Genomic DNA, 57,671 nt, shown 5'->3' with positions numbered 1-57,671 from the left:
CGACAGGCCGAGCACCGGCGGAGTACCGCACTGGAAGCGTTCGATCCCGGCGGCGGGATCATAATCCTCTTCGAAAGCGAACGGCCGCGCGTGGCCAAACCAGCCCGACAGCACGGGGGTCGCGGCATGGTGCCGCGATGCTGCAAACAGATAGGCCGGCGCGCCGGGGCCGCCGTTGAGGAATTTATACCCGCAGCCGATCGCGAAATCGGCATTCGCACTATTGAGGTCGACCGGGATCGCGCCCGCGCTATGGCTCAAATCCCAGACGACGAGCGCGCCGACTTCGTGCGCGCGCTTCGTGATCGCCGCCATGTCGCGGACGCGGCCCGACTTATAGTGGACCTGTGTGAGTAGCAGCACCGCGACATCGTCGTTGAGCGCATCGACGACCGCGTCGGGCGCGACGGTGACCGCCTTCACGCGCCCGCCCGAAAAGGCCTCGATGCCCTGCATCATATAGACGTCGGTCGGGAAGTTCGTCGCTTCGGACAGGATCACCGTCCGTTCACGCCGCAACGAAAGTGCGGCGGTCAATGCCTTGAAAATATTTACCGACGTCGAGTCGGTCGCAACAATCTCGCCGGGGTTCGCGCCGATCAGCCGCCCAATCTTGTCGCCGATGCGTCGCGGCGCGGTCGACCATTCGGCGCCGAGCCAAGAGGTGATCAGCCCCTCGCCCCACTCGCTGCCCACAACCTCGGTGAGCCGGTCGCCCGTCGCCTTGGGCAGCGCGCCGAGTGAATTGCCGTCAAGATAGATCAGGCCTTCGCGAAGGTGGAACCGGTCGCGGAAAGGTGCCAGCGGGTCGGCGGCGTCGAGCGCCGAAACATCGGTGGCAAATATCGTATCGGTCATGCGATTTCCCTCAGGATGGCGCGCACCGGGCTGGCGTCGGCGCCGACGATGCGGAGTGGCAGTGCGACGAGTTCGTACCGTCCGGGCGGCACGTCATCGAGCACCAGTCCCTCCAATATCCGCATATCGGCGGCCTTCACCGCCTGATGCGCGTCGAGCGTCTTCGACTGTTCGGGGTCGAGCGATGCGGCATCGGTACCGATCAGCCGCACGCCCATAGTGCCAAGCCGCGTGATCACATCGCTGGCGATGGCGGTGAAATCGCTGTCCCAGGCCGCGTGCGGGAATTTCTCATAGGTCCGCAGCAGGACGCGCTCGGCACCCTCGATCGCGGTCCAGTCGATATCGGCAACCTCGACCCGCCCGCGCGCATGGCGCAGATCGAGCAGCACGCACGGCCCGATATAGGCATCGAGTTCGCAATCGGCCGACGACGCGCCGTCATTGGCATAGTGCAGCGGCGCATCGCCGTGCGTTCCCGCATGGAGGGGCGTGAACATGCCCCCCACATTGACCGGACAGCCGTCGCCGATCACCGCATGGCTGTGGAGCGCAAACGCCGGCTCGCCGGGCCACACCGGCACCGCGGCGTGCAGCGGCTGCGAGATGTCCCAGATCCGGCTCATGCGCCCTTCCCCTCGGCATAGTCGCCGCCCTCACGCGGCGCGGTCATCTCGGTGCGCATCGACCAGAGTTCGGGGAAAAAGCTGAGGCTCAGCGCCTTGACCAGATAATTGACCCCCGACGATCCGCCGGTCCCCGGCTTGTGCCCGATCACGCGCGCGACGGTCTTCATGTGCTTGAAGCGCCATTCCTGGAAATAATATTCGAGCGCAGTGATCTTCTCGGCGAGCGTGTAGAGATCCCAATGCCGGTCGGGGTCGGTGTAGATCGCGAGCCATGCCTTCTCGACCACTTCGGATGCCTCATAGGGCTTGGTCCAGTCACGCTCCAGATGATCGGCGGGAATATCGAAACCCCGTCGCGCGAGCAGCTTCAGCAGTTCGTCATAGAGCGAAGGCGCCTCGAACGCCGCGCGCAGCCGCGCGGTTGCTTGCGGGTCATCCTTATGGACGATCATCATATCGCCGCGCTTGTTGCCGAGCAGATATTCAAGCTCGCGATATTGCTGCGACTGGAAGCCCGACGCGCGGCGCAGGAAGCCGCGAAAGGTCAGGAAGTCGTGCGGGGTCAGCGTCGCAAGTACTTCCCAGCTATGGATCATGTGACGCTGAATCGTCGCGATGCGGTCGAGTCCCTTGCCCGCGATCTCCAGCCGGTCGGCCTTGATCGCCTCATAGACGATCCGCCCTTCGTGCAGCACCAGCTTGATCCACAACTCCATCGTCTGGTGCATGATGATGAACAGCATCTCGTCGGGCTTGTCCGACACCGGCACCTGCGCCGAGAGAAGCTGCGCGGTCTGCAAATGCCGCGCATAGGTCAGGCCATTGTCCCACTGGATCGTTTCGCCGTCGATCTCGGTCTCGAAAATGTCGGTGCCGCCGTCGCGCGTCTGCCTGGTCATCGTGCTGCCTCCCGGTTTGCCGGTCCCGGCCGCGCGGGTGGCAGGCGTCCTTCATAGGCGACATCGTCGCACCAGGCATCACCGGGTTCAAGCGCAGTGTCCCCCGCGATCTTCCGGTAGACGCTGGCGAAGTCGGTTTCCTCGGTCGCGCGCAGCAATTCCTCGAAACCCGCGACGACGAAATAGGTCTGCTGATACTGGTCGAAATGATATTTGGTCCGCATCACGCGTTCGATGTCGAGCCAGATGCGGCGCGGTTCGGGAGAGGTCAGTGCGCAGAGCGTTTCGGCGAAGCTCGACATGAGGCCGCCGCCGAATGCGCGCAGTTCGCCCTCCTCGACGACGAGGCCGAATTCGACGGTGTAGAGCCACAAGCGCCCCAGGAAATCCGAGGCCCCGAGCTTTTCGGCGCGCAACCCCGCCTGTCCATATGCCACCAGAAAGTCCGAAAAGGACGGATCGGTGAGCATCGGGATATGGCCGAATATGTCGTGAAACATATCGGGCTCTTCGCTGTACGCGACCTGCTCGGGCGGGCGGACGAAATTGGCGGCCGGAAAGCGCTTGTTCGCCAAATGCTCGAAAAAGGGTTGGTTCGGGATCCAGCCGGGAACGGCGACGACTTCCCACCCGGTCGCTGGCCCCAGCAATGCGTTAAGCTCTGCAAAATCGGGAACCCCGGGCTTCAGCTTGCGAAGGATATCGAGCCCGTCGAGAAAGGAGCGGCACGCATAATCCGTAATCGCCGCCGACTGCTGGTCGAACAGGGTTCGCCATGTCGCATGTTGTTCGGCGGTGAACGCGCCCCAGTTTTGCGGCATCGTCCAATCGGCCGCGACACCGTCGGGCGGTGAATCGAAAATATGTGTCGCCGCCACCGGTCTCTCTCTCCAAATCTCCGGCCACGAATGTAACGCGGGCGCGCGCAAACATTGTGCGGATTTCGCAGTAACAAGGAACAGATATCTCTACGTTGTCCTTCCAAATTACAGATTTGCAGGACAACGTTCTTCTGATTAGAATATGCTTCTCGTATTATCGCGAAAACCCGATTCAGGACGGAACGGATGGACAAGCTCGACTGGAAGATCGTCGCCGCACTCGAACGCGACGGGCGGCAATCCTACGCCGATCTCGGCGAACAGGTGGGCCTGTCCAAGTCGCCGTGCTGGTCGCGGGTAAAGAACCTCGAGGAAAGCGGCGTCATCGACGGCTATGCCGCGCGGATCGACCCGATCGCGGTCGGCCTTGCCGTGCAAAGCTTCGTCGAGGTCCAGATCCGCTTCGACGCGCATACCGAATTCGAAGCCGCGGTGCTTGCGCATCCCGCCGTCGTCGAATGCCACACAACCGCGGGCGAGAGCGACTATATGCTCAAGATTTTCGCGCGATCGGCCGACCATCTCGACGAGCTGCTTCGCCACAATCTGTCGAAACTGCCAGGCGTCCAGCGGCTGAAGACGGTGGTGTGCCTCAAGACGATCAAGCGGCATGGCCACCTCGCCGAATGGGCGCGCACGACCGACGGCCGCGCGCCGCCCTTGGCCTGAAGCCGCAGCGACGGCGCGGGCCGAACGGGAAGGGGTGCCCCGGACCCGAGTCCGGTCTGGCCCGAGGCACCCGCCGCGGTCAGAAGGCCGCGGTAACGCTCGCGACGACCGCGCCATCGGCGATCGACCCGCTGCCGTCGCCACCCTTGCTGAAATTGGGCTGGAGGCGGGCGACCTCGGCCTTGCCGATATCGGTATCGACGTAGGAGACGTTGAGCGTCAGATTGCGCCAGGTCGCATCCATGCCGACCGACCAGTCCCAATAGCGGCCGGTGGGCGCGACGCTCGTCCCGTTGGGCCCGAGGCCCGGGTTGCCGTCCGAATAGCCGATATGCGCCTTTGCGGTGAACGGCGTACCCCCGATCGCGAACGCGCCGTCGCCCCAGAGATAGAGATTGTCCTCGCTCTGCCCGCGGCTGTTCGGTGCCGCCGATACATTGGCGAGCGCATGCTGTTTGGGCGCATAGGCCACGCCGGCGGTCAGCGTCGCGGGTCCCGTCGTCCCCGTCAGCTTGGCGTAGGGCTCGGCAAAATCGGATTCATCGGCGCCGCTCGGATACATGTACCAGACGAGCCCCACGTCGAGGGTCGCATTGTCCGCGAGCGCCGCCTTGTAGCCGGCGATCAGGTCGAGTTCCATATTGGCGCCGCCAAAAGTGCCCCAACCCGCAAGGTTCGACGCCCACACCCCGGCATAGGCGCCGCTTTCATGGGTCGCCGTCAGGCCGCCCTGCACCGCCATGCCCTTGTCCGATTGCGACACCCCGCGAAAACGATAGTCCGAGGCGAGCGTCGCCGACCCCGACAGGGTGACCGCCGGCTTGCCGGCCTCTTCCTGCGCCGTTGCGGCGACGGGCAACAGTCCTGCCGCAAGCGCGGCGGCCGAGATGATGTTCTTCATATTATCCTCTTGAAACTGCCTCGCCGGGACGGCGGAGGCTCACGAGGCGGGTCAACTAGATCGGCAGCGCATTGGAAATCGAGAGGGGCGGCGGCGCGATCGCATAGTGTTTTCACTATGGCCGGCCGCCCTCTACCCACCCCATTCGCGCGACGTCCGCCATTCGCGGTCCTGCGCGGGCAGGCGCCGCCAGCGTTCCGAAACCTCGACCGTCTCCCACAGGCCCGGCCCGACGAACAGGAGCGCGCTCCCGGCGCTTCCGCAGAGGAAGGTCATCGCCGACAACAGCATCAGCAGCGACGTGGCGTCACGCGCCGTCGCACCGGGCGGCACCGGGTGAAGCCGGGCGGCGATCGACCAGCAGATAGCGAGAAGGACGAGGCCGCCGGCCCGCAGGCCGACGTTGGCGGCGGCCGTTTCATGCCATTTTTTCATCTCAAACCTCCATAGGAGGCCGTTCAACTATTCATGCGCGCATAGGAAATCGAGATCGGGAATGAGGGCGCTACGTTGAGATTGCATATGATCGCGACGGCGGAGCGGTGGTCAGCGCAGCGCGTCGGCGACGAACGCGATCAGCGCGACAGCGCCGCACATATAGATGGTGAGAGTCGAAGGCCCCTGCGTGCCTAGCCAGTCGACGATGCGGTCGCGCACGCGCGGCGACGCCGGTTGCTCGATATCCTTGTGAATCATGGCCGATATTTAGGCGAGCCAGCCATTTGAATTCGAGAGCGGCGCGCGCTCGTTCGCATAGGAATTGCATATGTTCGGGGCGATCGCCCCTCAATGCACCTCGCCGCTTTCGACGAGACTGTCGCCGCCGAGCCGCAATCGATAGCCGATGCCGAGCTCGTTGCAGATGATCCGCGGCTGCTGCGGGTCGGTTTCCAGCTTTTGGCGGAGCGTCCGGATCAGGACGCGCAGATATTCGACATGATGCTCATGTTCGTGCGGCCAGACTTCGCGCATGATCTGGTTGTGCGTGATAACGCGGCCGGGGAAACGCGCGAGTTGCGCGAGCACGGCATATTCCTTGGGGGTCAGGTGGACCTCCCTGCCCGCCTTGGTGACCGTCCGCGCGATCAGGTCCATCGTGACATCGCCGACCGACAGGCTGAGGTTGCCGCCGTCGCGGGTCAACCGATTGCGCAGCGCGACGCGGACGCGCGCCAGCAGCTCGTCGGTGTCGAAGGGCTTGGTCAGATAATCGTCGGCGCCGAGGTCGAGCGCCGCTACCTTCTCTTCGGTGGCGTCGCGCGCCGACACGACGATCAAGGTCGTATCGGACTGCTGCTTGAAGAGCGGAACGATTTCGAGTCCATCGCGGTCGGGAAGGCCGAGATCGAGCAAGGTGATATCGGGGCGCTCCTCGCGGAGCCGCTCGAGCGCCTCGCGGGCGTTTTCGGCTTCGACGATCGCATAATCGGCGCGCGCGAGGGCGGCGTGGATCAGTCGCCGGATGTGCAGCTCATCGTCGACGATCAGGACCTTATGACGCACTTTCATGGGATATCCTTGTCGATCGGGGTCGTGATGATCAGCGTTTCGGGGATCTTGATCGTGAAGCAGGCACCATGCGGATCGGCATTGTTGCCCGCCTCGACCGACAGCCCCATCGCCTCGGCAAAGCCCTTGACGATCGCGAGACCGAGGCCGGTACCATGTTTCGCCCGGTCGCTGCCTTCGAGGCGCGTGAAGGTTTCAAAGACGCGCTTCTCGTTTCCCGGCGCGATGCCCGGCCCCCGGTCGATCACCGACAGCCGGATCGCGTCGGCCGTGCGCCGCGCGCGAATGACGATCGGCGTATCGGGGTCGGCATAGCGCCCGGCATTGTCGAGCAGGTTGATCAGGCAGTGGTGGAGCAACACCGGATCGACACGAACGAGCGGGATGTTGGGCGAAATATCGACCTTCACCTCATGCCCCGCAAGCGACGCGCGCGTGTCGTGCGCGGCGCTGGCGGCAGCGTCGAACAGGTCGGTCGCCTCGACCTTCATCGGCAGCGCTCCCGCCTCGACACGCACCATGTCGAGCAGGTTCGAGACGAAACGGTTGAGACGCAGCGCTTCAGTCTCGATCGTCTCGGCCATCGCCGCCGAGGGGTGGCGGCGCATTTCCTGCGCGGCGGACAGGATCGTCGTGAGCGGCGTGCGAAGATCGTGGCTGACCGACGACAACAGCGCCGAGCGCAGCCGGTCGCGCTCGTCGACCTGCCGCGCGCGGAGCGAGGCCTCCTCAAGCTCCATCCGGTCGAGCGCGATCGACGCCTGGTCGAGCAGGCTCATCAGCAGCGGCACCTGATCCGATCGCACCGGCTCGCGCGCATCGTCACGCGTCAGGCCGAGCACGCCAAGCACGCCGCGCGTCGTACGAAGCGGATGGAACAGCCAGTCCGACGCCGTGAGGGTCGCCGAGCCGCGCCCCGCAGGCTGTTCATTGTCCATCGCCCATTGCGCGGCGGCGCGTTCGATCTGTTCGAGCCGATCCTCGGGCGGGACGGCAGCGCGCAGCATCGGCCCGTCGGCCGACGGCAGCAGGATGACGGTGCGGACGTCGAGCAGCCGGCCGACCTCCGCGCAGATCGCGTGCATCAACGCGTCCTGATCGGGTGCTGCGGTCAATTGCCGCGAAAAGCTGGCGAGCGCGGCATTCTGCCGCGCGCTCGTTTGCGCGAGATCGGCTTGAGCGCGCACGCGCGCCGCGAACTGGCTGGTGACCACCGCAACCCCGAGCAGCACCAATATGCTGACGACATTTTCGGGATTGTTGACGGTCAGCGTCCCCGTCGGCGGCAGGAAGAAGAAATTGTAGGCCAGGCTCGACGCGAGTCCGGCGAACAGGCCGGCGCGCAGGCCAAATGTTGCCGCGGCGAACATCACGGGCACGAGATAGAGCAGCGAAATATTACCGAGATCGATGACTTCGATAAGCAGCCGGCCGAGCGCGGTCATCAGGACGACCATCGCCAGCGACCAGATATAATCGCTGGATTTGCCCCACCTCCCGGGAACCGCGATCGCGCTCCGCCGGGCCGCCTGCGTATCGGGTTCGCCGGGCAGGACATGCACCGCGACATCGTCGATCGTCCGCACAAGCTGGTCGACGACCGACCCATGGCGCATCTCGAACCACCAGGGCCGCGCCGATTTGCCGATCACGATCTGCGTTGCGCGCGCGTCGCGTGCAAAAGCCTGCAGGCCTTCGACGACGCTCGCTGCCGGAACCGTCGCGGTCGAGGCGCCGAGGCGCGAGGCGAGCGCGAGCGTATCGGCGAGCTGTTTGCGGTCGTCGTCGGTCAGCGACTGGCTGCGCCGCGTCTCGATATAGACCGCGGTCCATGGCGCCTTCAGCGCATCGGCGAGCCTTTTGCCCGCACGGACGAGTTCGGCGGCGACCGGGAGTTCGCTGACCGCGACGACGATCCGCTCGCCGACCGCGAAGCTGCCCGCGAGCGCATGGCTCCGTACATGGTCGAGCATCTGCGCATCGACTGCGTCCGCCGCGCGGCGCAGCGCGAGTTCGCGCAACGCGGTCAGGTTCGATTTGGAAAAGAAATGCGTCAGCGCGCGCGTCGCTTCCTGCGGGATATAAACCTTGCCGTCGCGCAAGCGCTCGATCAGCTCGTCGGGCGGAATGTCGACCACCTCGATCTCGGCATTTTCGAGGATCGAGTCGGGAACGGTTTCGCGGACACGCACCCGCGTAAAAGAGGCGACGACATCGTTCAGGCTTTCGACGTGCTGGATGTTGATCGTCGAATAGACGTCGATCCCGGCACCGAGCAGTTCCTCGACATCCTGATAGCGCTTCGGGTGGCGGCTACCCGGCGCGTTGGTGTGCGCCAGCTCGTCGACGAGCACGAGTTGCGGCCGGCGTTCAAGGATGGCGTCGATATCCATTTCGCCAAGGCTGTGCCCCTGATGATCGACCGCGCGGCGCGCGATGATCTCATGCCCCTCGACGAGCGCCTCGGTCTCACGCCGCCCGTGCGTCTCGACAACGCCGACGACGACATCGACCCCCGCTTCGCGTCGTTGCCGGCCGTCGGTGAGCATCTCCCATGTCTTGCCGACGCCGGGCGCGGCGCCGAGAAACACCTTCAGACGGCCACGGCCTTCCTGCGCCGCCTGACGCAGGAAGGCTTCGGGGGATGGTCGATCCTTGTCTGTCACGCCGCGGGTTTAGCCCCAAAAGCATCGAGCCGTCGATTGAGCTTGAACACATTGACGCGCGGCTCGCCGAGGAAGCCCAGCAGTGGGCTTTCCACGCTCGCTTCGACCAGCCCGCGGACGGCTGCCGGATCAAGGCTGCGCGCCCTGGCGACGCGGTCGACCTGATAGAAGGCCGCCTCGGGGGTGATGTCGGGGTCGAGCCCCGAACCCGATGCCGTCACCATGTCGGCCGGCACGGCCTTGCCGGGCTGAGCGGCCTTCAGCTTCTCGACATCGCCCTTGACGCGGTCAGCGAGCACTTGCGATGTCGGCCCGAGGTTCGAGCCCGACGATGCAAGCCCGTCATAACCGTCACCCGCCGCCGACGGGCGCGTGTTGAAATAGCGTTCAGAGGTAAAGGCCTGGCCCACGACATTCGAGCCGACGATCTTGCCATTCTCGCGCACGAGGCTGCCGTTCGCCTGATCCGGGAAGAGCGCTTGTCCGATGCCGGTGAGTGCCAGCGGATAGGCGAGACCGAGCAGCGTAGCGAAGAGCAGCGTCATGACGAGCGCCGGACGCAATGCGCTGATGAGATCCTTGTTCATTTCATTATCCTCAGACCAGACCGAGGCCGCCAACGGCCAGGTCGATGAGTTTGATCCCGATGAAGGGTGCCACAAGGCCGCCGAGGCCATAGATGGCCAGGTTGCGCGCCAGCAGCGGCCCTGCCCCCATCGGGCGATAGGTTACACCCCGAAGTGCGAGTGGCACGAGCAGCGGAATGATCAGCGCGTTGAAAATGATCGCCGACAGGATCGCGCTCTCGGGGCTGGTCAGCCCCATGACGTTGAGCACGCCGAGTCCCGGGTAGAGCACGATGAACATCGCCGGGATGATCGCGAAATATTTGGCGACGTCGTTGGCGACCGAAAAGGTCGTCAGCGCCCCGCGCGTCATCAGCAATTGCTTGCCGAGGCCCACGATCTCGATCAGCTTGGTCGGATCGCTGTCGAGGTCGACCATATTGCCCGCCTCGCGCGCCGCCTGTGTGCCGGTGTTCATCGCGACGCCGACGTCGGCCTGCGCGAGCGCCGGGGCGTCGTTTGTGCCGTCGCCGCACATCGCGACGAGGCGGCCGCCCTGCTGTTCCTTGCGGATCAGCTCGAGCTTGTCCTCGGGCGTCGCCTGCGCGAGGAAATCGTCGACCCCGGCCTCGGCCGCAATCGCCGCGGCGGTGAGCGGATTGTCGCCGGTGATCATCACCGTGCGGATACCCATTGCGCGCAGTTCGCCGAAACGCTCGCGGATGCCCGCCTTGACGATATCCTTGAGGAAGATCGCGCCGAGGAGCTGGCCATCCTTCGCCACGGCGAGCGGGGTCCCGCCGGCGCGCGCGATCTCGTCGGTGATACGGCGCAGTTCGGTTGCGGCGGCGGTCGCCCCCGCGCCCGGATTGGCCTTCAGCACCGAATCCACAGCCCCCTTCTGGATCACATTGTCACCCAGTTTGATCCCCGAGATACGCGTCTGCGCCGTGAAGGGAATGATCTCTGCACCCCCCGGAAGTTCGGTCATCGTCTGGCCGAATTTCTCGCGCGCCAGCGCGACGATCGAGCGGCCTTCGGGCGTTTCGTCGGCGAGGCTCGCAAGCAGCGCCGCTTCCGCAAGGATGGACATCGACTGGCCGCCGACCGGACGGAACTCGGTCGCCTGCCGGTCGCCGACGGTGATCGTGCCGGTCTTGTCGAGCAGCAGCACATCGACGTCGCCTGCCGCCTCGACCGCGCGGCCCGACTTGGCGAGTACGTTGAAGCGCACGAGGCGATCCATACCCGCGATGCCGATCGCCGACAGCAAGGCGGCGATGGTCGTCGGAATGAGCGTGATCAGCAGCGCCGCGAGGATCGCGACGGGGATCGAGCCGCCTGCATAGGATGCAAAGCTGGGGATCGTGCCGACCGCGATCAGGAAGATGATCGTCAGGCCGACGAGCAGCAGGGTCAGCGCGATCTCGTTCGGCGTCTTCTGCCGCTCGGCGCCTTCGACGAGCGCGATCATGCGGTCGAGGAAGCCCTGCCCCGGATTCACCGTCACCTGCACACGGATTTCGTCGGAGATCACACGCGTCCCGGCAGTGACCGCCGAACGGTCACCGCCCGCCTCGCGGATCACCGGTGCGCTTTCGCCGGTGATCGCGGCCTCGTTGACCGACGCGACACCCGCGACGACTTCGCCGTCCGACGGGATCAGGTCGCCGGTCTCGACGAGCACAATGTCGCCAACCTTGAGTGCGCTTGCGGGAACGCTTTCATACGTCTTGCCGTCGCCCTTCAGCCGCTTGGCGGTGAGTTCGGCCTTGGCCGCGCGCAGCGAGGCCGCCTGGGCCTTGCCGCGCCCTTCGGCGAGCGCTTCGGCAAAGGTGCCGAAGAGCACGGTCAGCCAGAGCCAGATGACGAGTTGCAGCTTGAAGCCGGTCGCGAGGCTATCCTGGCCGACGACGAGCAACAGCGTCAGCAAGGTCGCGACGACCGCGGTGGTGAACATCACCGGGTTGCGGATCAGCGCTTTCGGGTTGAGTTTGCGAAAAGCGTCACCGATCGCCGGAACGATCAGGTCAGCCGTGAACAGGGACTTGGTTTGGGACCGAGCCATTTGCGTGATTCCTTAGAAAAGCTGGCCGTTGATCATCGCGAGATGATCGGCGATCGGACCGAGTGCGAGGCCGGGCAGGAAGGTCAGGCCGCCGACGATCAGCACGATGCCGATCAGGAGGCCGGTCCAGAGCGGGCCCGTGGTCGGGAAGCTGCCCGCCGTAGCCGGCGTATATTTCTTCGCCGCCAGCCCGCCCGCGATCGCCAGCATCGGAATGATGATGAAGAAACGGCCGATCCACATCGCGACGCCGAGCATGCCGTTGTAGAAGGGCGTGTTGGCGGTGAGCCCCGCAAAGGCCGACCCGTTGTTCGCGACCGCGCTGGTGAAGGCATAGAGGATTTCGGAAAAACCGTGCGGCCCCTTGTTGAGCGGCCCCGCCAGCCCTGCCTCGGTCACCGACGCGATGGCCGTAAAACCGAGGATGATCAGCGGCAGCACCGCGATCGCGAGCACCGCGAGCTTGACCTCGCGCGCCTCGATCTTCTTGCCGACATATTCGGGCGTACGCCCGACCATCAGCCCGGCGACGAAGATCGCGAGGATGGCGAAGAGCAGGAAGCCGTAAATGCCCGCGCCTACGCCGCCGATGACAACTTCGCCGAGTTGCATGTTGAACAGCGGGATCATCCCGCCAAGCGCAGTAAAACTGTCGTGCATGCCGTTGACTGCGCCGCACGACGCAGCAGTGGTGACCACCGCGAACAGCGCCGTTTGCGCGATGCCGAAGCGGACCTCCTTGCCCTCCATGTTTCCGCCCGCAGCGCCGAGCTGATGGAGGATCGGATTACCGGCAGCTTCCTGCCAGTAGGTGATTGCCGCGCCCGCGACGAACAAAGTCATCATCGCGGCGAGGATCGCCCAGCCCTGCCGCTGGTTGCCGACCGACCGCCCGAAGGTCCAGGTCAGCCCGACACCGATGGCAAAGATCGAGAGCATCTGGACGAGGTTGGTGAGCGCGGTCGGGTTCTCGAACGGGTGCGCCGAGTTGACGTTGAAGAAGCCGCCGCCGTTGGTGCCGAGCATCTTGATCGCTTCCTGGCTGGCGACGGGGCCGAGCGCAAGCGTCTGCCTGGCGCCTTCGAGCGTCGTCACGTCGACCGACCCCGCAAGCGTCTGCGGGACGCCGCTCGCGATATAGAAGATCGCGATGGCGACGCAGAGCGGCAGCAGCAGGTAGAGCGTCACGCGCGTCATATCGGCCCAGAAATTGCCGATCGTCTTCATCTCGCGCCGCGCAAAGCCGCGGAACAGTGCAAAGGCGAGCGCGATGCCCGTCGCTGCCGAAAGGAAGTTGTGGATCGTGAGCCCCAGCATCTGGCTGAGGTTCGACATCGTCGATTCACCGCCGTAGCTCTGCCAGTTGGTGTTCGCGGTGAAGCTGATCGCAGTATTGAACGCGAGATCCGCGCTGGTGCCGCCATAGCCGAGCGGATTGAGCGGCAGCATGCCTTGCAGGCGCAGGACCACGTAAGTGAACAGCAGCAACGCCACGTTGAAGATCAGCATATGGACCGCGTAGCGGCGCCACCCCTGTTCTTCGGCGGGGTCGATGCCCGATAGGCGGTAAAAACCCGTTTCGACCGGACCAAGCACCCGGTGGAGCGGCGTGTGGCGCCCTTCATAGAGCGCGAAGAGCCACCGGCCCATCGGCTTGCAGAGCAGGAGCAGGATACCGACGAATGCGACGATCAAAAGCCATCCCTGAAAGGTCATGCCACGCCTCCCTTAGAAGCGTTCGGGCCGTGCAAGCACGGCGACGAGATAGAAGAGAAGGCCGAGCGCGGTGAGGCCCGCGAGCCAGAGGTCGAGTGTCATTGCGATCGATCCTTACGCGTCGTCACACAGGCGCGCGTAGCCGAGGCTCGCGGCGAGGAGAGCGAGGATGATGCCGACCCAGATGAGATCCTGCATGGTTTTGCTCCAACAAGACGCTGCCCACGGGACGTGGGGCGAGTCGTCTGCGGACCGTCAAATAAGAGAGGCCGGCGTTTGAATTCGAGAGCCGGAAAAGCGCAGGCGCATAGTATTTGCGTATGAATTTCCCGATGCGATGCAGCGCATTCAGGAACGACCAGCCCGCTGCGAAACTCGATCGAAACATTCAAATTTCGATGCTCGATCGTCCAGAAATTGCCCGATGTGCGATCACGCTGGCAGATTCGAACGCAGCGCCCTAAGGCGCGGGCATGAGGATCGCGATCATCGACACCAGCACGACGCGCGCCGCCATCATCTCCGATGGCTTGCGCGACGCCGGGCTCGTCGATCTTGCCATCATCGATCCGTCCGGCCCCCTGATGGCGCAGGTCGAGGCCGCGCAGCCCGAGGTCGTGCTGATCAATCTCGAAAATCCGAGCCGCGACCAGCTCGAGGATTTCTTTGCGGTATCGCGCGCGCTCGCGCGGCCGATCGCGATGTTCGTCGACCAGAGCGATGCCGAGGCGACCGGCGCGGCGATCGATGCGGGCGTGTCGGCCTATGTCGTCGACGGCCTGTCGAAACAGCGGATCAAGCCGGTCGTCGACCTCGCGGTTCGCCGCTTCCAGGCCTTTTCGCGGCTCCAGCGCGAACTCGACGACGCAAAGACCGCGCTCGCCGAACGCGGTGCGATCGACCGGGCGAAGGCGATATTGATGAAGCGTCGCCAGATCGACGAACCCGCCGCCTATGCGCTGCTCCGCGGTCAGGCGATGCGGACCAACCGACGGATCGGCGAGATTGCCGAGGCGATCGTGACGAGCGAAGCGCTGATGGGAGACATGGAATGACCGCCGAGATCTTCCGCATCGGCTTCCTGCCGCTCGTCGATGCCGCGTTGCCGATTCTCGCGCACGAGCTGGGCTTTGCCGCGCGCGAAGGCATTGCGATCGAGCCTGTGCGCGACATGACGTGGGCGACCGTCCGCGACCGGCTGATCTTCGGGCAGACCGATGCGGCGCACATGATCGCGCCGCTCGCGATCGCCACCACGCTCGGCCGCGATCGTCCGGCCGTACCGCTCGCGGTTCCCTTCGTACTCGGGCTCAACGGCAATGCAGTGACTTTTTCGACCCGCCTCGCCAATGCTGTCGGGCTGACCGAGGAGCTGGGTGACCCGGCCCAGATTGGCGCGGCGCTGAAGCGCTTGGCCGACGCGCGCGCCGCTTCGGGCAAGCCGCTCCGCTTCGGCGTCGTCCATCGCTATTCGAGCCACAATTATATGCTGCGCTATTGGCTGGCGGGGGTCGGCATCCGGCCCGATCAGGATGTCGAGATCGTCGTCACCAGCCCACCCTTCGCCGCCGACGCGCTCGCGGCGGGCGACGTCGACGGTATCTGCGTCGGCGAGCCGTGGAATTCGATCGCGGTCGATCGCGGCGTCGGCCATATCGCGCTCGCGACCGCGCAAATCTGGCGGCGCGGCGTCGAGAAGGTGCTCGCGATGCGCGCGACGCTGCTCGACGAGCGGCGCGAGGCGGTCGAGGCGCTGGTGCGCGCGCTGCATGGTGCGGCCGAACATTTCGTCGCGCCGGGTGCCGCGGAGGAAAGCGCCGATATCCTCGCGCGCCCAGAATATCTCGATGCGCCGCGCGACGCCGTGCTGCGCGCGATCACCGACCGCATCCGGCTCGTCCCCGGCGGCGAACCGCTCCACTATCCCGACTTCATGTTCCAGTATCGCGAGGCTGCCAACTTCCCTTGGCGCAGCCAGGCCGCGTGGCTCTATTCGCAGATGGTCCGCTGGGACTATATGACCTTCGACGAGGGCGATGCGGCGGCGGCGAACAACACCTTCCGGCCGGACATCTATCGCGCCGCGCTCGCGGGTTCGAGCGCGCCGCTCCCCGGCGCGAGTTCGAAGCTGGAAGGCGGACTCGCCGAGCCGATCGGCGCGGGGTCGACGCAGGGCCGCCTGACGCTCGGCGCCGACCGCTTTTTCGACGGGCGCGCCTTCGATCCCGACGATATCGAGACCTATCTGGCTGAACTTCCCTGAATTTTTTGCCAATCAAATTTTATGCTGCACCTGCGAAATAGCGGCTTGCGGCGCTCCCCCGAATCAGGCAGGTTAAACGCACTCGGCAAGGCTGCCGGGGCAGGATAATGCGGCGACGGCTCCAACGAGGGGGCCGGTCCGCAGGCGGACAGGGAGCCTTTTCCCTGCATTCCCACAGGCAATGAAGCCGTCAGGATGCGCCCGCATGGCCGCCGTCCTGGCGGCTTTTTTATTGCCCGTCGCACAAGGGGACGGACGATGACCAATGCAATCGGAGGTGCCGGCAAGGCGCCCCAATCGAGTTTCTGGAAAAGCGGCCACTGGCCGACGCTCCTCGCCGCCTTTCTCTATTTCGACCTCGCCTTCATGGTGTGGGTCATCCTCGGCCCCCTCGCCCCTGCGATTTCGGAGGATCTGGGGCTGACTCCGGCGCAAAAGGGGCTGATGGTCGCGGTGCCGACCCTCGCGGGCGCCTTGCTCCGTATCACCAACGGCATCCTCGTCGACGACATTGGCCCCAAGCGCGCGGGCGCGATCAGCCAGATCGTCGTTATCGGCGGCCTTTTCTATGCCTGGTTCAACGGAGTTCACAGTTTCGAGGGGGTGCTCGGCCTCGGCGTCGTGCTCGGCTTTGCCGGGGCGAGCTTTGCGATCGCGCTGCCGCTCGCGGGCCGCTGGTATCCCCCCGAGCATCAAGGCAAGGCGATGGGGCTCGCGGGGATGGGCAACAGCGGCACCGTGCTCGCCGCGCTCCTTGCTCCTGCGCTCGCCAAGGCGTTCGGCTGGAATGCGGTCCTCGGCCTCGCGTGCATCCCGCTCGCGATCGTGTTCGTCATCTACATGATCATCGCGAAGGACGCGCCCTATGTGGCGACGCCCAGGACCGCCTCGCGCTATTTCGCACCGCTCAAGAGCGCCGACGCGTGGTGGTTGATGGCATTCTATGCCGTGACCTTCGGCGGCTTCGTCGGGCTCGCGGCATCGCTGCCGATCTATTTCACCGACCAGTTCCACCTGACCCCCGTGATGGCGGGCTATTGCACCGCGGGGTGCGTCTTTGCCGGATCGCTGGTCCGCCCGCTCGGCGGCGCGCTCGCCGACCGGATCGGCGGCGTCAAGGTGCTGATGATGGTGTTCGTCGTCGCCGCTATCGCCCTCGCCGGCGTCCCGCAGGCAGCGGGCCTGACCGCGGCGCTCGGGCTGTTCGTGATCGCGATGCTCGCGCTCGGCATCGGCAACGGGTCGGTGTTCCAGCTCGTGCCGCAGCGCTTTTCGGCCGAAATCGGCGTGATGACAGGGCTGGTCGGAATGGCGGGCGGCATCGGCGGTTTCTACCTCGCCTCCTCGCTCGGCTTCGCAAAGCAGTGGACGGGAAGCTTCGCCCCGGGTTTCTATATCTTCGCGGGACTCGCGTTGATCGCGCTGGCCGCGCTGATGTTCGTCAAAGGCCAGTGGCGCCGGACCTGGGCCGCGGCCGAAGGGGTAAGGATCTGACCCATGAAAGCCACGCTCGCCTTCTGTCTCGCGCTCGCACCGGCCGGTATCGCCCACGCCGAGGAGATCGTCCTCAAACCGCTCGGCGAAGCCCGCCTGCGCTATGAAAATGTCGATCAGGACGGGCTCGCCGAAGGGGCCGAGGCGCTGACGCTACGCGTCCGCGCGGGGGTCGAGGCGAAGGCGGGCCGCTGGTCGGCGCTGGTCGAGGGGCAAGGCAATCTCGCGATCGTCGACGATTATTTCGATGGACTGCACGGCGCCGCGACACGACCCTTGGTCGGCGATCCCGACAATATCGCCCTCTCCCGTGCGCAGCTGCGATATGCGTCGCCCGCCTTCGCACTCACCGCCGGGCGCCAGCGGCTCGGCTTCGACGACGAGCGCTTCGTCGGGAGCGTCGGCTTTCGCCAGAACGGCCAGAGCTTCGACGCGCTGCGCGCCGAGATCACGCCGATCAAGGGCATCAAGGCCGATGTCGCCTATGCGTGGAGCGTGCGCACCATCTGGGGCATCGACGGCACCGGCGCGCGCCAGCAGGCGGTGTCGGGCGACAACTTCTTTGGAAACCTGAGCGCGCAAACGCCGATCGGCAAATTGTCCGCCTTCGCCTATCTCGTCGACCAGGACGAGGCGGCGATGCAGGGCTTCCGCCTGTCGAGCCAGAGCTATGGTGTCCGGCTCGATGGAAGCCAGCCGCTCGGCAAGGCGAAGATCGCTTACCAGCTCAGCTATGCGCGCCAGTCCGACTGGCACCGCAACCCGAATGACTATTCGGCGGACTATTATCTCGCCGAGGTCGCGGTCGATTTTGGAGGCCCCCGGATCGGTGTCGGGTACGAGATACTCGGCGCCGGGTCTGGAAGAGACGGGGGCACCGCGCTCACCAGCTTCCAGACCCCGCTCGCGACAGGTTTCAAATTCCAGGGCTGGGCCGACAAATTCCTCACCACCCCGCCCGACGGCGTGCGCGATCTCTATGCAAGCGCGGGGTGGAGCTGGAAGGCGATCGGCCCCTTGAAGGCCGTGACGCTGCAGGCGGCCTACCACGATTATCGCAGCGACCGCGCCTCGCGCTCGTACGGCGACGAGCTCAATCTTCTTGCGAGCGCGAAGCTCGGCAAATTCACAGGCTCGGCGCGCTACGCGCGCTACCGCGCCGACACCCTCGCCACCGACACCGATAAATATTGGCTACAACTGGATTGGACGCTTTGATGGAACATTGCCCGCTCAAACCCGGGGGCGACACGCGCGACCATCTCGTCGTGATCGGCAACGGCATGGCCGGTTGCCGCGCGGTCGAGGAGCTGCTGGCGCGCGATCCGGCGCGCTACCGCGTGACGATCTTTGGCGCCGAGCCGCGGGTCAATTACAATCGCATCATGCTTTCCCCCGTGCTCGCGGGCGAAAAATGCTTTGACGATATCGTGATCAACGACGCGGACTGGTATGCGGCGAACGGCATCGCGCTGGTCGCTGGCGACCCGGTAGTCGCGATAGACCGTGCGGCAAAAACGGTGACGACGCGGGGTGGCATAACCGAGCGCTATGACCGGCTGCTGATCGCAACCGGCTCCGATCCCTTCATCATCCCTGTGCCCGGCAAGGACCTGCCCGGCGTGATCGCATTTCGCGACATGGACGATGTCGACACCATGCTCGCCGCCGCCGATGCGGGGGGCGATGCGGTAGTGATCGGCGGCGGGCTGCTCGGGCTCGAGGCCGCGCACGGGCTTTCGCTCCGCGGGATGAAGGTCACCGTCATCCACCTGATGCCCACCCTGATGGAACGCCAGCTCGACGAGGCCGCGGGCTGGCTGCTCAAGCAGGCATTGGAAGGCCGTGGCCAGACGATCCTGACCGGCGCCGACACCGCCGAGATTATCGGCGACGGCAAGGTCGAGGGGGTGAAGCTCAAGGACGGAACGCTGATCCCCGCCAGCCTCGTCGTCATGGCGGTCGGCATCCGCCCATCGGTCGCCCTCGCCCGCGACGCGGGCCTCGCGGTCGGGCGCGGCATCCAGGTCGACGACCATATGGTCACCAGCGACCCCGCGGTGCTCGCGGTCGGCGAATGCGTCGAGCATGACGGGCAGGTCTACGGCCTCGTCGCGCCGCTGTGGGACATGTGCCGCAGCCTCGCCGACGGGCTTGTCGAGCAGCCCACGGGCTATCGCGGCTCGGTCACCTCGACCAAGCTCAAGGTATCGGGGATCGACGTGTTTTCGGCGGGCGATTTCTCGGGCGGTGACGGCTGCGAGGATATCGTGCTGCGCGACGCCAGCCGCGGCGTCTACAAGCGCGTCATCGTCAAGGACGACCGGATCGTCGGCGCCGTCCTCTATGGCGATACCGCCGACGGCAATTGGTATTTCGACCTCTTGAAGAAGCAGGAGGATGTCTCCGACCTTCGCGACCTGCTGATCTTCGGCCAGGCCTTCGCCGCGGGAGGCGGCGCGGCGGACCCTAAGGCGGCCGTTGCGGCGCTCTCGGACGATGCCGAGATTTGCGGCTGCAACGGCGTCACCAAGGGCCAGGTCGTGTCGTGCATTGCCAAAGGTGCGCACAGCCTCGACGCGGTGCGCGGCACCTGCAAGGCGTCGGCGAGCTGCGGTTCGTGCACTGGCCTCGTCGAAAATCTGCTCGCGCTGACACTCGGCGACGATGTCCAGTCGGGTCCGAAGACGATGTGCAAATGCACGAGCTTCGGCCATGACGACGTCCGCCGCGAAATTGTCGCGCAGGCCATGCGCTCGATTCCCGAGGTGATGCAGAAATTGCACTGGACCACCCCCGACGGCTGTTCGTCGTGCCGACCTGCGCTCAACTACTACCTGCTCTGCGCGCTGCCCGGCGACTATATCGACGACCAGCAGAGCCGCTTCGTCAACGAGCGGATGCACGCCAATATCCAGAAGGACGGCACTTACTCGGTCGTCCCGCGCATGTGGGGCGGCCTGACTAGCCCGCGCGAGCTGCGCGCGATCGCCGATGTCGTCGAAAAGTATAACGCGCCGATGGTCAAGGTCACCGGCGGCCAGCGGCTCGACATCTTCGGCATCAAGAAGGAGGATCTGCCTGCGGTCTGGGCCGATCTCAATGCCGCGGGCATGGTCTCGGGCCACGCTTACGGCAAGGCGCTCCGCACCGTGAAGACCTGCGTGGGGTCCGAATGGTGCCGCTTCGGCACGCAGGATTCGACCGGGCTCGGCGTGAAGATCGAGCGGATGAGCTGGGGCAGCTGGATGCCGCACAAGTTCAAGATCGCGGTGTCGGGCTGTCCGCGCAACTGCGCCGAAGCGACGATCAAGGATTTCGGCATCGTCTGCGTCGACAGCGGCTATGAACTCCACGTCGGCGGCAATGGCGGCATCCATGTCCGCGCCACCGACCTGCTCTGCAAGGTCGCGACCGAACAGGAGGCGATGGATTATTGCGCCGCCTTCATCCAGCTCTACCGCGAGGAGGCGCGCTACCTTGAGCGCACCGCGCCGTGGATCGAGCGCGTCGGGCTGGCGCATATCGTCGCGTGGATCGTCGACGATGCGCCGGGTCGTGAGGCGCTGCGCGCGCGCTTCCTCTATTCGCAAAGCTTTTCGCAGGACGACCCGTGGGCGCAGCGCGCCCAAGGCGCAGAGGCCGAACATCATGCGCCGATGGCGCGCTTCATCCCGCAGGGAGAATACGCATGAGCACCGCCGAATGGCTCGACATCGGCTGGGTCGACCAGATCCCCGTGCGCGGCAGCCGCACGGTGCAGGTCGAGGGCGGCGACGACATTGCGGTGTTCCGCACCGCCGAGGGCAAGGTTTTCGCGCTGCTCGACCGCTGCCCGCACAAGCACGGCCGCCTTTCGCAGGGGATTGTCCACGGCGGCGCGGTGGCCTGCCCGCTCCACAATTGGCGGATTAGCCTGTCCACGGGCGAAGCGCTCGGCGAGGACAAGGGCTGTACCCCGACGGTTCCGGTCAAGATCGACGGCGGCCGCGTCCTCATCTGCCGCGCCAGCACCTTGAAGGCCGCCGCCTGATGGCGGAGGCGGTCCGCACCACCTGCGCCTATTGCGGCGTCGGCTGCGGCATCCGCGCAACGGTGACGGGCGAACGGACGGTCGAGATCGCGGGCGATCCCGATCATCCTGCCAATAGGGGCCGCTTGTGTTCGAAAGGCACGCATCTCGGCGAAACGGTGGGGCTCGAAGGGCGGCTCCTTCACCCGATGATTGGCAACAAGCGCGCTAGTTGGGACAAGGCACTCGACCTCGTCGCCAAGAAATTCCGCGAGACCATCGCGCGCCACGGTCCCGGCAGCGTCGCCTTCTATGTGTCGGGTCAGCTCCTCACCGAGGATTATTACGTCGCGAACAAGCTGATGAAGGGCTTCATCGGCACCGCGAACATCGACACCAATTCGCGCCTCTGCATGTCTAGCGCCGTTGCGGGTCATACGCGCGCGTTCGGCGAGGATGTCGTCCCCGCGACCTATGACGATCTCGACGCCGCCGACCTGATCGTCCTTGTCGGGTCGAACACCGCCTGGTGTCACCCGATCGTCTATCAGCGCATCCGTGCGCGCTGCGACGCCGGTGCGAAACTTGTCGTCATCGACCCGCGCCGCACCGAAACCGCCGAAGAGGCCGATCTGCATCTCGCGATCTGCCCCGGCAGCGACGTCGCGCTGATGAACGGCCTGCTCCAGCACTGCCGCGAGACGGGGATCGTCGACGAGGATTACCTCACCGCGCACGTCGCGGTACCCGAAGACTTTTGGAACCAACTTGCAGAGGGAAATGACCTGTGGTCGGTCGCGCAGACGTGCGACGTGCCCGCCGCCGACCTCAGGCAGTTCTACGAGCTGTTCGCCGCGACCCCGCGCACCGTCACCCTGTTCAGCCAGGGGATCAATCAGGCGACCGCCGGGACCGACCAGGTCAATGCAATCACCAACCTACACCTCGCCACGGGACGCATCGGCAAGCCCGGCGCCGCGCCCTTTTCGATCACCGGGCAGCCCAATGCGATGGGCGGCCGCGAGGTCGGCGGGCTCGCCTCGACGCTCGCCGCGCATATGGACTTCGCGCCCGAGAACCGCGACCGCGTCCAGCGCTTCTGGGCCGCGCCGGCGATGGCGGAGAAACCCGGCCTGAAGGCCGTCGACCTGTTCCGCGCGATCGGCGAGGGCCGCATCAAGGCGCTGTGGGTGATGGCGACCAATCCTGCTGTCTCGATGCCCGATGGCAACGCGGTACGCGAGGCGCTCGGCCAATGCCCCTTCGTTGTGGTCAGCGACGTGATCGAGACGACCGACACCGGCGCCTTTGCGCATGTCCGCCTGCCTGCCGCAGCTTGGGGCGAAAAGGACGGCACCGTCACCAACAGCGACCGGACGATCAGCCGTCAGCGCGCGCTATTCGCGCTTCCCGGCGAAGCGATGCCCGACTGGTGGATCGTCAAGGAAGTCGGACGGCGGATGGGGTGGAAAAACGCCTTCACCTACGATCGCGCCGCCGACATCTGGCGCGAACATTGCCGCCTCTCGACCTATGAGAATGACGGGGCGCGCCGCTTTGCGTTGCCCGGCGCCGCGCTGGGCGGCAATGCCGCTTATGACGCCATGACGCCCTTTCGCTGGGGCGGCGCTCACCCCTTCGCCGACGGCCGTTTTTCGACCGAGGATGGCCGCGCCCGGCTGGTTCCGGTCGCGCAAAAACCGCTGCCCGAACCGCTCGCCAAATGGCCGCTGACGCTCAATACCGGCCGCTATCGCGACCAGTGGCACACGATGACGCGCACGGGTCTTGCACCCAAGCTGGCGCGCCACCGCGAGGAACCGCTTGTCGAGGTGCATCCCGATGACGCAGCGCGGCTCGGCCTTACCGACGGTGGGCTCGCGCGGGTCGAGACGCCGCAGGGCGACAGCCTCTACCGCGTCGCCTTTCACGCCGGCCAGCGCCCCGGCGAACTGTTCGTGCCGATCCACTGGACCGACCGCACGGCGAGCGGCGGGCGCACCGGCCTGCTGCCGCGTCCGCTTGTCGACCCGGTTTCGGGCCAGCCGGGGTTCAAGCGCACCCCCGCGTCGATCGCCGCGGTGACGCCCAAATGGCGCGGCTTCCTGCTCCTCGCCCGCGAACTCGCCGACACCCCGCGCTGCCTGTGGGCGACGCGCGTCGCGGTGCCGTCGGGCGTGATGTGGGAACTCGCGGGCAATGGCGAGCTGAAAGCCATCGAAGCGTTGCTTCCCAAGGGCGAGCGCATCGAGGCGCAGGATGCCGCGCGCGGCACGCAGCGCATCGCGATCCTCGCGAACGGCCGCCTCGTCGGCGCGCTCTTTGTCACCGAAACGGGTGAGCTGCCGCCACGTGACTGGTTGATCGCCCAGCTTTCCGCGCCTCAAATCGCCCCCACCCTGCTCGCTGGCCGCGCGCCGGGCGTGCAGGCCGATCGCGGTCCCGTCATCTGCGTCTGCTTCGACGTCGGATTGAAGACGATCGTCGCCGCGATCCGCGACCGGCAGCTCGCCGACGTCGCCGCCATCGGCGGCGCGCTCGGCGCGGGGACCAACTGCGGCTCGTGCCGCCCCGCGCTCGCGCGCATCTTGACCGAGGAGACCAGCAATGCAGCCTGACGATTTCGCGCCCGGCAGCGTCTGGCTCGTCGGCGCCGGCCCCGGCGACCCCGAACTGCTGACGATGAAGGCAGTGCGCCTGATCGAGCGTGCCGATATCGTCTTTTACGACGCCTTGGTCGGCGACGACGTGCTGGCGTTGATCCCGCCGGCCGCCGAGCGCGTCGGCGTCGGCAAAAGGTCGGGGCGGCATTCGAAGGATCAGGGGACGATCGACGCGATGCTCGTTTCCGCGGCGCGCGCCGGCAAGCGCGTCGTTCGCCTGAAGGGCGGCGACCCCTCGCTGTTCGGCCGCGCGGCAGAAGAGATTGGCGCACTGCAGGACGCAGGCTTCCCCGTCCATATCTGCCCCGGCATCACCGCCGCGAGCGCCGCCGCCGCGTCGGCGGGCATCTCGCTGTCGCTGCGCGGCGTCGCGCGCGACGTCCGTTTCGTCACCGCGCACAGCCGTCGCGGCGCAGCGCTCGACATCGACTGGGCTTCGCTCGCCCGCGAGGGATCCACCCTCGCCTTCTACATGGGCCGCGATGCGGCGGGAGAGATCATGCGCGGCCTGACGGGCGCCGGGATGCAGGGGGACACGCCCGTCCTGATCGCCTGCGACATCAGCAGGCGCGAAGAGCGGCGGCTGGCTACCCGGCTCGATCTGCTCGAACTCGCGACGCGTGCCTTCTCGGCCGATTCACCGACGCTGATACTCGTCGGCGCTGCGATAGCGCCGGCAGCGGGTGTCCGCGCCACCTCAGGCGCCGTCGCAGCAGCACGGCTCCGATAACAACTTCGCTGATCGACCGCAGCGCGCGCGCCGAACCGAGTGCAGCGAGCGATGCTTTGCGGGTCCCAAGCGAAACTATGCTTGACGATTTCAACTCAACCAATAAAGTTGAATTACCGGCCTGATCCCGACCGGCTGTGATTTCGGGATCCGCGGCTTTTGACCGGGAAGCAGCTTGCTCCGCGTTACCAACGGCTAAAGCGCGCGATGCTCAGGCGACAGCGCCAGGTATCGTGTTCCCCTCTGCGAAGCATGAGGTGATACGATGCACATACCCCCGCCGCGATAAGGGCCTGCCCAGGAAACCGCCCGGCGTCGCCAATATGCGATCGTCCATATTTCGCGCCGTGCGCCGGCGCCTGCCTCCCGATGCGCCGTTGCGCGGTATCGGGAACGACAAGGCTATATTGCCATGACTTACCTTCGCCCGTCGCTGCGGGTTTTTGCCTTCGGTGCCCTTTTCTTCCTGACCGCCTGCGGCGGCGCGCGCGATAGCGGCCAGACGCTCAAGATCGGCGACCAGCTCCACGCGCTCAAATCCTCGCTCGACGTGTCGGGCGAAGGCCGGCCGGCCGACTACAAGATCGAATGGGCGAATTTCGTCGGCGGCCCGCCGATCATCGCGGCGCAGACGGGCGGCTCGCTCGATGTCGGCTGGATGGCCGAAACCCCGCTGATCTTTGCCCAGGCCGCGGGCAGCCCGGTGAAAATCGTCGCGGTGAGCAAGACGGTCGAGGGCGGCGGGTCGCCCTATGCGCTCGTCGTCAAGCCGGACTCCCCCATTCGCAGCATCGCCGACCTCAAGGGCAAATCGGTGTCGTTCATGAAGGGCACGGTGCTGCACTATTTCGTCTCGCGCCTGCTCGACAAGCAGGGGCTGTCGCTCAAGGACATCAAGACGGTTCAGGCGACGGGCTTCGGCACCGGGCTGCTCGACAAGGGGTCGGCCGATGCGATCACCATCGGCGAGCCCTGGCTGACGCAGGCGCTCGATGCCGGGAAGGTACGTGTCCTTGCCAGCGGTGCGCCGCCGAACACGCCCGGCTTCTTCTATCTGGTGGCATCGGACGCCGCGCTCGCCGACCCGGTGAAGGCGAAGGCGATCGGCGACCTCGTCGCACGCGCCGCGCGGGCGACGCGCTGGCAGCGCGAGAACCCCGCGAAGGCAGCGCCCGCGCTCGCCAAGCGCTATAATGTCGACGTCGCGATCGCGGAAAAGATCATTACGCGCGCACCCGCAAGCTACGCGCCGATCAGCGATACGATCATCGCGGCACATCAGGACGAAGCCGATCTGTTCTTCAAGGAAGGGCTGATCCGCAAGAAGCTCGACGCGTCGCAAATCTTTGACAAGCGCTACGACGACATCGTCGCGGCGCAGGAGGTGGCGAAGTGAACGCACCCACCTCCATCGCGCTCGCGGGCGATCCCGGGCGGCTCGTCCAGCCGGTCGTCCGCAAAACCGGCAATCGGCCCGAGCGTTTCTCTTTCGCACGCCGCGCGACGGGGCCGCTGATCATCGTCGCGCTGTGGGCGATCTCGACGAGTGCGGGGTGGATCGATCCTTCGATCCTCCCCTCGCCCGCCGGGCTCGTCGCGGGATGGCAGCAGCTCTGGACCGAACAGGCGCTCGCATCGCAGATTGCGACCTCGCTCACGCGCGCGCTTGTCGGCGGCGCCGTCGGCATCGTCTTCGGGCTGGTCCTCGGGACGATCGCGGGACTGTCAAAGCTGGGCGAGGAGCTGTTCGACGCGCTGCTTCAGATGCTGCGCACCATCCCCTTCCTCGCGCTCGTGCCGCTGTTCATCGTCTGGTTCGGGATCGGCGAGGCACCCAAGCTGCTCCTCATCGCGCTCGCGACAATGTTCCCCATGTATCTCAACACCTATGCCGGGGTGCGCAACGTCGACCGCAAGGTGATCGAGGCGATGCGCAGCTTTGGACTTAACGGGCGCCGCCTGATCCTCGAGGTCGTGCTGCCGCTCGCGCTGCCGCAGATCTTCACCGGGCTGCGCTTCGCGCTCGGCGTCTCGGTGCTCGTGCTGATCGCCGCCGAACAGATCAACGCCTCGGCGGGGCTCGGTTACCTGCTCAATAGCGCGCAAATGTACCAGCAGGTCGACGTCATCCTGATCTGTATCGCCATCTATGCTGTGCTCGGCCTCAGCGCCGACCTGATCGTCCGCTCGCTCGAACGGCTGTTCATGCCGTGGCGCGCGGGCATTGCCATCCGATAGGAGCACCCCGATGACCGCCGTCCTTTCAATCGATTTTGCCGCCGCCGCGCGCGTCTCCGAACCCGATTTCGCGCTCCATCCCGTCGCTGTCGAAGTCAGCGCAGTCAGCCGCACCTTTTCGGGCAACACCGTCCTCGACCGCCTCGATCTTACGATCCACAGCGGCGAGTTCGTCGCGCTGCTCGGCGCGTCAGGAAGCGGAAAGACCACCTTGCTGCGCATCCTCGCCGGGCTCGATGCCCCCGACGGCGGCGAAGCGTGGGTGCCCGAAGCACGCACGGTCGTCTTCCAGGAACCGCGCCTCGTCCAGTCGAAGAGCGTGTGGAAGAATGTCGTGATCGGCTTGTCGGGCGAGGATGCGTCGCGCGAGCGCGCCGTGGCGGCACTCGCCGAGGTCGGGCTCGATCATCGCACCGATGCCTGGCCCGCAACCCTGTCGGGCGGCGAGGCGCAGCGCGCGGCGCTCGCGCGAGCGCTGGTGCGCGAACCGCGGCTGCTGCTGCTCGACGAGCCTTTCGCGGCGCTCGACGCGCTGACGCGACTCAAGATGCAGCGGCTGATCGGCGAACTCTGTCAGGCCCACGGCCCCGCGACCCTGCTCGTCACGCACGACGTCGAGGAAGCGATCCTGCTCGCCGACCGCATCCTTGTGCTCAAGGAAGGCCGGATCGGGTACGACACGCGCGTTCGCCTGCCGCACCCGCGCCGTGCGGGCGGCGAGGAATTCGACGCGCTGCGCGCTACGCTGCTTGCCGAACTGGGCGTGCCGCAGGACGGGTAAAAGCGTCAGGCGGCCCGGTTCGCGACGAGATCGTCGACCACGGCTGGATCTGCCAGCGTCGATGTATCGCCGAGCGACGAGATATCGCCTTCGGCGATCTTGCGCAGAATGCGGCGCATGATCTTGCCCGAGCGGGTTTTCGGCAGCCCCGGTGCGAACTGCACCGCGTCGGGCGTCGCGATCGGACCGATCTCGCTCCGTACCCATTTCACCAGCTCGCCGCGCAGCGCGTCGTCCGCTGCGCAGCCGGCGTTGAGCGTGACATAGGCGTAGATGCCCTGCCCCTTCACCTCGTGCGGCATACCCACAACCGCGGCCTCGGCGACTTTCGGATGCAGCACCAGCGCGCTCTCGACCTCGGCGGTGCCCATGCGGTGCCCGCTTACGTTGATGACGTCATCGACACGGCCGGTGATCCAGTAATAGCCGTCCTCGTCGCGGCGGCAGCCGTCGCCGGTGAAATATTTGCCGGGATAGGTGGTGAAATAGGTCTGGAAGAAGCGCGCATGATCGCCCCACACGCTGCGCATCTGTCCCGGCCAGCTCCGCGCGATGACAAGATTTCCCTCGGCCGCGCCGTCAAGCACCGCCCCCTCGCCATCGACAAGCTGCGGCGCGACGCCGGGCAGCGGCCGTGTCGCGCTGCCGGGTTTGAGCGCGGTTGCGCCGGGCAAGGGCGCAATCATCGCGCCGCCGGTTTCGGTCTGCCACCAGGTATCGACGATCGGGCAGCGCCCCTCGCCGACGACATGATGATACCAGCGCCACGCCTCTGGGTTGATCGGTTCGCCGACCGTTCCCAGCAACTTCAGCGATTTGCGCGACGTGGCTGCGACGAAATCATCGCCATCCTTCATCAACGCACGAAGCGCGGTGGGGGCTGTGAAGAGGGTGTGGACATTGTGGCGGTCGACCACCTGCCAGATCCGGCTGGCGTCGGGCCAGTTGGGCAGGCCCTCGTACATCAAAGTCGTCGCGCCGTTGGCGAGCGGGCCATAGAGGATGTAGCTGTGCCCCGTCACCCAGCCGATATCGGCGGCGCACCACCACACGTCGCCCGGCTGATAGTCGAAGCAAAGCTCATGCGTCAGGCTCGCCCAGAGCAGGTAGCCGCCGCTGCTGTGCAGCACGCCCTTCGGCTTGCCGGTCGAACCTGACGTGTAGAGGATGAACAGCGGATCCTCGGCATTCATTTCCGCGGGCGGGCAATCGGCGGCGACGCCCGTCGCCGCGTCATGATACCAGATGTCGCGGCCTGCGGTCATCGCGACCGGGCCGCCGGTCGCACGAACGACGATCACCTTTTCGAGCGCGGGCGCGCGCTTCGCGGCCTCGTCGACATTGGCCTTCAGCGCGATGCGCTTGCCGCCGCGCCGCCCTTCGTCGGCGGTGACCACCACCCGGCTGTCGCAATCGGTGATGCGGCCCGCCAGCGCTTCGGGAGAGAAGCCGCCGAAGACCACCGAATGGATCGCGCCGATGCGCGCGCAGGCGAGTATCGCGAACGCCGCCTCGGGGATCATCGGCATATAGATGGTGACGCGGTCGCCCTTGCCCACGCCTTGCCCCTTCAGGACATTGGCGAAGCGGCAGACCTCGCGATGCAATTCGCGGAAGCTGATGCGACGCGGCTCTTCGGCCGGTTCGTCGGGTTCCCAGATGATCGCGACATCGTCAGCGCGGTCAGCAAGATGGCGATCGATGCAGTTCGCCGCGACGTTGAGCGTGCCGTCGGCAAACCATTCGATGCGAAAATCACCTTCGTCGAACGACCAGTCGCCCGCCGTGACCGGCGCCGTCATCCAGTCGAGCCGCAGCGCCTGCTCCAGCCAGAAAGTATCGGGCGCGGCGAGCGACATTTCGTATATCGCGGCACAGGCCGCTTCGCCGAGCGCCTGCCCTTTCCACTCCGCCGGAACCGGATATATATCGGGCATGCCGCGCTCCTCCGTCATTGGCCGCGGATCGGAAGCATGGGCGCTTTCGCCGCGGGGAGAGCGACCTTGAGCTCGCCGGCCAGCGTCGGCGCGATCTGCCGCATGTCGATCAGGCCCAGATTCTTGCCCGCGGCGATCCCCGGCCCTGTAATGAAGAAGGACGAGTGCATGTCGGGGCGCACGCTGCGCGTCGAAAAGGCGCCATGCGCGCCGCCCTTGGATTCCTTGACCAGCGGCCCCGCCATCGCATTGCCCATCCGGTACCCGGGCTTGAATGCCACGACATATTCGGCTGCGGGGGGAAGGCCGCGATTGGCATATTCGTCGCGCGCGTAGATGCGCTCGATCCCGTTCGCCGGATCGGCCGCCAACTTTTGCAGATATTCGGCGACGCGCGTCTTCGTCTTCTGGTCCTTGCGGTCCTGGAGCACGATCATCGCCGAGCCGCCGACGTACCAGACGAAGGCCTTCCACGAGGTGACCTCCTGCTCGTCGCCCTTGCCCGCCAGCTTGATGAAGCCCGCGTCGACGAAAGCCGCGTTCAGGTTCACCTGGTGCGTCACCTTGTCGAAACCGTGATCGGACACGACCGCAACGACGCCGCCGGGGTGCGTCTTCCGATAGGCGGTGACGACACGCCCGACGGCGGTGTCGATCCGTTCGAGCGCCGCGTTGCCTTCGGCGCTGAACGGACCATACTCATGCTGCTGATGGTCCAGCCACACGAAATGGACCGTCAGCAATTCGGGATTTTTCTGCTCGATCAGCGCGATCGCATCGTCGGCGATCTTCGCATCATCCTCGTCATCTCCCTCGACAAGGTTGAAATCGATGTCGGCGGCCTTCTTACTCACCGGCCAGAAGATGCTGCCGGTTTTCAGGCCGGCCGCCTTCGCCGCGCCCCACAGCGTCGTCGCCCGGATCTGGGCATAGCTGCCGTAGCTTTTGGGCAGCTTCGCGGTCGGTGCGAAGGGGCGGTTGTTGTAAATGCCATGCTCGGCGGGCAGCACACCCGTAACCAGGGTCGTGTGGTTCGGATTGGTCACCGTGGGATTCACGTTGATCACTCCTTGCGCATAGCTTCCTTCCTTCAGGAAGCTGCGCAGCACGGGAATCGTCAGCCCATATTTGTCGGCTTCGAGTACCGCGTCGGGCCGGAGACCGTCGATCGAGATCATCAGCACGGGGTGACGGCCGGACGCTTCGGCGGCGGCTGGGGCCGCCGGGTTCGTCTGGGCGCACACCGCGCTCACCGGCAGCCCCCCACCAGGACAAGTGCGATCGAAAACTGGATTGTCCGCCAAAATTTCATGACTGGCTCCACAAATACATGGTGGTGTTGGACGGGCTGCTACCGCGTCAGAACCGGTGCTCGAGCTTCAGCTTGAACTGGCGCCCGCGCGGATTGACCGTGCCCACGAAATAGCCCTCGTCCTCGTCGGCTACGGGCGGGTCGGCGTCGAAGACATTGTTGACGCCAAAGGTTACGCGCGTGTCGTCACCGGGCCCGAAGGCATAAGTGACGCGCGCGTTGTGCAGGATCGCCGGCTTCACGCGCAGGTAGAAGCGCTTGATGCCATTGTCGTCGAAGGTCATGATGCTCTTCGGCCGGCCGAGCGCCTCATAGATCGCCTCGGTGGTCGACGCCGATGTGTCGGCATAGGGCCCATAATAGCTGGTGAACCAGCCGAGCGACCAGCCGCCGCTCTTCCAGTTGACCGATGCAATGCCTTTCCATTTGGCGCGCTTGTTCTTGCCGAGTTCGTCGTTGACGATGCCATCGCCGGCCAGTTCCTCGTCGCGCTTCAGATAATGCGTCGCTTCGGCCTTCAGCGTGAATTGGCCGAGTCCGAAATCGGGCACGCGATACTGCAGCGCGATGTCGATCCCCGCGAGCTTGCGCGAGCCGAGGTTGATATAGTCGTTGATCAGGCTGGTGATTTCACCGACGACCGCGCGCTTGGTCGCATTGGTCGGCTGCGCGGCGTTGTAGGCGTTGAAGGTCGCGATATCGACCGCCGTCGGCGCGCGGCGGCTGACGCGGCTATTGCCCGCATAATTTGCCGTTCCCGACCCGAGGTCGACCTGGTCGATCGGCTTGCCCGAGGCGAGCGCGGCCTGCGTGGCGAGATCGAGCAACAGTTCGTCGGTCGCGAGCACCTCGGTGTTGCCGAGCGCGGTGATCGCATCGCGCTGGTTCAGGCGCCAATAGTCCACGGTGAACGACAGGCCGCGAACACCGGGCACTTCCATCGCGATGCCCGCGCCGAAATTCTTCGCCCTTTCGGGGTTGAGCCGGTCGTTGCCCTGGCGGAAGGTGCGGCGCGGCGCGCTGTCGTCCGCGGCCGAATTGGTGACGTCGCGGCGATAGGGATCGGCCGTATAGTTCACGCGCAGCAGCGGCGTGGTGTTCGTCTGCGCGAGGTTCGGCGCGCGGAACGATTCATTGTAGGATGCGCGCAGCTTCAACCAGCGCGCGGGCGCCCAGAGGACGCTGTATTTGGGCGTCGTGCTCGATCCGTGGATCGAGAAGCGCTCGTGGCGGATCGCGGCCCCCAGTTCGAGATGATTGAACAGGAAGAAACGGTTGTCCTCCGTCACCAGCGGCAGCGCGACCTCGGCATAGGCGGCCTGCACATTCTGCTTGGCGTCGATGTCCGAATTGGGGCTCATCGCGATGAAGTCGTTGTCATTTTCGCGCAGGTACGGGAAATCATTCCCCGATCCGGGCGGGTTGAGCCCCGCGAACGGCGCCTTCCACGCATGATAGCTTTCCCAGCGCGCCTCGGCACCCGCCGCGACCTGGATCGGCCCGCCGCCAAAGGGAAGCTTCCAGAGCTCGCCGCCGATCTTTGCATCCCACACGATGATCTGCGTTTTGCCGTAGCGATTGTCGGTATCGTACATCGGCTCGGTGACCGTCGTCGGGTTCACATAGGGCTGGTCGACAACGACGCGGTTGTTCACCACCTTGAAGGTCACGGGGAACGGATTGTAGGCGCTGGCATCGGTGCGCGCGAGCGCCCGGCGGAGCAGCGATTCACGGAAGATGTTCGACTCGGTTTCGTGGCTGTAGGCGCCCGACACGAGCAGGCCGCTTTCCCACGACCAGCTGTCGCCGAACTTGCCGCGCGCGCCCGCCATCGCACGATAGAAGGTCGAATCGACCTCGATATAGCGATCCTTGGTCCCCGGCGGGATCAGGCCCGACACGATGGTGACGTCGGCGGGCGTGCCGAGGATGCGCGCGGTGCCGTCGGCGTTCGGCAGGCCCTGCGGATGATAGAAGCGCGTGCCGAACGGGTTATAGGGGTTCGATGCCGGGACATAGAGGCCGGGTTCGTTGACATTCTGCATGTTCGCCGCTTCGCGCTGGCTGTTCGCGTGCGAGCCCGAGAAGAGGACGTCGCCGAAGACCGTGAAGCTGTCGTTGAACTCATGTTCGATGAACATCGCGAGGTTGAGGCGCTTCAGGCCGGGCACGAGGGTGCGGTGCGGCAGGCGGTTGTCATAATATTCGTCCTCGGGATTGCCGAGGTTGCGCGAGGGCGTGGTCTGCTTGAAATTCACCGCGCCATCGGCGCCAGGATAGAGGAAGAAGGTGCCATCGGCCGCGACCGTCGCAACGCCGCCCGTCGGCGAGGTCGAGGTCGAAATGCCGCGATTGCCGTCGGGGCGCCCGCCGTTGAAGGTCAGGAAGTCCGACTGGATGAAGCCGCGGCGGAACTGGCCATAATGGGTGATCGTGCTGCCGTTATCGAGGTCGTTGTCGAGCGAGAAGTTCGTACCCGTCGCCGGATTGACGATCGGCAGGCCATCCCACGGCGCAGGCAGCTTGCGCGTACGCCTGAGATCGGATTGCGAGCCCCATTTGCGGTCGCCGAAGAGCAGGTCGTTGCGCCGGAAATAGTCGGCCGAAATACCGATCGACGTCTGGCCGAACTGAAAGGTCTTCGCCGCGGTGACGCGGAATTCTTCGGCGCCGCCATGCTGCGTGATCGCGCTTTCCATCGAGATGCGCCCGCGGTCCTTGGTCGGCGAGATGATGTTGTTGATCACCCCCGCCGCGGCGTCGGCGCCGTAGATCGCCGACGCGCCGTCGCGCAGCACTTCGATGCGCGACACCAGCGCCGTCGGAACGACGTTGGCGTTCGGCGACAGCGAAGGCACGCCCTGGTCAGTACCCGAAATCGGGTGCGGCGCCATGCGGCGGCCGTTGATCAGCAGCAGGGTGCTGCCCGCGCCGATGCCGCGAAGGTCGGGCGAGGACACGTCGCCGCGCGCGCCCTGCGAGGCGATCGTGCCCTCGTTGATTTCGGGCGGCGATGCCGATGGCAGCGTTTCATAGAGGTCGGCGCCGGTCGATCCGCCGCGCAGGTCGATTTCCGACTGGTCGATGACCGTGACCGGCAGCGCAGTTTCGGCGCGCCGGATATTGGTGCCGGTCACGACGATTTCCTTCGTCGGCGCATCGGCTTCGGCGTCAGCTTCGGCGGGCGCCGCGTCGGCGGGCGGGGCCGCATCCTGCGCGCGGGCGCCCGCGGCCGTGGCAAGCGCGAACATCATCGCCGTGCCACATAGAATCGAATGACGAGCTTTCATGTTTCCCTCCGCATTAAGCAAAAATCGCAGTCTGGGTAGGCAGCGGCCGCCCATTGGCGCGGCAGCTTGATATCTGGGGGCGCGGACCTTTGCCGGACCGCGCCCGTCAGGCGCGCTTCATCGCCGGATGAACAACGCCACCGTTGCGCTGGCGGCACTCGCCCCCGCGACAATCAGGAACACCAGCGACGTGTCGTGATGCGTATCCATGAAGCCGCCGATCAGCGGCTCGCCGAGCCCGGCGAAGAGATAGGCGAAGAAGTTCATGATCCCGATCGCGGTCCCCGCCCTCTTGTGTCCGACGAGGTCGGGACACAGCGCCCAGAAGGAGGACTGGGGGCCGTAGACGAAGAAGCCGCACAGGAAGAGCGTGGCGAGGCCGAGATACACGTCGCTCGCCGGGATCGTGTACATGAACAGCGAGGTGACGGTGGCGAGCACCATATAGAGGACGATCGCGAGATAGCGTTTCGACCCGAAGATATTGTCCGACACCCAGCCGTTGGTCGCGGCGCCGATTGCCATCCCGACGGGCAGCGCGACGCTGATCCATTGCGGGTCGATGAAGCTGGTCGACGCAGCCCCGCCGTCGCCGGCGCCGCCAAGGAAATGGACGGGTACCCACACGAGCAAACCGTAGCGCGCCGAATTCTGGAAACCGATGGCGAGGCCGCCGAGCAGCAGGCGCCAGTTGGAGAGCACCGCCTTGTAGCGTGCCCACGAACTTTCGTCGTCGGCGACGTCGGGAGCCGCATCCTCGTCGGCGACATCATCGTGCGGCGACTGGAAGCCCAGGTCTTCGGGGCGTTCGCGGGCAATCAGGTAGAAGGCGATGCCCCCGACGAGCATCAGCAGCACGGGCAGGCGGAAAATCCAGCGCCAGTCGAGTTGCAGCGTATGCACGACGACGATCGACGTGACGAAGGAGAGCACCGACGCCATGCCGGCAGCAAACACATAGAAGCCGAACACCTTGCCGCGTTCGTGCTTGCCGAACCAGTTCGACAAGAGCCGGCTGCCGGGCGCCCAGCCCATCGCCTGGAAATAGCCGTTGAGGCCCCACAGCGCGCCGAGACTGAGCACGCCGGTTGCGAAGCTTGCGGCCCAGTTGGTTATGCACGAGAGGATCGCGCCCGCGCTCATCACGCGGCGGCCGCCGAACTTGTCGCCAATGTTGCCGTTGATCGCCTGCCCGATCGCGTAGCACCACAGCAGCGCCGCGCTGACCCAGCCGAGCGTTTCCTTCGACACGCCGAATTCCGCCTGAATGCCCGGAATGGCAAAGCCGAACGTCTGACGACCAGTATAAAAGAACAGATAGCAGAACATCGCCGCAAAAAGCATGCGATGCTGCGCTCTCCGAAATAGCATACTACTATCTGTTAAGTTACGGAGATCCGTAACACCTTTTTGAACCACGTTCATTTGCATCTGTCCCGTGAATAGGCACTTTATGTGCTCTCTATTTAGTGATTCTTGTGCAGTTTTTATGACATAATATTAAATGTTCCAGGGGAGCGACCATGTCCGGACGTTGGTAAAGCCCTTCATCGCCTCGACGACGCCTTCCTTGTCGCCCAGCCCCGAATCCTTGATCCCGCCAAAGGGCGACATTTCGATCCGGTAGCCAGGGACTTCCCAGACATTGACCGTCCCGACCTCGAGCTCGGCGACGAAGCGCGTGATATAATCGAGGCGGTTGGTGCAGACGCCCGACGACAGGCCATAGGCGGTCGAGTTCGATATCCGGATCACCTCCGAAATATCGTCGGGGCAGCGAACGATCGGGATCACCGGACCGAAGGTTTCCTCGAACACCAGTTCGCAATCGGCGGGCACATGATCGACGACGGTCGGCGCGAACAGCGCCCCGCGCCGCGGCGCGCCGTGCAGGATTTCTGCGCCGCGCTCGACCGCATCGTTGACGCGGTTTTCAAAGAGGATCGCCGACCGTTCATTGATGACCGTGCCGACATCGGTCGACGGATCCATCGGGTCGCCGCTCTTCAGCAGCTTCGCCTTTTCGGCGACGAGTTTCGCGAAATCGTCGGCAACGCTGTCGACCACCAGGATCCGCTTCACCGCGGTGCAGCGCTGCCCAGAATTCTTCGTCGCTCCGGCAACCGCAAGCTCGGCGGCCTTGTCGAGGTCGGCGTCCTCCATCACGATCAGCGGATCATTGCCGCCAAGCTCGAGCACCTTGCGCTTGTAGCCTGCGGTGTTCGCGATGTGCTTGCCGACGCGGACCGAACCGGTGAAGGTCACAAGGTCCGCGTCGGGATCGGTGATCATCGCGTCGCCCATTGTCGACGGATTGCCCGTGATCACCGACAGCATCTCAGGGGGCAGCCCCGCTTCGTACAGCACATCGGCGAGCGCGAGCGCGGTGAGCGGGGTCAGTTCGGTCGGCTTCAGCACGACGCGATTGTTCGTCGCGATCGCCGGCGCCAGCTTGTGACTGACCATGTTGAGTGGGTGGTTGAACGGCGTGATCGCCGACACGACGCCGAGCAGTGGCACGCGCGTCGTGAAAATCTTGCGCTCCTTGCCCATCGGCGAAATGTCGCAGGCGTAAATCTCGCCATCATCCTTGATGGTGAGCTGCGCCGCGAACGACCACACGTCATAGGCGCGGCTCGCTTCGTAGAGCCCGTCCTTCCAGCAGAGGCCCGTCTCGGCGACGATCAGCCGCGCGAACTTCTCCTTGCGGTCGCGCAGCAGTTCGGCAGTGCGCTGCAAGATCTGCTGGCGCTCGTAACGGCTCAGCGCCGGTTTGAATGCCTTCGCCGTACGGAACGCCTCGCGGACATGCTCGGCCCGCGCCGCAGGGACAGTGCCGGTCAGCGTGTTGTCATAGGGGTTGCGGACCTCGATGACCTCGTCGGTCTGGACGAGCTTGCCGGCGATGCGCATCGATTCGAGGCGGACGGGCTGGCTGGGGGTGGTGTGGATGTTCATCTCAGCGCACCAGGTTCAGTGCCATGTCGAACGCGTCGAAGTTGCGCAGGACGCGGTCGGACCGCACCTCGGTCGGGCGGTTCGAGATCAGCGGCACAGTCTGCTCGGTCAGCCCTCCGTGGCTGCGCAGCGGTTCGGTCAGGCCCGAAAAATCGTGCCGCGCGGCGGTGGTGCCAAGCACCTTGTGGCGATCGCAGATAACAACGACATCGCCGATACGATCGATGGGCAGCTCGAAGCGCTCGCCCGCCTCCGCGGCCGCAATCGCGACCGTCACACCGTCGATCGCGCCGGCGGCGTCGATCACCGACTGGACCTTGTCGGCATCGACATAGACCGTCGCGAACGACCCGAGCGCGCCGTGGTGTGCGACATAGGGGTCGGTGATCGGCAGGATCACACGCGCCGTCCCCGCCCCGAGTTCGGCGTCGAGCACGTCCTGGAGATAGATGACGTCGGGCTGCTGCGCGCTGTCATGCTTGTCATTCATGCCGTGGTCGGCAGTGATGACGATCGTGCAGCCAGCGGCGTCGAGCTGCCCCACATAGCGGTCGAACATCGCGTAGAAATCATTCGCGGCCTTCGCGCCCGGCGCCGCCTTGTGCTGCACATAGTCGGTGGTCGAAAGATACATGAGGTCGGGGCGGAAGCTGTCCAGCAGCTTGACGCCCGCAGCAAAGATGAACTCCGAAAGGTCGGCCGAATAGACATTCGGGAGCGGCAGGCCGACGAAATCGAGCACGTCCTCGATGCCGTTTTCGGCCTTCGTCGCCTGGTCGGCCTTTTCCGACGAAAAGGCGATCGCGGTCCCGCTCGCAAAGTCCAGCCCCTTGCCGAGAAGCGTGCGCAGCTTGTCCTTGGCGGTCACCACCGCGACCTTCATCCCGGCCTGTTGGGCGGTCGCGAAGATGGTCGGCACGCGCAGGAATTTCGCGTCGTTCATCATCACCTCGACGCCCGCCTCGCGGTCGTAGAAGAAATTGCCCGAAATGCCGTGCACCGCCGGCGGCCGGCCGGTGACGATCGACAGGTTGTTCGGATTGGTAAAGGTCGGGACCACCGACAGCGCGGTCCGGTTCGTCCCCGTCCTGAGGATGCGGTCGAGGTTCGGCGCAACCCCCGCCTCGATCGCGGCCTCGATATAGCCAGGCTCGGAACCGTCGAGACAGATGACGACGACGGGCCGGTCAGGGTGCGCATAGGCGCGGCCATTGACAACGAGGTCGGCGGGGTTGGCAGGCATGTTCACAAAGTTTCTCCTCAGGCCGCGCTGGATAGAAAGGCATCGCGGGTGCCGATAAAATTGCGCCCTCGTTCGCCGTCGAGGGCATCGTCGATCGCCGCGAGCCAATTCTCGCGCGTGACGCCGTAATCGGTCGCGTCGGTCGACACGCCGAGCTCGGTCAGGAAGCCATCGAGCCGGTCGGCGCCTGCAGCGAGATCCTCGCCGAATATCCGCGTCAGCGCCTGATCGCAGGCCGCGTTCTGCCCGATCACGCTGCGCATGACGGCGGGCAGCATGAACGAACAGGCGATCCCGTGGACCGTCCCATGGTGCAGCGTCAGATAATAGGAAAGCGAATGCGCGAGCGCGGTCTTGGTGTTCGAAAAGGCAAGTCCTGCAAACAGGCTGGCGCGCGCGACGCGGGTCCGCAGCTCGAGATTGCCGAGGTCGTCGACCAATCTGGGCAATGCGTCGATCGACTCGCTCGCGGCGAAAATCGCGTGGTTCGCCGACACGGGGTTGGCGTTGACGTTCCAGATGCTTTCGAGCGCGTGCGACAGCGTGTCGAGGCCCGTCGCCAGCGTCAGTCCGCGCGGCACGCCCAGCGAGGTCGAGGGATCGATGATCGCGTGCTCGGGATAGAGATCGGGCCGGTTCAGCGAATATTTCTTGCGCGCATCGGTATCCCAGATCGTTGCCCAAGAGGTAACCTCGCTGCCGGTACCGAAGGTCGTCGGCACCGCAATGATCGGCACCGCCTTCACTGCCTCGGCGCTCTTCCGGCCTTCCAGGAAATCCTGGACATTGGCGAAGTCGCCGTTCGAGACCGCGAGCGCCTTGGCCGAGTCGATCACCGATCCGCCGCCGAATGCGACGATGACTTCGGGGGCCGTCGCGGCAGCGCCGAAGGTACGGCACAGGCCGCGCAGCCCGTTGAAGCTGGGGTTGGGTTCGACCTCGCGCGCCACGACCGCAGGGGCGCCGACACGCGCCGAAATCGCCGCAACGACATCGTCGAAATAGGGATGGTCGTTATAGGTGACGAGGGCATAGCTGCGGCCCGCGACCTTCTCGGCGACCGCCGCAACGGCGTCCTCGCAAAATGTCACCTCGACGGGATTCCCATATTTCCACGAATTCGACATCGGCGCTTCCGCCCTCCCTTTGCTCTTGTTGGGAGCCTTGAAGCCGATGCGCGCTCAATTATCCAATTGATAGTTTTCGCTTCATCTATATAAAAAATCTATGAGATATACGCAGCTCCGATCCTTCCACGCGGTCGCCGAAACCGAGAGCGTCACCGCCGCGGCGAACCGGCTGAATATCACCCAGCCGACCCTGACCACACAAATCCGCCAGTTGGAGGAGGAATATGCGGTCGAGCTGTTCGTACGCACCGGGCGGCGGATGCGGCTGACCGATGCCGGGCGCGAGCTTCAGCAGATCACGCGGCGCATGATCGCGGACGAAGCCGACGCGCGGGCCTTCCTGACCGAAAGCCGCGAACTGCGCACCGGCCATCTTCGCGTTGGCGCGGTCGGTCCCTTTCATGTGACCGAAATGCTCGTCGCCTTCCACGCCCGCTATCCCGAGATCGAGATTTCGGTGTCGATCGGCAACTCGAACGTCGTGCTGCGCAACCTGCTCGAATTCGAATCGGACGTCGCGGTGCTGGCCTATGTCGAAAATGACGAGCGGCTATGGTTCTCGCAGTATAGCGAAAGCCCGATCGTCGCATTCGGGCGCCGCGACCATCCGCTTTTCGCGCCCGATCGCGACCATATCCGCATTGCCGAACTCGACGGCCAGCCGATGGTCGCGCGCGAGCATGGCTCGAACACCCGCCGCGCGAGCGACGAGGCGATGGCGAAAGCGAATGTGCGGCCGAAGATCGTAATGGAAATCGGCAGCCGCGAAGCAGTACGCGAGGCGGTCGCGAGCGGCGTCGGCTTCGGCTTCGTCTCCAGCGCCGAATATATCGCCGACGATCGCATCCGCAGCCTGCCCGTCGTCGACGCCGAAATCTTCAACTACGCCCACATCGTGTGCCGGCAGGACCGGCTGCAATCGCGCCTGATATCGGCTTTTCTTGAGGTTACGAGCGCCCTGCCCCCGGCGGCGCACTAATCTGTCTGCGTTACCCGTCGCGTTCCAGCCGGGCGTCGGCCAGCTCGGGAAAGACCTTGCTCACCTTGCCGATCAGGTAATCGCCATAGGAGCCGATGGACTTGTGGAAATCGACCCCGTCCCAACGCGCTTCGCCCGGCTCGCTGCCCGCGGTGTCGATCGGCAGCGGCTCGACATCGGCCGCGAAGTCTGGATCGAAAAAGAGCGGAAAGGAATAACGCGACACCCCCGCACGATTGACGACGCGGTGCGGCGCTGAGCGGAAGCGTCCGCGCGTCAGGCGCTCGAACATGTCGCCGACGTTGATCACCAGCGCGTCGCCGCGCGGCGGCACGTCGATCCAGCCCTGACGCGTGCGCACCTCCAGCCCGCCCTTGTCGTCCTGCCCCAACAAGGTGAGCAGCCCGTAATCGCTATGCTCGCCGACCCCGAACCCCTCCTCGGCCCCTGCCGCGCCCACCGTCGCGGGATAATGGAATATGCGGAAGAGCAGCGTCGGATGGTGTGTCAGCCCGCGCGCGAAATGATCGGCTTCGAACCCGAGCGCCAGCGCCATACCGCGCATCAGCGCCTCGCCCGCGCGCGTTGCAGCCGCCAGATAGGCTTCGACCGCCGGGCGCAGCGCGGGCACGGCTTCGGGCCAGAGGTTCGCGCCATGAAGCGGCAGCCGCGCCGCGACGCGGGGATCGCTCGCGCCCAGCTCTTCGCCGAGATACAGCCCTTCCTTGAGGTCGGGGATGCCCGACGTGAGTTCGCCCGCGACGGGAAACCAGCCGCGCCACGCGATGCCGCCCTTGTCCATCGCGATCGCCGCCTTGTCGCGCTCGGGAAGCGCGAAAAAGGCTTCGCTCGCCGCCAGCAGGTCCGCCACGATGGCGGGGCCGATCCCGTGCCCGGCGGCATAGAAAAAGCCGAATTCGCGGCACGCCGCATCGATCCTCGCCGCCGTATCGGCAATCATCGCCTTGTCCGACATCAGACGCAGCGGCTCGATATCGATCACGGGCAGAGTTTGAGTCATCGCATCGACCTAACGCAAAAGCCGCCGCCTCGCCATGCGGCGCGCATCAGGACAGTAGCAGCGCGCCGATCCGCTCGCTCACCAGTTCAGTCCGATGCGCGCGTAAAGGTAACGCCCATTAAAGCCGAACGGCGAATAATAGGGGAAGCCGACGACGCCCGTGGTGTTGAGCGCGGCAGGCGTCGCGTCGGGATAGACGTCGAACAAGTTGCTCGCCCCGATCGCGAATTGCGCGCCCTTGGCAGGGGCGTAGCGCAGCTCCAGGTCGGTGACGACATGCTTGCCGGTCAAGATGTCGGCCGAACCGTTCGCTGCCGTTCCCGGCTGGTTGACCTCGCCATAATAGGTCGCGCGCAAAGTCGCGCCGAGCGCGTCGCCCGACCAGTCGATCGCGCCCGTCACCTTCTCGCGCGGCGTGCCCTCTTCGATCGACGCGATGCGGTTGCGGCCGAGCAGCGGCGGCGCCGGATTGAGCACGGCGGTCGAGGTCGGGATGCGCAGCACGTCGACATCGTTGAAATTGGCGGCGATGGTAAAGTCGAACGTCCCCAGCGTATCGGTCCGTGCCTTGTAGTTGGCGACGACGTCGACGCCGCGGGTGCGGGTCTTGAGGCCGTTGATGAAGAAACGCGCGGCGGGCACGTTGAACGGCGCGAGGATCGCCGCGACCTGCGGGCTGAAGCTCGCCTGGATATTCTCCGACAGAGCGAGCTGGTCGCGGATCCTGATCTGATACGCATCGACGGTCAGGCTGAAACCGCCCGCGCGGATCACCGTGCCGACAGAAAAGTTGGTCGATTTCTCAGGTTCGAGCGGCAGCCCGCCGAGCGCGGCGGCGACGGGGTTGACCGAAGGGAACTGGCCGGTCAGGACCGGCGCGCCATTCTGCACCACCGAGGCAATCGAGGTGAAATATTGCTGCTGGAGCGACGGCGCGCGGAAGCCGGTCGACGCCGTTCCGCGCAGCGCCAGCCAGTCGGCCGCGTCGAAGCGCAGCGACACCTTGCCGTTCGCGGTCGATCCGAAGTCCGAATAATCCTCGACGCGCCCGGCGAGACCGAGCAGCAGCGACCGCGTCAGCTTCGCCTCGAGGTCGAGATAGGCGCTAGCGTTGCGGCGGCTTTTCTCGATCGCATTCAATGGCGAGAAGCCGCCAAAACCCTGCGCGCCGGGTGCCTGTCCGGGGATCGCGCCGGTCGGCGGATAATCATAGGAAGCGCGCTCGCCCGCGGTGATCTTGTACCCCTCGCGGCGCCCCTCGACCCCGAAGGCGACGTTCAGCTCTTCGAAGACGTCGAAGCGGCGCGACACGTCGAGCCCGAGGACCCACTGGTCATAGGCGACCGCACCGTCATAGAAATCGGTCGGCGACGAATTGCCATAGCTATAGTTCGCCGAATTGAGCGTCCGGAACTCGATGCGGTTTCGGCCATAGCTGAGGTTGAGGTCGACATTCCATTCGCCGAGGTCGCCGCGCAGCCCGACCGCGGAGTTGAGGTCGCGCGACTTGGTGTTGATCAGCGGCAGGAACCCGTCGGGCCAGATCAGCGACACGGCGGCGGCTGCGGCGGGGAGGCGCGGAAAGGCGGCGCTCCTGCTGTCGCGGTTCTGATAGCCCGCCCAGCCATAAAGTTCGATCCCCTCGGCGACCGGCGTCCCCGCGTTGACCCACAGCGAATATTGCTCGACCTCGGGATCGCCGAAGCGCCCGGTGATCCGCGAGGGCGTGACGCGCGGGTCGAAATCGGCGCGATTGGTCGGCTTGCGGTCGACATATTCACCCGAAATCGTGACATAGCCCTCGTCACCGAGCGCGATCCCCTGCCACCCCGACACGGTCAGGACGGGTTCGCCCGTCTTGCTGCGGCTGCCGCGCGCGGTGTCGATGTCGGTATTGTAAAAGCCGTAGGTGGCAGAGACGCCGCCGCCTTCGCGCGCTTCGCGCAGGCGGACGTTGACCACCCCCGCGATGGCGTCCGAACCATATTGCGCCGCGGCTCCATCGCGCAGCACCTCGATCCGGTCGAACGCAACCGTCGGGATGGTGTTGAGATCGACCGCCGCCGAGCCGCGGCCGACACTGCCGTTGACGTTGAGCAACGCCGAGGTGTGTCCCCGCGTGCCGTTGATCAGGACGAGGGTCTGGTCGGGCGCCAAGCCGCGCAAGGTCGCGGGGCGGATTGCATCGGTGCCGTCTACCGCCGACGGACGCTTGAAGTCGATCGACGGCGCAACCGTCGCGAGCGCCTGCCCCAATTCGGTCGAACCCTGGCGCCGCAGGGTCTCGCCGCCGAGCACATCGACCGGGGCCGGCGAATCGAGCCGAGAGCGCCCTGCGGCGCGCGTGCCGGTCACGATGATTTCATCACCCTGCGCGGCTTCGTCACCCGCCGGGATGTTCGTATCCTGCGCATAGGCCGGCGCCGCAGCGAAGGCGGCAATGGCAAGAAAGCTGGTGGCGACGATGGGGAAACGCTGCATTGGGGGAGTCCTTCCGGATTGTTGCTTGTTATCTTGTCGGGAATGCGCTCGACGCGTTCGGTTACAGGCCGAGCCGCTGCCAGAATTCCTGCGCGCTCACGCGCCGCAGCTCGCTCGGAAGCGGTGACCAGGACGGATGGGGAAGCCGCTGGGTGGCGGCTACATTGCGGTGGCGGGGGTTTTCCGGGCGCCGGACTCTCATATCGTATCTCCTTTCACAGAAGCACGAATCCGACACGCGTCAGGGCTTCGTGCGCTTTAGCCGTTGGTGACGCGGAGCAAGCTGACAGCCATCAAAAGCCGCGAGGTCCGAAGACCTGCAATTTCTCTACTTATTTGATTGATATATGTCGCGCCAAGCTTTCTTGGCATCGCGAAAGGAAATATTTGGGCCGGCCCGCCGGGTTCGCTAGCTCCCGGCTCCGGCCGCCAGCGCATCGCGGAACCGCGCCAGCCGCACGACCGCCTCGTCGAGCGTCGCATGATCCTTCGCAAAACAGAGCCGCAAAATATGCCGCGGCCCCTCGCCTTCGAACAAGGCCGACACGGGGATCGAGGCGACCCCTGCCTCGCGCACCGCGCGCTCGCTGAATGCCCGGTCATCGAGCGCAATGCCCGACGCCGCAAGGTCGATACACAGAAACCATGTCGCGTCGCCCGGCAGGACGACAAAGCCCGCGCCGGCCAGCCCGCGCGCCAGCCGTTCGCGCGCCGCCGCCCATGCCGTGCGCTGCGGCGCGAACCAGTTGTCGGGACGATCGAGCCCCTCGGCGACCGCCCATTGCAACGCCGGCGGCGTCGTGAAGGTCAGGAACTGGTGCGCGCGGCCGATCGTGCGCGCCACGTCAGGCGCCGCCAACAGCCAGCCGACCTTCCACCCGGTCAGGCCGAAAATCTTGCCCGCAGACCCGATCTTCACCACGCGCGCTTCCATCCCGGGCAGCGACCACAAAGATCGATGCGGCGCGCCGTCGAACCGCACATCTTCCCAAACCTCGTCACAGATCGCGACGAGGTCGTGCCGGCGACAGGCGTCGGCGATCAGCGCGAGTTCGGCGTCGCTCGCGACCTTGCCCGCGGGATTGAGCGGGTCGTTGAACATCAGGAGCCGCGTGCGCGGCGTGATCGCGCGTTCGAGCGCATCGGCCTCGTAACGCCAGTGCGGCGGATGCAACGCGACCGATACCGGGGTGCCGCCGGCGCGGCGGATCATTGGCGCATAGCTGTCATAGGCTGGCTGGAACAGGATAACCTCGTCGCCCGGCCGGATGAGCGCAAGCAGCGAGGCGGCGAGCGCCTCGGTCGCGCCCGACGTCACGATCACCCGTTCGCGCGCAACGGCGAGTCCCTGCCGCCGCGCATAAAAGCGGCCAATCGCGTCGCGCAGTTCGGCGAAGCCGAACGCAGGGGGATATTGGCTGGACTTGTCGCGCAGCGCGCGCGCAGCGGCGTCGATCATGTCCGGCGATGACGGCTCGTCGGGAAAGCCCTGCCCGAGGTTGATTGCACCCTGCGCCGCCGCCAGCCCCGACATATGCTCGAAGATCGTCGGCGCCATCGCATCATAGAGGGGGTGCACGCGGCTCATTCCAGTCTCCGGCAGATAGTTCGAACACACTTGTCGCCTATCGAAGCCGCCGCTGTAAAGCGCGCGCCGCGCGGCTTCCCTTCGGCGCCCTTGCTGCTATGCACCGACGATCACGCCGCCTGCCGAATTCAGGAGAACGCCTTGCGGCATCTCGCCCGCTTCGACCTCAACCTCCTCCGGATTTTCGACGCGATCTTCGCGAAGGGCGGGGTCTCGGCGGCGGCGCGGCACCTGAACCTGTCGCAGCCCGCGATCAGCCATGCGCTCGCCAAGCTGCGCGATATCTTCAGCGACCCGCTTTTCGTGCGGCAGGGTAATCGCCTCGTCCCGACCTCCGCGGCGCGTGCGATCGCGGGTCCGGTGCGCGAGGCGCTGCGCGGGCTCGATGTGGCGCTCGACGCCGCCACCGCCTTCGATCCCGCCGAGGCGACGCGCGAGTTCCGCATCGGCGTACGCCTGTCGGGCGAGATGCCGCGCTTCTCTTCGCTCGTGTCGCGGGTGCGCGCCGAAGCGCCGCATGTCGCGCTCGCCAGTGTGACCTTCCGCCGCCGCGATCTGGCCATCATGCTCGCGAACGGAGACCTCGACCTCGCGCTCGACGTCGCGCTGCCCGCCGACGACCGGCTCTGCCGCCACTATCTCGGGACCGAGCCGCTCGTCGTCGTCGCGCGGAAGGGGCATCCGCGCGTCGACGGCGCGATCGATCTCGATACCTATCTGGCGCTCGACCATATCATTGCAACGGCGCGGCCATACGGTCCCGGAATCGAGGATATGGCGCTCGACCAGATGGGCCTGACGCGGCGCGTCGCGGTGCGATGCCAGCATGCGATCACCGCGTGGCAGATCGTCGCGACCTCGGACATGCTCTTCGCGCTCCCCCGATCGCACGCGGCGGTGCTCGACGCGATGTGGCCGATGCAGCTCGTCGACCTGCCGCTACCGGTCGAACCCGGCGGCAGCTATCTTTACTGGCATCAGGCGGCGCAGGCCGATCCGGGCCTCGGCTGGCTGCGCGCGATCATCGTCGACGAACTAGCGGCAGCGGCCTAGCCATTCTCTAACCGAATACCGACTATTCGATCCTATCATTTTCTTAAATGACATGGTGCGCTTAGTGTCCGCAGTGAAAATCCACTGGAGACCTGCCCATGACCGAAATCGAACTTCAGGCCGAACTCAACGACCTCCGCATGTCGAAGGAGGCGCAACCGCTGTTCGACGCGGTGAAGCGCCACATCGCCGAAAATGTCGATCCAATCACCGAGGAGTTCTTCCGGCTCGGCGAAGGCCGCACCGATCGCTGGAGCTGGGCGCCCGGACAGCTTGAACTGCTCGAAGGCGCGAAGAACAAGGCGAAGGCCGCGGGCCTGTGGAACTTCTTCCTGCCGCACGGCGACACGGGCACGCCGCTTTCCAATCTCGACTATGCCTATATCGCTGCCGAACTCGGAAAATCGCCGCTCGCATCGGAATCACTCAATTGCTCGGCGCCCGACACGGGCAATATGGAAGTGCTCGAAATGGTGGGCACGCCCGAGCAGAAGGAGCGCTGGCTGAAGCCACTTTTGAACGGTGAAATCCGCTCGGCCTATGTGATGACCGAGCCCGGCGTCGCCTCGTCCGACGCGAGCAATCTCGAAACCAGCGCCGTGCTCGACGGCAACGAATGGGTGATCAACGGCGAGAAATATTTCATCAGCGGCGCCGGCGATCCGCGCTGCAAGATCCTGATCTGCATGCTGAAAACCAACCCCGAAGCGTCGCGCAAGGGACAGCATTCGCAAATCCTCGTGCCGATGGACACGCCGGGCGTGCAAGTGCTGGGGCCGATGCGCGTCTTCGGCGCCGACCATGCGCCGCAAGGCCACATGCATATGCGTTTCGACAATGTCCGCGTGCCGCGCGAGAATATCCTGCTCGGCGAGGGCCGCGGGTTCGAGATTTCGCAGATGCGCCTCGGGCCTGGCCGCATCCACCACTGCATGCGCACGATCGGCAAGGCCGAGGTCGCGCTCGACCTGATGGTGAAGCGCGGCAATTCGCGCACCGCCTTCGGCAAGCCGCTGTCGCAGCTCGGCAAGAATCTCGAGGTCATCGCGCGCGCGCGGGTCGAGATCGAGGCGATGCGGCTGATCGTTCTGAAAGCCGCAAAGGCGATGGACCTGCTCGGAAACCGTGAGGCACGCGTCTGGGTGAGTATGGCGAAGGCGATGGTTCCCGAACGCGCCTGCCAGATCATCGATCAGGCGATCCAGATCCACGGCGCAACCGGGATTTCGCACTGGACGCCGCTCGCCGAGCTATACGCAGACGTGCGTCACCTGCGCTTCGCCGACGGCCCCGACGAAGTCCATTATATGGTGGTTGGCCGCGACGAACTCGCCCGGCACTGATCAAACTGGCGGCGCCTTCGGGCGCCGCCCGCCAACACCCCTACAACCGCTCCATGCGGAGCCAGCGCGCATCGCCGATCCAGGCCTTCGATAGCGCCTTGTTCGCGGCGGCGGCTTCGAGCTTATGCCCCTGCGCGGCTTCGCTGCGGCCAAGCCCGTACAGCGCCCAGCCATTGTTCGGCGTTTGCGCGAGTGCCCCGCGAAAAGCGTCGCTCGCTTCGGCGTGGCGCCCCGCGCGAAACAGCGCCGCGCCGAGCGACTGTTTCACCGGATAATACCAGTAAGGCGGCTCCTGATAGGGAAGGCTTGCCTCGATTTCAGCCGCGCGGCGATAAAAGGCGATCGCTTCGTCGAGCCGACCCTGTGCAGACGCGAAGCGGCCGCGCGCAACGAGTTCGGCGAGCATCAGCAGATCGCCGGCGGGTACGCCCTGATCGATCATGCCCTTCAGCCCGCCCGATGTCCGGAGGCTTTCCATCGCGGCCATTTCCCGATCGAACCCGGCCCGGTCGCGAAGCGACGCATAGGCGACGCCGCGCGCATAGTGGCGTATCCCCGCCGCGTAAGGGAGCCGCGGGTCGGCCGCGGGCATCGCCAATATCGCCTTCGGCTCGGCGAACTGCGCCATCGCCATATAGGGCGCGGCATCGATCGCCTGGATCCACGCGAGCCGCGCCGAGGTTTCGGGATCGAGCACGGTCCGCAGCCGCTGCGCCTCGCGGACCGCGGTGCGCATGTCGCCCGCCATTTGGGCCGAGGTCACGATGAAATGGATATTGTGCGGATAATAGCCGTAGCGCACGAGGCCATTGTCGCCTGCGCTGCGGATATAGGCCTCGTCCGCGCGCGCCGCCGCAATATTGGCGCGGATGGAATCGGCGTGCCGACCACGCAGCTGGAAAATATGCCCCGGCATGTGGACGAGGTGTGCGGCGCTGGGAGCCAACGGGTTCGCGAGCCGGTCAGCCGCGGCCTCGGCGCGCTTGGGGTCGCTCGCCTCGAGCAGGTGGATATAGAGATGGTTTGCCTGCACATGGCCGGGATTGCGGCGCAGCACCGCTTCGACGAGGCGCACGGCTTCGCCGCTGCGGCCGACGGGCGTCTTCTTGTCGGCCTCCCAATAATTCCACGGGCTGGTATCCATCGCCGCCTCCGCCGCGAGCACCGCGACATCGTCGTCACCCGGAAAGCGGCGCGCGACGTCGAGCATTGCATCGGCATAAGCGCCGTCGAGCGCGGCGCGATCGGCCTTCGGGTCGCGCGAATAGCGCCGCGCGACGGCCTCAATCAGCGCGCGCTCCATCGGTGTCGCCGCGCTACGCAGCGCCATCGCGCGGTCCATCGCATCGAGCGCTGCATCATGGTCGCGATCGTCCATCGGCGCGTTGATGTTCGGGCCGAGCGCGACCGCCTCGCCCCACCAGCACATCGCGCAGTCGGGATCGAGACGTTGCGCCTCGCGAAACGAGCGCACCGCGCCAGCGTGGTTGAAGCCATAGGTCAGGATCAGCCCCTGGCTGAAATAGCGCCGCGCCTGCGGCGCACGCGTCGAAACCGGGAACGGCGACGCGGCGAGATCGGGATAGAGCGGGATCGTTTTACCCGCGCTGGCCGGCGCCGCGATGGCGGAGGCAATCAGCAGCTCGTTGGCGAGCGCCGATCCTGCGCGCCGCACACCGCACGAAAGCGAGGCCAGCCGGCTGGGGTCGAGCGCATCGAGCGCCGCTGCCGAAAAGCCCGGCGAGGGCGAAAAACTGGCGAGAGAAAAACCGGCGCCGACGATCGCGGCGAGCTTTAGCGGACGAAGCATCACAATTCCCCTCTTCCCGCGAAGGCGAACCAGAAACAAGCTTCTAACCTATCACAAAAGTAGATTACCCCCAAATTTGCGGGCCATTGTCATATTACTGAGTAGATTCCGAAAGATATACTGTGGCGTTGCAAGAATCTGCGGCATGCGCCTGTTTTTACCGTAACGACTTTCAGTGAACGCGCGCCTTCTCATCGGATCGCAAGGTCAGCACGCGCACGCCCTGGCGCGTCACGGCAACGGTGTGCTCGAACTGCGCCGACAGTTTCCCGTCTGCCGTCACGACGGTCCATCCGTCCGCCAGTGTCCGCACCGATCGCCGGCCTTGATTGAGCATCGGTTCGATCGTGAACACCATGCCCTCGCGCAGGACCAGTCCGGTCCCGGGCCGGCCATAATGGAGGATTTGCGGCTCTTCGTGCATCTCGCGCCCGATGCCATGCCCGCAATATTCGCGGACGATCGTATAGCCATGGCGTTTGGCGTGGCGTTCGATCGCGTGGCCGATGTCGCCGAGCCGCGCGCCCGGACGCACCGCCGCGATGCCTTGCCACATCGCATCATAGGTGACCGAGACCAGCCGCCGCGCCGCGGGGGCGACGTCGCCGACCAGGTAGGTCTTGCTGGAATCGGCGATATAGCCGCCCTTTTCCAGCGTGATGTCGAAATTGACGATATCACCGTCCTGCACGATGTCGGTTTCGGACGGCACGCCGTGGCAGACGACGTCGTTCCGCGAACAATTGAGGACATATTCATAGCCATATTGCCCCTTGCTCGCGGGGCGCGCGGACAGACGACGCACGATCAGGTCGTCGACCATGTCGTTCACCGCCATCGTCGACAGGCCGGCGAGCGCGACGGTGTCGAGATGTTCGAAGACCGAAGCGAGCAGGCGCCCGGCTTCCGCCATCAGCTCGATTTCGTGCGGGGACTTGGTCACGTCCCCGCCCGCACCTCGTCGGCGCGGATGGCTTCGCGCAGTTCGCGCGACGCGACCTCATAGAATGTCAGCCCCGGCTCCAGCTCGCAGAGCATGCCGATCCGGATCCAGAACGCCGCCTGCGCATTAATCGAACGCCCCGACGCCTTGCACGCCTTGCGAAGCTGGTCGTGCAGATCATCGTCGATATTCACGATTCCCATGGATTCATCCCGAATATATAAATCATATATGATTCATATATTCGGGATCATGAGGGTCGTCAATCGGCGGTCACCTCGATCTCGCGCACCTGCCGGATATCGGCCGAGGACGAGCCCACCATGATCCGGTAGCGGCCCGGCACCACGCGCCATGCGCCGCTGTCCACGTCGAACTGCGAAAAGGCGCGCGGGTCGAGCGCGACTGCAACAGTCTTGCGCGCCTTCGGCGCGAGGTCGACCTTGGCAAAGCCGCGCAGCGCGATCGGCGGGTCGCCCGCCGCCGGAGCAAGCGGCGCCACATAGAATTGCACGACTTCCTCGCCCGCGACCGCGCCGTCGTTGCGCAGCGTGACGCGCACCGGCACCGCCGCGCTGCCCTTTACGCGCGCCGGACCCGACAGTCCCGAGTAGGTGAAGCGCGTGTAGCTGAGCCCGTGACCAAAGGCGAAGAGCGGCTTCACGTCTTTTGCCACATAGCCGCGATAACCGACGAGCAAGCCTTCCGAATAGGGCGTCTTGGCGCCCTTGAGGTTGATATTGTCGTCCTCGGTCCGCACCGGGAAGGTGACGGGCAGCTTGCCCGAGGGATTGACCTTGCCGGTCAGGATATTCGCGAGCGCCGCAGCGCCGCCTTCGCCCGGCAGCCACATGTCGACGATTGCCGGCGCCTTGCCGGACCATGGCATCGTCATCGCAGCACCCGCGTTGACGACGACCGCGGTCTTCGGATTGGCTGCAATCACTGCTTCGACGAGCTTGTTCTGGTCGCCGGGCAGGTCGAGCGAGGTGCGGTCATACCCCTCGCCCTCGGTCGTCGACGACGAACCGACGAACACCACCGCGGCATCGGCATCGCGCGCCGCCGCCACCGCCTCGTCGAACGAGGGCAGCGGCTCGCGGATACCGAAGCTCAGATATTCGTACGGGGTCTGGCCGGTGACATAATCGATGCGGATCGGATAGCTGCGCCCCGCTTCGAGTTCGACCGCGACCGTTCGCCGCGGGATCGGAAAGCCAAGCACGTCGCGAATGTCGGGCTTCGACGCGCTTGCCTTGTTGAGCACGGCCTTGCCGTCGAGCGTGATCGTCGCATTGCCCGTGCCGCGGGTGCTGAATTCATAGGTGCCGCTCTTTTCGGGCCAGAACAGCCCCTCCCAGCGGAAGGCAGCATAGCCGGTGACCTGCGGCCCTGCGATGTTGCCGCTGATCCGTTTGAGGAAAGTCGTCGCGGTCTCGCGCTTCACGGGTTCGCCGCTCATATCGGCATTGGCATAATAGGTGGCGGCGAGGCCGGTGACGCTGCGGTCGGTGCCGGGGCTGAACAGTTTCGGATTGGCGCCCGGCGGCGTTTCCTCATTGTCGACGCCGCGCGCGAAGCTGATCTTCACGCCGGGCAGCGCCGCCTTGAGGGCGGCGAGCGGCGTGCTTGTCTCGAACGGCACGACCGCCGAACTGCCGCCGCCCTGGATGCGCACGACGTCGGCATTGGGGCCGATCACCGCGAGCGATTTGATCGACGACGGCAGCGGCAGGACGCCGCTGTTCTTGAGCAGGACGATTGCTTCCTCGGCCGCGCTCTGCGCGAGCGCGGCGTTGCGCGGCGTCGTTTCGGCGATTGGGCGCAAGGCGCCGCGTTCGATCGCGCCGCTGCGTACGATCAGGCGCACCATGCGGCGGGCGTTATCGTCGAGCTGCGCCACCGTCACCTTGCCCTCGTCGACCGCCTTCCTGAGCTTCGGCCCGAAATGGTTCGGCGGTCCGGGCATTTCGAGGTCCATGCCGGCGTTCACGGTGGTCGCGGTCGAATGGACCGCGCCCCAGTCGGACACGACGAACCCCTTGTAGCCCCATTCGCTCTTGAGCAGGTCGGTGAGCAGCCAGCGGTTCTCGGCCGCGTGGATCCCGTTGATCTTGTTGTACGACGCCATCACCGACCAGGGATCGCCCTCTTTGATCACCGTCTCGAACGCCGGGAGATAGATTTCGCGCAGCGTGCGCGGATCGACGACCGAGTCGACGATGAAGCGATTGGTTTCCTGATTGTTCGCGGCGAAATGCTTGAGCGAGACGCCGATGCCAGCGCCCTGCGCGCCCTTCACATAGCCAAGGCCGATCTGGCCGGCGAGATACGGGTCTTCGGAATAGGTTTCGAAGTTGCGGCCCCAGCGCGGCGTGCGCACGATGTTGACCGTCGGCGCGAGCAGCACGTCGGCGCCGTGCGCGAGCGTTTCCGTGCCGATCGCCGCACCGACCTTCGCCGCGAGGTCGGGGTTCCACGTCGCCGCCATCGCGACGCCGACAGGGAACACGGTCGCGGGCTTGCCGTCGGGCGAGCGCACCCCGGTGGGCCCGTCGGTCATGCGGATCGACGGGATGCCGAGCCGCGGAATTGGGTTCAGCGTCATCGAGCTCTCGCCCGCGAGCAGCAGGATCTTTTCGTCGAGCGTCAGCCGCCCCATCAGGTCGTCGACGCGCGCCTCAAGCGGCGCCGACTTGTCCCTGTAGATCATGTCCTGCGCCTGAGCGCCGGACAGCGCCACCGTGGAGGACAGCAAAGTTGCCGCCAGATAGGCTGTCCGGCTCTTCATTACTTGATCTCCGCCAGATCCTTGGCGGTCGCGGCGAGCATTTCGTCGGTGATCTTGCCGTTCGAATAGGGCTGGAGCTGCGTCAGGCTGATCGCCTTGAACATCTCATATTCGGGGAGTGCGATCATGCCGGGGAAATGCTTCTCGATCACCGCCTTGCCCTTTTCGTCGGCGACGATGTCCTGCAGCGGCGTGTCGAGATTATATTTGGCATCGGCGGCGGGTGCAGCCGGAGCCGGGGCGGGTGCTGCGGGAGCCGGTGCCGGCGCGGGAGTTCCTTGGGCGAAAGCGGGGGCGGCGGCCATCAGCGCCGCAACAAACATGGCAGTTCTCATTTTACTTCTTCCTTTTGAAGATCGGCGACCATCGCTTCTCTGATAAGATATTTTTGGACCTTTCCCGTCACCGTGGTGGGGAATTCACCGACGATACGCACGTAGCGCGGGACTTTATAGTGGGCGATCTGGCCGCGGCAGAATTCGCGCATGTCGTCGGCGCTGGCCTCCGTGCCGGGTTTCAAACGGACCCACGCGCACAATTCTTCGCCCATCCGCTCGTCGGGGATACCGACCACTGCGACATCCTCGACCGCAGGATGGCGATAGAGATAATCCTCGACCTCGCGCGGATAGATATTCTCGCCGCCGCGGATCACCATGTCCTTGAGGCGCCCGACGATATTGCCATAGCCTTCGGCGTCGATCGTCGCGAGGTCGCCCGAGTGCATCCAGCCATCCTCGTCGATCGAGTCCGCGGTGCGTTCGGGCTCGTCCCAATAGCCGATCATCACCGAATAGCCGCGTGTGCATAGTTCGCCGGGTTCGCCCGACGGAACGACATTGCCGTTCACGTCGACGATCTTGCATTCAAGATGCGGCTGGACGCGGCCGATCGAGCCGACGCGGCGCTCGAACGGGTCGTCGGGCGCGGTCTGGAAACTCACCGGGCTGGTTTCGGTCATGCCGTAGGCAATCGTCACGTCGCGCATGTTCAGCCGCTCGACGACCTGCCGCATCAACGGTTCGGGACAGATCGCGCCGGCCATGCAGCCAGTACGCAGCGAAGAGACGTCGAAGTCGTCGAAGCGCGGATGCGCGAGCACCGCGATGAACATCGTTGGCACGCCATAGAGCGACGTGCAGCGCTCGGACTCGACCGCGCGCAGCACCGCTTCGGGATCGAACCCTTCGGATGGATAGACCATCGTGGCGCCGTGGGTGATGCTGGCCAGATTGCCCATCACCATGCCGAAGCAATGATAGAGCGGCACCGGGATGCAGACGCGGTCTCCCTGCCCCAACCCCTGCGTGCGGCCGACGAAATAGCCGTTGTTGAGAATGTTGCGGTGGCTGAGCGTCGCGCCCTTGGGCGGGCCGGTGGTGCCGCTGGTGAACTGGATGTTGATTGCGTCATTCGGATCGAGCGTCGGGCCGATGGCGGCGAGCCGCTCGCGGTCGGCGTCGGTCGCAAGCGCCGCCGCGTCGGCGAAGCGCAGCCAGCCGGGGCGCGCCCGCTCGCCGATCAGGATCAGCGAGCGCAGTGTGGGCAGGCGGACGGCGCGGAGCGCGCCGGGCGTGCTCGCGGCGACTTCGGGCGCAAGTTCCTCGATCATCGCCGGATAGTCGCTCGTCTTGAAGCTGCTCGCGGCAACGAGCGCCGACAGGCCGACCTTGTTGATCGTATATTCGACCTCGGACAGGCGATAGGCAGGGTTGATCGTGACGAGAATCAGCCCCGCCCGCGCCGCGGCGAACTGGGTCAATGTCCATTCGACGCAATTCGGCGCCCAGATGCCGATCCGGTCGCCGGGATTGAGGCCGAGCGCGAGCAAGCCCGCGGCGAAAGCGTCCGACCGTTCGAGCAGTTCGGCGAACGTCCAGCTTATGCCCTGCCCGACCGAAACGAGCGCGTCGCTTTCCCCCCAGCGCTCCGCGGCCAGTGCAAGCGCTGTGCCGATCGTATGCTCGATCAACGGTGGTTCGATGGCTCCATGAACATGGCTCGTCATTTTCCGGGTGCCTCGCAGGTAAAGCTCGCCGCATCGTCGGTCGAACCCCTATTGTCCCATTTCGCGACCTTGGGAAATGCGCAGAGCGGCCGTGTCCGCCCGGCCTTTGCGGGGAGGCCGATATAGGCGAACAGATCGTTGTCGAATTTGGTCGCGATGATCCGTTCGGGCGCGGGGCTACCCTGCCGCCAGCCGTCGAGCGCCGTCAGCGGATCGAAATTGTTCGGCCCCGGTCCTGCGAGGCAGTGCGACATGCCCGGCACCATGAACAGGCGCACCGAGGTCGCTGCAGCCTTCGGGTTCGCCGCGACGAGCCGCCCATAATAATCGACCGTGTTCTGCGCCGGAATCCCGGCGTCGTTCCAGCCGTGATAGAGGATCAGCTTGCCGCCGCGTTTGTAGAAAGCACCAAGATCGGTGCTGTCGGCGTCGAGATCCCCGCCGACGCGCGCCTTTGCTAGCGCATAGTCGCGCTCGAGGTTAAAATCCGAAAGCTGCCAGTCGGGATTGGCGTGCACGAAATAGCGGAAGAAGGCGGTGCCGAATTTTACGTGCTGCGACGTCTTGCCGGTCAGCCATTGCGACCAGGTTCCCGCCTCAGCCTCGGCGCCCGGCGCGAAGCCGGGGTAGAAGCTCTTGCCGTCGGCGCCCTTCGGACCTTCGTAGAAAAGCTTCGCGGTGGCGACCTCGCCGGGCGTCAGGCAATCGGCGCCCTCGCCGCCCTTGCACGCGAGCTTCGCGGGATCGAAATGGCACGCGCGCGGATCGCCGATCACGCCGTCCTTGACGCCGTCGAGGCCGTCGCACTGGCCGAGCGATGCGGCCTGAAGCAATTTCAGTTTCGCCATCGGCAGGTCGCCGCCGGGCTTGTTCGCCGCAACCGCGTTGTTCGCAAAGGCGCTCGCCATGCGCGTCCACGGCATCGCAGGCGCGCCCGCGATGATCGCGTCATAATCTGCGGGGTAGCGCTGCGCGAGCGTCAACGCCTGCCGCCCGCCATCCGAACAGCCGTGAAAATAGCTCGCGGTGAGTGCGTTCTCGTAAAAGGCCGCGATCACCTGTTTCGCCGTCTCGGCGCCGACATGATTGGCGCGCCAGCCATAGTCGCGGATCTTTTCGGGCGCGTTCAGCGCCCAGCTGGCGTCGACATCGGCTTCGCTGAAATGCCCCATGTCGGTGCCGACCGCAGCATAGCCCTTTTGCACCGCGCCGCGCATCAAGAGCGACGGAAGCAGCATGTTTGCGCCGAAACCGCCGTTCCCCGCGCCGAGCAGCTTGCCGTTCCAGCCCGCACGTTCGGGCAGCCAGACCTCGACCTTGATCGACGATCCGGGCACCGGCGACAGCGTCGCCTGCACGCGGCAAAAGGCAGCGGGCGCCGGCAGACCGGGCTTGCCCGCCTCCAGATTGACCATCGCGCCGCCCGCAAGCGAGGTCGCGGTATCGACCTTGCCGTCCTTCAGCGCCATGCCGGTCAAGGCTTCGCAGTTCCCGGCCTTTTGTACGGCGGGCGTCGGCGCGGGTGCGGGTTCGTTGGCGGTGCAGCCCGTGAGCAGCGACCCGCCGGCGAGCAAGAGAAGCGATGCGGTCTTCATTTGCCGACCAGTCCCTGATCGCGCATCCACGCCGCCATCGCGTCGGTCCACGCGTCGCTCGGTTTGCCGCTTTTCTTCATGCCGAAACCATGGCCTCCGCTTTCATAGGTTACGATCGTGCTGCTTGCGCCAGCACCCTTCCACGCAGCCGCGAGGCGAACGCTGTCGTCATAGGCGAGCTTGTCGTCCTTTGCCGCCGCGACGAACAGCGGCGGCGCCTTCTTCGGCACCGCTATCGTATCGGGGAGCAGACCAGGATAGATGGCGATCGCGAAATCGGGGCGGCTCGCGGGCTTGTTGGCCGCCAGCGTCCACACCGTCACCGCGCCGCCCGCCGAAAAGCCCATCAGCCCGACGCGGTTCGATTTGATGCCATAGCGACCCGCATTCTTCCGCACCCACTTCACCGCATTCTCGCCGTCGGCGGTCGCCAGCGGACGCAGCGGCTCGACCGCAGTGCGCAAGGTCGGAAGATTGGCGAGATAGCGCATCATCTGAAGCGGGAAATCGGCGCCGGTTTCGAGCAGGCGATATTTGAGGACGAACGCCGTGACGCCCTGACTGTTCAGCCACTTCGCGACCGCCTCGCCCTCATTGTCGATCGACAGCATGTGAAAACCGCCGCCGGGCGCGACGATAACCGCGG

The 57,671-nt window shown here is 65.5% G+C and carries 46 protein-coding genes (2 of these 46 cut by a window edge); 15 read left to right on the top strand and 31 right to left on the bottom strand.

Annotation, left to right across the window (positions count from 1 at the left end):
• The 4 genes in view from kynU to phhA are tightly spaced (each overlapping or abutting the next) and all read right to left on the bottom strand, a layout consistent with a single transcriptional unit that may run on beyond the window.
• Positions 1-858: the 5' portion of a kynureninase gene (kynU, locus tag VGN62_RS15705; protein WP_327455539.1), read on the bottom strand. Its footprint begins 384 nt before the window's first position; the window shows 858 of its 1,242 coding nt (coding positions 1-858); it begins with the start codon at positions 856-858; its stop codon lies beyond the left edge, outside the window.
• Complete coding sequence (gene kynB / locus VGN62_RS15700; RefSeq protein WP_327455537.1) at positions 855-1,484, bottom strand: arylformamidase; 630 nt, start codon at positions 1,482-1,484, stop codon at positions 855-857. Before kynB ends, kynU begins: the two co-directional genes overlap by 4 nt.
• Positions 1,481-2,386 carry a tryptophan 2,3-dioxygenase gene (locus tag VGN62_RS15695; protein WP_327455535.1) on the bottom strand — a complete coding sequence of 302 codons (906 nt, stop codon included), beginning with the start codon at positions 2,384-2,386 and terminating at the stop codon, positions 1,481-1,483. Before VGN62_RS15695 ends, kynB begins: the two co-directional genes overlap by 4 nt.
• A complete protein-coding gene (phhA, locus tag VGN62_RS15690) occupies positions 2,383-3,264 on the bottom strand; it encodes a phenylalanine 4-monooxygenase (protein WP_327455533.1) in 882 nt (293 codons plus the stop codon). The genes VGN62_RS15695 and phhA overlap by 4 nt, the downstream gene beginning before the upstream one ends.
• Before the next feature lie 189 nt (positions 3,265-3,453).
• Here phhA and VGN62_RS15685 point away from each other — a divergent pair, with 189 nt between their 5' ends.
• Positions 3,454-3,936 carry an Lrp/AsnC family transcriptional regulator gene (locus VGN62_RS15685; protein WP_327455531.1) on the top strand — a complete coding sequence of 161 codons (483 nt, stop codon included), beginning with the start codon at positions 3,454-3,456 and terminating at the stop codon, positions 3,934-3,936.
• Positions 3,937-4,015: 79 nt separating this feature from the next.
• On the opposite strand, the gene VGN62_RS15680 is transcribed toward VGN62_RS15685, so the two are convergent.
• The 9 genes from VGN62_RS15680 to VGN62_RS15640 all read right to left on the bottom strand — a co-directional run bounded on the left by VGN62_RS15680 (position 4,016) and on the right by VGN62_RS15640 (position 13,464).
• On the bottom strand, positions 4,016-4,837 hold the full coding sequence (locus VGN62_RS15680; RefSeq protein WP_327455529.1) for a TorF family putative porin: 822 nt from the start codon (positions 4,835-4,837) through the stop codon (positions 4,016-4,018).
• 132 nt (positions 4,838-4,969) lie between these two features.
• Positions 4,970-5,272, bottom strand: coding sequence for a hypothetical protein (locus VGN62_RS15675; RefSeq protein ID WP_327455527.1), 303 nt, complete (start codon positions 5,270-5,272; stop codon positions 4,970-4,972).
• Between the two features lie 111 nt (positions 5,273-5,383).
• Positions 5,384-5,533, bottom strand: a complete 150-nt coding sequence (locus tag VGN62_RS15670) for a hypothetical protein (RefSeq protein ID WP_327455524.1) — start codon at positions 5,531-5,533, stop codon at positions 5,384-5,386.
• Positions 5,534-5,623: 90 nt separating this feature from the next.
• Positions 5,624-6,346, bottom strand: a complete 723-nt coding sequence (locus VGN62_RS15665) for a response regulator transcription factor (protein ID WP_327455522.1) — start codon at positions 6,344-6,346, stop codon at positions 5,624-5,626.
• Complete coding sequence (locus tag VGN62_RS15660; RefSeq protein ID WP_327455520.1) at positions 6,343-9,012, bottom strand: sensor histidine kinase KdpD; 2,670 nt, start codon at positions 9,010-9,012, stop codon at positions 6,343-6,345. The genes VGN62_RS15665 and VGN62_RS15660 overlap by 4 nt, the downstream gene beginning before the upstream one ends.
• Positions 9,009-9,599, bottom strand: coding sequence for a potassium-transporting ATPase subunit KdpC (gene kdpC / locus VGN62_RS15655; RefSeq protein WP_327455518.1), 591 nt, complete (start codon positions 9,597-9,599; stop codon positions 9,009-9,011). The genes VGN62_RS15660 and kdpC overlap by 4 nt, the downstream gene beginning before the upstream one ends.
• 10 nt (positions 9,600-9,609) lie before the next feature.
• Positions 9,610-11,646 carry a potassium-transporting ATPase subunit KdpB gene (kdpB, locus tag VGN62_RS15650; protein ID WP_327455516.1) on the bottom strand — a complete coding sequence of 679 codons (2,037 nt, stop codon included), beginning with the start codon at positions 11,644-11,646 and terminating at the stop codon, positions 9,610-9,612.
• Positions 11,647-11,658: 12 nt separating this feature from the next.
• The gene (kdpA, locus tag VGN62_RS15645; RefSeq protein WP_327455514.1) at positions 11,659-13,362 is read right to left on the bottom strand and encodes a potassium-transporting ATPase subunit KdpA; all 1,704 of its coding nucleotides are present in this window, start codon (positions 13,360-13,362) and stop codon (positions 11,659-11,661) included.
• A 12-nt stretch (positions 13,363-13,374) separates the two neighbouring features.
• The gene (locus tag VGN62_RS15640; RefSeq protein WP_054588683.1) at positions 13,375-13,464 is read right to left on the bottom strand and encodes a potassium-transporting ATPase subunit F; all 90 of its coding nucleotides are present in this window, start codon (positions 13,462-13,464) and stop codon (positions 13,375-13,377) included.
• A gap of 371 nt (positions 13,465-13,835) precedes the next feature.
• Here VGN62_RS15640 and VGN62_RS15635 point away from each other — a divergent pair, with 371 nt between their 5' ends.
• The 11 genes from VGN62_RS15635 to VGN62_RS15585 all read left to right on the top strand — a co-directional run bounded on the left by VGN62_RS15635 (position 13,836) and on the right by VGN62_RS15585 (position 27,543).
• Positions 13,836-14,417 carry an ANTAR domain-containing response regulator gene (locus tag VGN62_RS15635; protein ID WP_327455511.1) on the top strand — a complete coding sequence of 194 codons (582 nt, stop codon included), beginning with the start codon at positions 13,836-13,838 and terminating at the stop codon, positions 14,415-14,417.
• Positions 14,414-15,625: a CmpA/NrtA family ABC transporter substrate-binding protein gene (locus tag VGN62_RS15630; RefSeq protein ID WP_327455509.1), complete on the top strand. Its 1,212-nt coding sequence runs from the start codon at positions 14,414-14,416 to the stop codon at positions 15,623-15,625. Before VGN62_RS15635 ends, VGN62_RS15630 begins: the two co-directional genes overlap by 4 nt.
• A 258-nt stretch (positions 15,626-15,883) precedes the next feature.
• Positions 15,884-17,119, top strand: coding sequence for a nitrate/nitrite transporter (locus tag VGN62_RS15625; protein ID WP_327455506.1), 1,236 nt, complete (start codon positions 15,884-15,886; stop codon positions 17,117-17,119).
• Positions 17,120-17,122: 3 nt separating this feature from the next.
• Positions 17,123-18,337 carry an alginate export family protein gene (locus tag VGN62_RS15620; protein ID WP_327455504.1) on the top strand — a complete coding sequence of 405 codons (1,215 nt, stop codon included), beginning with the start codon at positions 17,123-17,125 and terminating at the stop codon, positions 18,335-18,337.
• The gene (gene nirB / locus VGN62_RS15615) at positions 18,337-20,814 is read left to right on the top strand and encodes a nitrite reductase large subunit NirB (protein ID WP_327455502.1); all 2,478 of its coding nucleotides are present in this window, start codon (positions 18,337-18,339) and stop codon (positions 20,812-20,814) included. Before VGN62_RS15620 ends, nirB begins: the two co-directional genes overlap by 1 nt.
• Positions 20,811-21,152, top strand: a complete 342-nt coding sequence (gene nirD, locus VGN62_RS15610; RefSeq protein ID WP_327455500.1) for a nitrite reductase small subunit NirD — start codon at positions 20,811-20,813, stop codon at positions 21,150-21,152. The genes nirB and nirD overlap by 4 nt, the downstream gene beginning before the upstream one ends.
• A complete protein-coding gene (locus VGN62_RS15605) occupies positions 21,152-23,749 on the top strand; it encodes a molybdopterin-dependent oxidoreductase (RefSeq protein WP_327455498.1) in 2,598 nt (865 codons plus the stop codon). Before nirD ends, VGN62_RS15605 begins: the two co-directional genes overlap by 1 nt.
• Positions 23,739-24,524 carry a uroporphyrinogen-III C-methyltransferase gene (gene cobA / locus VGN62_RS15600; RefSeq protein ID WP_327455496.1) on the top strand — a complete coding sequence of 262 codons (786 nt, stop codon included), beginning with the start codon at positions 23,739-23,741 and terminating at the stop codon, positions 24,522-24,524. Before VGN62_RS15605 ends, cobA begins: the two co-directional genes overlap by 11 nt.
• A gap of 412 nt (positions 24,525-24,936) precedes the next feature.
• Positions 24,937-25,920 carry an aliphatic sulfonate ABC transporter substrate-binding protein gene (locus VGN62_RS15595; RefSeq protein ID WP_327455494.1) on the top strand — a complete coding sequence of 328 codons (984 nt, stop codon included), beginning with the start codon at positions 24,937-24,939 and terminating at the stop codon, positions 25,918-25,920.
• Positions 25,917-26,762 (top strand): ABC transporter permease, encoded by an 846-nt coding sequence (locus VGN62_RS15590; RefSeq protein WP_327455492.1) that lies wholly within the window; start codon positions 25,917-25,919, stop codon positions 26,760-26,762. Before VGN62_RS15595 ends, VGN62_RS15590 begins: the two co-directional genes overlap by 4 nt.
• Positions 26,763-26,772: 10 nt before the next feature.
• Complete coding sequence (locus VGN62_RS15585) at positions 26,773-27,543, top strand: ABC transporter ATP-binding protein (protein WP_327455490.1); 771 nt, start codon at positions 26,773-26,775, stop codon at positions 27,541-27,543.
• Between the two features lie 5 nt (positions 27,544-27,548).
• Here the strand turns inward: VGN62_RS15585 and acs are convergent, their stop codons facing one another.
• From acs to psrA, 7 genes are all read right to left on the bottom strand, one after another.
• Positions 27,549-29,480, bottom strand: coding sequence for an acetate--CoA ligase (gene acs / locus VGN62_RS15580; RefSeq protein ID WP_327455488.1), 1,932 nt, complete (start codon positions 29,478-29,480; stop codon positions 27,549-27,551).
• A gap of 14 nt (positions 29,481-29,494) precedes the next feature.
• A complete protein-coding gene (locus VGN62_RS15575; protein WP_327455486.1) occupies positions 29,495-30,733 on the bottom strand; it encodes an ectonucleotide pyrophosphatase/phosphodiesterase in 1,239 nt (412 codons plus the stop codon).
• Positions 30,734-30,839: 106 nt separating this feature from the next.
• Positions 30,840-34,082 carry a TonB-dependent receptor domain-containing protein gene (locus tag VGN62_RS15570; protein WP_327455484.1) on the bottom strand — a complete coding sequence of 1,081 codons (3,243 nt, stop codon included), beginning with the start codon at positions 34,080-34,082 and terminating at the stop codon, positions 30,840-30,842.
• A 117-nt stretch (positions 34,083-34,199) separates the two neighbouring features.
• Positions 34,200-35,426 carry an MFS transporter gene (locus VGN62_RS15565; RefSeq protein ID WP_327455482.1) on the bottom strand — a complete coding sequence of 409 codons (1,227 nt, stop codon included), beginning with the start codon at positions 35,424-35,426 and terminating at the stop codon, positions 34,200-34,202.
• 156 nt (positions 35,427-35,582) lie between these two features.
• Positions 35,583-37,040 carry a phosphonoacetaldehyde dehydrogenase gene (gene phnY, locus VGN62_RS15560; RefSeq protein WP_327455480.1) on the bottom strand — a complete coding sequence of 486 codons (1,458 nt, stop codon included), beginning with the start codon at positions 37,038-37,040 and terminating at the stop codon, positions 35,583-35,585.
• Position 37,041: 1 nt separating this feature from the next.
• Complete coding sequence (phnA, locus tag VGN62_RS15555; protein ID WP_327455616.1) at positions 37,042-38,283, bottom strand: phosphonoacetate hydrolase; 1,242 nt, start codon at positions 38,281-38,283, stop codon at positions 37,042-37,044.
• A gap of 17 nt (positions 38,284-38,300) precedes the next feature.
• The gene (gene psrA, locus VGN62_RS15550) at positions 38,301-39,410 is read right to left on the bottom strand and encodes an iron-containing alcohol dehydrogenase PsrA (RefSeq protein WP_327455477.1); all 1,110 of its coding nucleotides are present in this window, start codon (positions 39,408-39,410) and stop codon (positions 38,301-38,303) included.
• Positions 39,411-39,510: 100 nt separating this feature from the next.
• Between psrA and VGN62_RS15545 the strand changes: the two genes are divergently transcribed.
• Positions 39,511-40,392, top strand: coding sequence for a LysR substrate-binding domain-containing protein (locus tag VGN62_RS15545; RefSeq protein WP_327455475.1), 882 nt, complete (start codon positions 39,511-39,513; stop codon positions 40,390-40,392).
• Positions 40,393-40,402: 10 nt separating this feature from the next.
• Here VGN62_RS15545 and VGN62_RS15540 read toward each other — a convergent pair whose 3' ends face one another.
• The 3 genes from VGN62_RS15540 to VGN62_RS15530 form a co-directional block, all read right to left on the bottom strand.
• Entirely contained in the window at positions 40,403-41,413 is a 1,011-nt protein-coding gene (locus VGN62_RS15540) for an isopenicillin N synthase family dioxygenase (protein ID WP_327455473.1), read from the bottom strand.
• A 78-nt stretch (positions 41,414-41,491) separates the two neighbouring features.
• A complete protein-coding gene (locus VGN62_RS15535) occupies positions 41,492-43,894 on the bottom strand; it encodes a TonB-dependent receptor (protein WP_327455471.1) in 2,403 nt (800 codons plus the stop codon).
• A gap of 409 nt (positions 43,895-44,303) precedes the next feature.
• A complete protein-coding gene (locus tag VGN62_RS15530; protein ID WP_327455470.1) occupies positions 44,304-45,482 on the bottom strand; it encodes an aminotransferase in 1,179 nt (392 codons plus the stop codon).
• A 141-nt stretch (positions 45,483-45,623) separates the two neighbouring features.
• Here VGN62_RS15530 and VGN62_RS15525 point away from each other — a divergent pair, with 141 nt between their 5' ends.
• Both VGN62_RS15525 and VGN62_RS15520 read left to right on the top strand, forming a co-directional pair.
• A complete protein-coding gene (locus VGN62_RS15525; protein ID WP_327455469.1) occupies positions 45,624-46,535 on the top strand; it encodes a LysR family transcriptional regulator in 912 nt (303 codons plus the stop codon).
• Positions 46,536-46,633: 98 nt separating this feature from the next.
• Entirely contained in the window at positions 46,634-47,878 is a 1,245-nt protein-coding gene (locus VGN62_RS15520; protein WP_327455468.1) for an acyl-CoA dehydrogenase family protein, read from the top strand.
• Positions 47,879-47,918: 40 nt separating this feature from the next.
• Here VGN62_RS15520 and VGN62_RS15515 read toward each other — a convergent pair whose 3' ends face one another.
• The 8 genes from VGN62_RS15515 to VGN62_RS15480 form a co-directional block, all read right to left on the bottom strand.
• Positions 47,919-49,688, bottom strand: coding sequence for a tetratricopeptide repeat protein (locus tag VGN62_RS15515; RefSeq protein ID WP_327455467.1), 1,770 nt, complete (start codon positions 49,686-49,688; stop codon positions 47,919-47,921).
• Positions 49,689-49,860: 172 nt separating this feature from the next.
• Positions 49,861-50,631: a type I methionyl aminopeptidase gene (gene map, locus VGN62_RS15510; protein WP_327455466.1), complete on the bottom strand. Its 771-nt coding sequence runs from the start codon at positions 50,629-50,631 to the stop codon at positions 49,861-49,863.
• Positions 50,628-50,834 (bottom strand): ParD-like family protein, encoded by a 207-nt coding sequence (locus VGN62_RS15505; RefSeq protein WP_327455465.1) that lies wholly within the window; start codon positions 50,832-50,834, stop codon positions 50,628-50,630. The genes map and VGN62_RS15505 overlap by 4 nt, the downstream gene beginning before the upstream one ends.
• Before the next feature lie 59 nt (positions 50,835-50,893).
• Positions 50,894-53,422, bottom strand: coding sequence for a glycoside hydrolase family 3 protein (locus VGN62_RS15500; protein ID WP_327455464.1), 2,529 nt, complete (start codon positions 53,420-53,422; stop codon positions 50,894-50,896).
• Positions 53,422-53,757 (bottom strand): hypothetical protein, encoded by a 336-nt coding sequence (locus VGN62_RS15495; protein WP_327455463.1) that lies wholly within the window; start codon positions 53,755-53,757, stop codon positions 53,422-53,424. Before VGN62_RS15495 ends, VGN62_RS15500 begins: the two co-directional genes overlap by 1 nt.
• Positions 53,754-55,430, bottom strand: coding sequence for an AMP-binding protein (locus tag VGN62_RS15490; RefSeq protein ID WP_327455462.1), 1,677 nt, complete (start codon positions 55,428-55,430; stop codon positions 53,754-53,756). Before VGN62_RS15490 ends, VGN62_RS15495 begins: the two co-directional genes overlap by 4 nt.
• Complete coding sequence (locus VGN62_RS15485) at positions 55,427-57,025, bottom strand: tannase/feruloyl esterase family alpha/beta hydrolase (protein WP_327455461.1); 1,599 nt, start codon at positions 57,023-57,025, stop codon at positions 55,427-55,429. The genes VGN62_RS15490 and VGN62_RS15485 overlap by 4 nt, the downstream gene beginning before the upstream one ends.
• On the bottom strand, positions 57,022-57,671 hold the 3' portion of the coding sequence (locus tag VGN62_RS15480) for an alpha/beta hydrolase (RefSeq protein WP_327455460.1). The gene runs 205 nt beyond the window's last position; 650 of the gene's 855 nt are visible here — the last part of the coding sequence; its start codon lies off the right edge, out of view; the stop codon is at positions 57,022-57,024. Before VGN62_RS15480 ends, VGN62_RS15485 begins: the two co-directional genes overlap by 4 nt.

Source organism: Sphingopyxis sp. (assembly GCF_035998905.1).
Taxonomy (GTDB): Bacteria; Pseudomonadota; Alphaproteobacteria; order Sphingomonadales; family Sphingomonadaceae; genus Sphingopyxis.
Note: the sequence above shows the minus strand (reverse complement) of the source record. Positions and strands in the feature narration are given on the sequence as shown.

Excerpts from the sequence above, each read along its gene's own strand:
- VGN62_RS15625 (WP_327455506.1), top strand. The coding sequence starts at position 15,884 with ATGACCAATGCAATCGGAGGTGCCGGCAAGGCGCCCCAATCGAGTTTC.
- acs (WP_327455488.1), bottom strand. The coding sequence starts at position 29,480 with ATGCCCGATATATATCCGGTTCCGGCGGAGTGGAAAGGGCAGGCGCTC.
- nirB (WP_327455502.1), top strand. The coding sequence starts at position 18,337 with ATGGAACATTGCCCGCTCAAACCCGGGGGCGACACGCGCGACCATCTC.
- VGN62_RS15490 (WP_327455462.1), bottom strand. The coding sequence starts at position 55,430 with ATGACGAGCCATGTTCATGGAGCCATCGAACCACCGTTGATCGAGCAT.
- VGN62_RS15680 (WP_327455529.1), bottom strand. The coding sequence starts at position 4,837 with ATGAAGAACATCATCTCGGCCGCCGCGCTTGCGGCAGGACTGTTGCCC.
- VGN62_RS15535 (WP_327455471.1), bottom strand. The coding sequence starts at position 43,894 with ATGCAGCGTTTCCCCATCGTCGCCACCAGCTTTCTTGCCATTGCCGCC.
- VGN62_RS15695 (WP_327455535.1), bottom strand. The coding sequence starts at position 2,386 with ATGACCAGGCAGACGCGCGACGGCGGCACCGACATTTTCGAGACCGAG.
- nirD (WP_327455500.1), top strand. The coding sequence starts at position 20,811 with ATGAGCACCGCCGAATGGCTCGACATCGGCTGGGTCGACCAGATCCCC.
- VGN62_RS15545 (WP_327455475.1), top strand. The coding sequence starts at position 39,511 with ATGAGATATACGCAGCTCCGATCCTTCCACGCGGTCGCCGAAACCGAG.
- VGN62_RS15570 (WP_327455484.1), bottom strand. The coding sequence starts at position 34,082 with ATGAAAGCTCGTCATTCGATTCTATGTGGCACGGCGATGATGTTCGCG.
- kdpA (WP_327455514.1), bottom strand. The coding sequence starts at position 13,362 with ATGACCTTTCAGGGATGGCTTTTGATCGTCGCATTCGTCGGTATCCTG.
- VGN62_RS15640 (WP_054588683.1), bottom strand. The coding sequence starts at position 13,464 with ATGACACTCGACCTCTGGCTCGCGGGCCTCACCGCGCTCGGCCTTCTC.
- VGN62_RS15565 (WP_327455482.1), bottom strand. The coding sequence starts at position 35,426 with ATGCTTTTTGCGGCGATGTTCTGCTATCTGTTCTTTTATACTGGTCGT.
- psrA (WP_327455477.1), bottom strand. The coding sequence starts at position 39,410 with ATGTCGAATTCGTGGAAATATGGGAATCCCGTCGAGGTGACATTTTGC.
- VGN62_RS15665 (WP_327455522.1), bottom strand. The coding sequence starts at position 6,346 with ATGAAAGTGCGTCATAAGGTCCTGATCGTCGACGATGAGCTGCACATC.
- phnY (WP_327455480.1), bottom strand. The coding sequence starts at position 37,040 with ATGAACATCCACACCACCCCCAGCCAGCCCGTCCGCCTCGAATCGATG.
- VGN62_RS15585 (WP_327455490.1), top strand. The coding sequence starts at position 26,773 with ATGACCGCCGTCCTTTCAATCGATTTTGCCGCCGCCGCGCGCGTCTCC.
- VGN62_RS15605 (WP_327455498.1), top strand. The coding sequence starts at position 21,152 with ATGGCGGAGGCGGTCCGCACCACCTGCGCCTATTGCGGCGTCGGCTGC.
- VGN62_RS15540 (WP_327455473.1), bottom strand. The coding sequence starts at position 41,413 with ATGACTCAAACTCTGCCCGTGATCGATATCGAGCCGCTGCGTCTGATG.
- cobA (WP_327455496.1), top strand. The coding sequence starts at position 23,739 with ATGCAGCCTGACGATTTCGCGCCCGGCAGCGTCTGGCTCGTCGGCGCC.
- VGN62_RS15530 (WP_327455470.1), bottom strand. The coding sequence starts at position 45,482 with ATGAGCCGCGTGCACCCCCTCTATGATGCGATGGCGCCGACGATCTTC.
- VGN62_RS15495 (WP_327455463.1), bottom strand. The coding sequence starts at position 53,757 with ATGAGAACTGCCATGTTTGTTGCGGCGCTGATGGCCGCCGCCCCCGCT.
- VGN62_RS15685 (WP_327455531.1), top strand. The coding sequence starts at position 3,454 with ATGGACAAGCTCGACTGGAAGATCGTCGCCGCACTCGAACGCGACGGG.
- VGN62_RS15515 (WP_327455467.1), bottom strand. The coding sequence starts at position 49,688 with ATGCTTCGTCCGCTAAAGCTCGCCGCGATCGTCGGCGCCGGTTTTTCT.
- phnA (WP_327455616.1), bottom strand. The coding sequence starts at position 38,283 with ATGCCTGCCAACCCCGCCGACCTCGTTGTCAATGGCCGCGCCTATGCG.
- VGN62_RS15500 (WP_327455464.1), bottom strand. The coding sequence starts at position 53,422 with ATGAAGAGCCGGACAGCCTATCTGGCGGCAACTTTGCTGTCCTCCACG.
- VGN62_RS15635 (WP_327455511.1), top strand. The coding sequence starts at position 13,836 with ATGAGGATCGCGATCATCGACACCAGCACGACGCGCGCCGCCATCATC.
- VGN62_RS15520 (WP_327455468.1), top strand. The coding sequence starts at position 46,634 with ATGACCGAAATCGAACTTCAGGCCGAACTCAACGACCTCCGCATGTCG.
- VGN62_RS15485 (WP_327455461.1), bottom strand. The coding sequence starts at position 57,025 with ATGAAGACCGCATCGCTTCTCTTGCTCGCCGGCGGGTCGCTGCTCACG.
- kynB (WP_327455537.1), bottom strand. The coding sequence starts at position 1,484 with ATGAGCCGGATCTGGGACATCTCGCAGCCGCTGCACGCCGCGGTGCCG.
- VGN62_RS15595 (WP_327455494.1), top strand. The coding sequence starts at position 24,937 with ATGACTTACCTTCGCCCGTCGCTGCGGGTTTTTGCCTTCGGTGCCCTT.
- VGN62_RS15620 (WP_327455504.1), top strand. The coding sequence starts at position 17,123 with ATGAAAGCCACGCTCGCCTTCTGTCTCGCGCTCGCACCGGCCGGTATC.
- kdpB (WP_327455516.1), bottom strand. The coding sequence starts at position 11,646 with ATGGCTCGGTCCCAAACCAAGTCCCTGTTCACGGCTGACCTGATCGTT.
- VGN62_RS15675 (WP_327455527.1), bottom strand. The coding sequence starts at position 5,272 with ATGAAAAAATGGCATGAAACGGCCGCCGCCAACGTCGGCCTGCGGGCC.
- VGN62_RS15505 (WP_327455465.1), bottom strand. The coding sequence starts at position 50,834 with ATGGGAATCGTGAATATCGACGATGATCTGCACGACCAGCTTCGCAAG.
- VGN62_RS15670 (WP_327455524.1), bottom strand. The coding sequence starts at position 5,533 with ATGATTCACAAGGATATCGAGCAACCGGCGTCGCCGCGCGTGCGCGAC.
- VGN62_RS15630 (WP_327455509.1), top strand. The coding sequence starts at position 14,414 with ATGACCGCCGAGATCTTCCGCATCGGCTTCCTGCCGCTCGTCGATGCC.
- kdpC (WP_327455518.1), bottom strand. The coding sequence starts at position 9,599 with ATGAACAAGGATCTCATCAGCGCATTGCGTCCGGCGCTCGTCATGACG.